The following is a 56120-nucleotide window of genomic DNA, read 5'->3' as shown; positions in this document are numbered from 1 at the left end:
CGATTACCGGCTCGCCGGCTACATCCCGGTCTGGGATCCGCCGGTCTGGACGCGCCACCTCGCCCTGGCGCTGGTCTGGCCCGCCTTCGTGTGCCTCGCGGCCGCCTACCTGCCCGGCCATATCCGCGCCAAGGCCAAGCACCCGATGCTGCTCGCCGTGAAGATCTGGGCGACGGCGCACCTCCTCGCCAACGGCGATCTCGGCTCGATGCTGCTGTTCGGCGGCTTCCTCGCCTGGGCGGTGACCGCCCGGATCAGCGCCAAGCGCCGGGGCCTCGCCCCGGGGGCGGTCGCGGCCCAGCACGGCGGTCCGGCGGCGGCCCCGCTGGGCTGGCGCAACGACGTCCTGGCCCTGGTGATCGGCACGGCCGCGTGGTTCGTCTTCGCCCGCTACCTGCACTACCCGGTGATCGGCGTGCCGGTCTGGCCGGGTACCCCGGCCTGAGCCGGCCCCCGAGACGACACCCGAGACGGCCCCGAGACATGGCCTGTCGCCAACCCGGCGCCCGTGTGTTAGGCGCGGGGCCCGAACGCGACGAGGTGGCCCGCTGAGATCATGCGGGCCGGGATAGAATGGCCGAGAACAACGAGTTCCTCCGCGAAGTCGACGAGGATTACCGCCGCGACCGGATCCTCCAGATCTGGAAGCGCTACAGCGGCGTGATCATCGCGCTCGCCGTGCTGCTGGTGGCGGGCGTCGCGGGCTGGCGCTACTGGCAGGCCCAGCAGCGCGCGGCGGCCGAGGTGGCCTCGGTGCAGTTCGACGACGCCAACCGCCTCGCCAAGGACGGCAAGGTCGCGGAGGCCGACAAGGCCTTCGACGCCCTCGAGGCGCAGGGTCCGGCCGGCTACCGCCTGCTCGCCCGGTTCCGCGCCGCGGCGGAGACCGGCAAGCGCGACCCGGCGGCCGGGGCCGCGGAGTTCGACAAGCTCGCCGACGATACCGGCCTCGGCGACGGCCTGCGCGACCTCGCGCGCCTGCGCGCCGCGCTGCTGCGCCTCGACGGGCAGAACCCGGATCCGGCGCTCGCCAACCTCCAGGGCCTCGCGGCCGGGACCCCGTTCCGCCACACCGCCCGCGAGATGCTGGGCCTCGCCGCCCTGAAGAAGGGCGATTACGAGGACGCCAGCCGCTGGTTCGACCAGATCGTGGCCGATCCCGACACGCCACGGAACCTGCGCGAGCGGATCGAGGTCTACGCGGCGATCGTGGCGGGCGGTCCCGTGACGGTGACCGCGGCCAAGCCCGAGCCCGCCGCGCCGCCCCCGCCGATCACGCGCTGATTTCATCGTCCGGACTGTCTCGAGAACCACCATGGATATGCCGACCGTCGCGATCGTCGGGAGGCCGAACGTCGGCAAGTCGACCCTGTTCAACCGCCTCGTGGGCAAGAAGCTCGCGCTGGTCGACGACCGCCCGGGCGTGACCCGCGACCGGCGCGAGGGCGACGTCGCGTTCGGCGGCCTCCAGTTCCGGGTGATCGACACCGCCGGCCTGGAAGAGGCCGACGCCGCCACCCTCACCGGCCGGATGCGCATGCAGACCGAGGCGGCGATCCTCGCCGCCGACGTCGTGCTGTTCGTGATCGACGCCCGCGCCGGCGTGCTGCCGGCCGACCAGCCCTTCGCCGAACTGGTGCGCCGCGCCGGCTGCCCGGTGATCCTGATCGCCAACAAGGCCGAGGGCGGCGCCGGGCTCGCCGGCGCCTACGAGGCCTTCACCCTCGGGCTCGGCGACCCGATCCCGTTCTCCGCCGAGCACGGCGAGGGCCTGGGCGAGCTGCACGAGGCGCTCAAGGGCGCCCTGCCCCAGCGCGACGAGGACGAGGAGGCCGACGACGCCCCCGGTGGGCGCGCCCTGAAGGTCGCGATCGTCGGCCGCCCGAATGCCGGCAAGTCGACCCTGATCAACCGCATGCTCGGCGAGGAAAGGCTGCTCGTCGGTCCCGAGGCCGGCATCACCCGCGACTCGATCTCGCTGGACTGGGAGTGGCGCGGGCGGCGGATCAAGCTGCACGACACCGCCGGGATGCGCCGCCGCGCCCGGATCGACGACAAGCTGGAGAAGCTCGCGGTCTCGGACGGTCTGCGCGCGGTGCGCTTCGCCGAGGTGGTGGTGGTGCTCCTCGACGCGACGATCCCGTTCGAGAAGCAGGACCTCACCATCGTCGACCTCGTCGAGAGCGAGGGCCGCGCCCTGGTGATCGGCCTCAACAAGTGGGACCTGGTCGCCGACCAGCCGGGCCTGCTCAAGCAGCTCCGCGAGGATTGCACCCGGCTGCTGCCGCAGGTGCGCGGCGTCGGGGTCGTGCCGCTCTCGGGTCTCGCGGGCGACGGCGTCGACAAGCTGATGCAGGCGGTGGTGCAGGCCGCCGAGGTCTGGGACCGGCGCGTCTCGACCTCGCGCATCAACGACTGGCTGAACGAGGCCACCTCCCGCAACCCGCCGCCGGCGGTGTCGGGCCGGCGGATCAAGATCCGCTACGCCACTCAGGTGAAGAGCCGGCCACCGCACTTCGCGCTGTTCGGCAACCAGCTCAACGCCCTGCCGAAATCCTACACGCGCTACCTCGTGAACGGCCTGCGCGAGGCGTTCGACCTGCCGGGCACGCCGATCCGCCTGTCCTTGCGCACCTCGCAGAACCCGTTCGACAAGGGCTGATCCGAGCTCCGGTCGTCCTTGCGAGCGGAGCGAAGCAACCCAGTCTCGCGCTGCGCTGGTCGAGGTCGCGGCACCCCGGGTCACGTCGCTCCGCTCGTGATGACGGCGCGGATGCGGCAGTGCTCAGCGCGCCGCGTCGGCGATCCAGTCCACCGCGGCCGCCAGCGCGGCGCGCTCGTCCTGATCCGCGGCGAGCGCGGCCTCGTAGGCCGCGATCTGCCCGTCCGCGCTGGTCCCCTCGGCCACGATCGCCCGCGCGCGGGCCACGTCCGCCGCGCAGCCGAGGGCGTCCGCGTCCTCGGCCACCAGCGTGAGCACCCCTTCCAGCGCCTCGGCGAACGGCACGGCCTCGCCGCGCGCCTCGTCGATCAGGGACGCGGCGACGCCGCTGTGCTGGGCGCGCCAGAGGTTCTCCGAGGCCAGCGCCCGCGAGACGCCGTCGAGCCCGGCATGGAGGTCCGGCCGGCGCGCGCACAGGCGCACGAGGCAGCGGAACAGCGCGGCGACGCAGAGCGAATCGTCGAGGCGCGTGCAGGCGTCGGCGATGCGCAGCTCCAGGGTCGGGAACTTGATGGAGGGCCGCAGCGACCACCACAGGAAGCTCGCGTCCGCGATGGCGCCCGACCGGGTCATGATGGCGACGAACCGCGCGTGGGCGGCGGCGTCGGCGAACAGTTCCGGCAGGCCGGTGCGCGGCAATTCCCCGAAGACGCTGAGCCGGTAGGCCCGCAGGCCCGTCGCCTCGCCCTGCCAGAACGGCGAGGAGGCCGACAGCGCGAGCAGCAGCGGCTGGAACGGCAGCAGCCGGTTCATCAGGTCGACCCGGGCGTCGGGGTCCGGAACCTCGACGTGGACGTGCATGCCGCAGATCAGGGCCCGCCGGGCCGCGATGCCGACATCCGACAGGATACCCTTGTAGCGCGCGCCGTCGGTGGCGGTCTGGCGCGACCAGCGCGCGAGGGGGTGCGTGCCGCAGGCCAGCAGCCGGAGGCCGTTCTCGGCCGCGATCCCGGCGAGTTGCGCCCGCTGGCCGCCGAGGTTGTCGCGGGCGGCCGCCGCGTCGGTGAGCGGCGGCGTGCAGACCTCGACCTGCGCGGCGACCAGCTCGCGGCCCGTCTCGGGCAGCTCCGCCTTGACCCGCGCGTGGAAGGCGGCGAGGTCGCCCCGCGGCGTCCCCCGGGTCTCGGCATCGGCCAGGAAGTACTCCTCCTCGATGCCGAAGCGGTAGCTCGGGGCGCTCATCGTGGTCTCCGGAAAACGCGACGCGTGCGCGCCAACGCGCCGGCGGGGACGAAGGTGCCGCTCAGGGCGTCCGCAGCGGCCCGCCGACCAGCCAGGCGGGGTCGAACCAGCGGTCGGCCTCGCCGTCGTAGGGCAGGCGCGTGATGTCCCAGTTCTGGATGTACCGCGCGTAGACGTTCCACACCGCGATCCCGCCGCCGACGAAGATTCGCCGCCCGGGATAGCGCTTGAGCACCGCCTCCGGATCCTCGTGGCTGCGGATCACGTCGATCGTGCGGTCCTTGAAGGCGAATTCGGGCACCGAGGCCACGGTCTTCGGCCCGGCGATCAGCACGTGGCCCATGGTCAGCGCGAAGAAGCGCGTGACGTCCTCCACGAAGAGCGGGTCGGTGTTGCCCTCCCAGGGCAGGTGGCCGTTGAGGCCGAGCTGGCCCCGCAGGCCGATCGCGCAGATGCAGCGGACGTCGATCATCGTGATGAACTCAGAGAGGAAGATCAGGCCCGTCCCATACAACCCCTCATCCCGAGGTGCCCGCGCGAGCGGACCGCGAAGGAGGGCTCCAGGGATCGCGCGATCTCCGGGCCGTTCTCTCGAGGCCTCCGCTTCGCTCCGGCACCTCAGGGTGAGGCAGGCGGTGGGATGTGCGTTCGAATAACAGCGCAGGAGCTCACTCGGGTGCGCGGAAACTCAGCACCCGGTCGGTGGGGAAATCGTAGAGCTTGCCGGTCTCGGTCCAGTCCGGGGACGCGAGCCGCACGAAATGGGGCGCGAGCTCCTCGGGCGTCCGGAGGGTCTCGGGGTCCTCGCCGGGCATGGCCGAGCGGCGCATGCCGGTCCGCAGGGGGCCGGGATTGAGCAGCATGGCCCGGATCGCCGCGCTCTCGTTCTCGGCCGCGTAGGTCCGCACCAGGGCCTCCAGCGCCGCCTTCGACACCGAGTAGGGCCCCCAGTAGGGCCGGCACTTCGAGGCGGCCCCCGACGAGACGAAGATCGCCCGGCCGGCGTCCGACATGCGCAGCAGCGGGTCGAGGGAGCGGATCAGGCGCCAGTTGGCGGTGACGTTCACGTCCATCACCTGCCCCCAGATCTTCGGGGTGATGTGGCCGATCGGCATGAGCGCGCCGAGGATGCCGGCATTGGCGACGAGGATGTCGAGGCGCTTCCAGCGCTCGTTGATCGCCGCGCCCAGGCGGTCGATCGCGTCGTAGTCGGCGAGGTCGAACGGCACCAGGGTGGCGCTGGAGCCGGCCGCCCGGACGGCGTCGTCGAGCTCCTCGAGGGCGCCCACGGTCCGGGCCACCGCGATGACGTGCGCGCCGGCCCCGGCCAGCGCCAGGGCGGCGGCGCGCCCGATGCCGCGGGACGCGCCGGTGACGACCGCGACGCGGCCTTCCAGGGGTCTTTGGGAGTCAGCCATGGGGAGCACGTAGCGCATTCCCGCGCCAAGGGTCGAGGAGTCCGGTTTCAAATGGCCAGTAACCGGGCTCTTTCGACCACTTTCGGTCGATGGCCCCGACCCGCGTCTTTGCGAGCGCAGCGAAGCAATCCAGACGGCGCCATGCTCACCGATGTTGCGCTATCCTGGATTGCTTCGCTCCGCTCGCAAAGACGGCTGTGCCGAAGCCGTGTCTCTGCTTTGCCGGTCGCGCCCTTCCGGAGAGGCTCAGTCGGCCTCGGCCAGCATGGCGAAGCGCTTCGGGCCGGCGATGGACAGGTCGGTCAGGCCGGTCGGGTAGTCGCCCGTGAAGCAGTGGTCGGTGTATTGCGGGCAGGCCGCGTTGCGCGCCTCCTCGCCCATCGCCCGGTAGAGGCCGGGGATCGACAGGAAGGCCAGCGAATCGGCGCCGATATACTTGCGCATCGCCTCGAGATCGTGGGTCGCGGCGAGCAGCTTCTCCCGCTCGGGCGTGTCGATTCCGTAGAAGTCCGGATAGGTGATCGGCGGCGAGGCGATCCGGAAATGCACCTCCGCGGCGCCGGCCTCGCGCATCATCCGGACGATCTTCACCGAAGTCGTGCCGCGCACGAGGCTGTCGTCCACGAGGACGATGCTCTTGCCCTCGATCGCCGCGCGGTTGGCCGAGTGCTTCATCCGCACGCCGAGCTCGCGCACCGACTGGGTCGGCTGGATGAAGGTCCGGCCGACGTAGTGGTTGCGGATGATCCCCATCTCGAACGGGATCCCGGTCTCCTGCGAGAAGCCGAGCGCCGCCGGGACGCCGGAATCCGGCACCGGCACGACGATGTCGGCGGGCGCCGCGGCCTCGCGGGCCAGCTCCCGGCCGATCGCCTTGCGCACCGCGTAGACGCTCTTGCCGTTCACCACCGAGTCCGGCCGGGCGAAGTAGATGTACTCGAAGATGCAGGGCCGCATCGGCACGGCGTCGGCGAAGCGGATCGACTCGATCCCCTCCTCGGAGATAACCACGATCTCGCCGTTCTCGATGTCGCGCACGAAGCGGGCGCCGATGATGTCGAGCGCGCAGGTCTCGGAGGCCAGCATGTAGCGGCCGTCGAGCTCGCCCAGCACCAGCGGGCGGATGCCCAGCGGATCGCGCGCGCCGATCAGCTTCTTGTTGGTGAGCGCCACGATCGCGTAGGCGCCCTGGATCGCCTGCAGGGCGTCGATGAAGCGCTCGATGATCCGCGGCTTCCGCGAGCGGGCCGCGAGGTGCAGGATCACCTCGGTGTCGGAGGTCGACTGCGTGATCGCGCCGTCGCGCACGAGGTCGCGGCGGATCGACAGGGCGTTGGTGAGGTTACCGTTGTGGGCGACCGCGAGGCCGCCGCTGGCGAGCTCGGCGAAGAGCGGCTGGACGTTGCGCAGGATCGTGCCGCCGGTGGTCGAGTAGCGCACGTGCCCGATGGCGGCGCGGCCCTTGAGGCGGGCGATCGTGTCCCCGTCCGAGAAGGAATCGCCGACGAGGCCGGGGCGGCGCTCGGAGTGGAACACCGAGCCGTCGAAGGAGACGATGCCGGCCGCCTCCTGACCCCGGTGCTGCAGGGCGTGCAGGCCCAGCGCGACGATCGCCGAGGCGTCCGGATGGCCGAAGATGCCGAAGACGCCGCACTCCTCGCGGAGCGTGTCGCCGTCGAGATCGAGATCGAAGGTGTCGGTGGTGGCGGCGGCGTGTGACATGGGGCTGTCGATCACTCACAGATCCCGGCGGCGACGGGCCGGCGCGCCGGTCGTCGCGGAAGCAATCCGTACACCACCGGAACCGCTATCTAGGCGTTCCGCGCGACGAGACCTACGGCGAATACCGCAGATCAGCGTCGCGTCGGGGTCGGCGCGGTCTCGGTCCGGCGCTGCGGCGCCGCGTCGGTCTCGGCCGGGGCGTCGGCGGAATCGCTCGGCGGCGCGCCGGTCTTCGGCTTCTTGAACTGCTTGAGGAAGCCTTCCGGATTCTCGGGCAGCTGCGCCACCAGGGCGTCGCCGGACTTCTCCAGCATCGGGCGCGTGCGGGCCTGGGCGGCCCAGTCCGGCACCTTGCCCTGCACCAGCCACGACAGGAACACCCAGCCGATCACGCAGATCAGGAAGCCGCGGGCCGCGCCGAACAGGAAGCCGAGGGAGCGGTCGACCGCGCCGATCCGTGAGTCGAGCACGACGTCGGAGATCTTCACCGTGATGATCGACACGACGATCAGGGTGCCGAGGAAGATCGCCGCGATCGAGGCGACGAGCGCCACGGTGTCGCTGTTCACGTGCTGCTTCACGGTGGGCAGCAACATGGGGTGGAGCGTCCACGCGACCGCGGCGGCCGCCACCCAGGCGACGATCGCCAGGACCTCGCGGGTCACACCACGCACGGCCGCGAGCAGCGCGGAGACCGCGACGATGCCGAGCACGGCGAGATCCAGGACGGTAAACGGCATCGTTGAGCTTTTTGGTACCCGCGGGGATAGCGCGTCGGCCGTGCGGCTCCCCCGGACCGCGGCGGATTTATACCAAGCCCGACCTCGGCCGTCACCCTGGCGCGCCCGCCTGATCGCGCTCCTGTGCCGTCCATGCATCAGACCGTGCATCGGACGCGCCGATCACCGTGGCGCGCGCCGCCGCGCGGAATGCCCGGCTCCACCCGGGCACCGTCCCGGTGCTATGGGTCGCGCCCAGGGTCCGGTCCGCGCGTCCGGACTCCCGGTGGCGAATGGATGGAGGCGTTCCGCGTGTCCGAGGCCGGACCTGTGACGGAGATCGGCGCCCACGGCGCCCGGCTGACGATCGACCTCGGGGCGATCGCGGCCAACTGGCGGATCCTGGCGGCCCGCGGCGCGGGCGCCGACTGCGCCGCCGTGGTGAAGGCCGACGCCTACGGCTGCGGCGTCGGCCGCGTCGGGCCGGCCCTGTGGGCCGCCGGATGCCGGACCTTCTTCGTCGCGCACCTGTCCGAGGGCGTCGCCGCCCGGGCCGCCCTGCCGGACGCCGCGATCTACGTCCTGAACGGCCTGCCCCCGGGCGCCGCGGCGGCCTTCGTGGCCCACGGTCTGCGCCCGGTGCTCGGCAGCGTCGAGGAGCTGTCGGACTGGGCAGCGTTCCCGGGGAACCGGCCGCCCGCGGCGCTCCACGTCGATACCGGCATGAACCGGCTCGGCCTGTCGGTGCCCGAGGCGCTGGACCTCGCCGGGGACGCGCGGATCGCGGCCGCCGGGATCGACCTGCTCCTCAGCCACTTCGTCAGCGCCGAGAAGCCGGAGGACCCAGTCAACGCCCGGCAGATCGCCGATTTCGCGCGGGTCCGGGCGGCCTATCCCGGGCTCCGGGCCTCGCTGGCGAACTCGTCCGGGGTCTTCCTCGACGGGGCCCGGCACGACCTGCTACGGCCGGGCTACGCCCTGTTCGGCGGCAACCCGACGCCGGGCGCCGCGAACCCGATGCGCCCGGTGGTGCGGCTGGAGGCGGCGATCGCGCAGGTGCGCGGCGTCGCGGCCGGTGCCACCGCGGGCTATAACGGCAGCTGGACCGCCGCCGCGCCGAGCCGGCTGGCGACGCTCTCGCTCGGCTACGCCGACGGCTTCCCCCGGGCGATCAGTGGCCGCGGCCACGCGCTGGTCGGCGGCGTCCCGTGCCCGATCCTGGGCCTCGTCTCCATGGACCTGATCATCCTCGACGTCACGGCGGCGCCCGCGGCCCGGCGCGGCGCGGAAGCGGTGCTGATCGGCGACAGCCTCGACATCGACGCGGTCGGCCGCGCCGCCGGCACGATCGGGTACGAGATCCTGACCGGGCTGGGTTCTCGGTATGTTCGAACTTATGTAGGCTGACGCGACTCCACCCTGACACGCCGGATCGCCGGCGCCCGGACCCGTATGGCCAAGATCCACCAGACCTTCGTCTGCCAGTCCTGCGGGGCGGTCTACAATCGCTGGCGCGGCCGCTGCGAGGCCTGCAACGGCTGGAACACGATCGTCGAGGAGGCGCCCTCGGCGCCAGGTCAGTCGGGTCCTGCCGCGACCCGGCCGTCGCGCAACCGCGGCCGGGTCTTCCCCCTCGAGGGCCTGACCGGCGAGGCCAAGGAGGCGCCGCGCATTCCCTCGGGGATCGGCGAGCTCGACCGGGTGACCGGGGGCGGCTTCGTGCGCGGCTCGGTGATCCTGCTCGGCGGCGATCCCGGCATCGGCAAGTCGACCCTGCTGATGCAGGCCTCGGCCGCCATGGCGGGCACGGGCGAGCGGGTCGCCTACATCTCGGGCGAGGAGGCGGTCGGGCAGGTGCGCCTGCGGGCCGAGCGGCTGGGCCTGAGCGCGCGCCCGGTCCAGCTCGCCGCCGAGACCAACGTCGAGGACATCGTCGAGACCCTGAGCCAGGGGCGCCCGCCCGCGCTCGCGATCATCGACTCGATCCAGACCATGTGGACCGAGACGGTGGAATCGGCCCCCGGCACGGTCACGCAGGTGCGCTCCTCCGCGCAGGCGCTGATCCGCTTCGCCAAGACCACCGGCACGGCGGTGATCCTGGTCGGCCACGTCACCAAGGACGGGCAGATCGCGGGCCCCCGGGTCGTGGAGCACATGGTCGACGCGGTCGCCTCCTTCGAGGGCGACCAGGGCCACCATTTCCGCATCCTGCGCGCCGTGAAGAACCGGTTCGGGCCCACCGACGAGATCGGCGTGTTCGAGATGACCGACGCGGGCCTGAGCGAGGTGCCGAACCCCTCCGCCCTGTTCCTGGCGGGCCGCGACCATCAGGCGGCGGGCACCGCGGTCTTCGCCGGCATGGAAGGCACGCGGCCGCTGCTGGTGGAGATCCAGGCGCTGGTGGCGCCCTCCTCGCTCGGCATGCCGCGGCGCGCCGTGGTCGGCTGGGACCCGAACCGGCTGTCGATGGTGCTCGCCGTGCTGGAGGCCCACGGCGGCATCCGGCTCGGCAGCCACGACGTTTATTTGAACGTTGCCGGAGGCTTGCGCATCACCGAGCCGGCAGCGGATCTGGCGGTGGCGGCAGCGCTGGTCTCGTCGCTGTCGGGGGCCGTGCTGCCGCCCGAGACGGTCTATTTCGGCGAGATCGGCCTGTCGGGGGCGATCCGGCCCGTGGCGCAGGCCGGCTCCCGGCTGAAGGAGGCGCAGAAGCTCGGCTTCGCCAAGGCGCTGATCCCGCAGGGCCGCGGCGAGGGCGAGAAGGCGCTCTCCGTGGAGACACTGCGCCACATCGCCGACCTGGTGGCGGGGATCAGCGCGGGCGCGCCGCGGCGGGGATCCGGCCAGCGCGGGCGGCAGCAGGCCCGCTACGCCGACGAGGAGATGTGAGCGCGTCCGTCCCTGCGAGCGCAGCGAAGCAATCCAGGGATGCGCTACGTCCGGGAAGGGCCCGCTGCCCTGGGTTGCTTCGCTGCGCTCGCAAGGACGGAGGCGGTCAGCCCCCCGTCACGCTCATGTGCCGCGGCACGGCGGCCGGGCGCTGGCGCTCGATGACGAAGTCGTGGCCCTTGGGCTTGCGGGTGATCGCCTCGACCACCGCCGCGGCCAGCACCGCGTCGTCCTGGGAGGCGCGCAGGACCACGCGCAGGTCGGCCGAATCCTCCTGGCCGAGGCACATGTAGAGCTGGCCCGTGCAGGTCAGGCGGACCCGGTTGCAGCTCTCGCAGAAATTATGGGTCAGCGGCGTGATGAAGCCGAGCTTCCCGCCGGTCTCCTCGACCCGCACGTAGCGCGCCGGGCCGCCGGTGCGGTCGGGCAGCGGCGTCAGGGTGTAGCGGGTCTCCAGGCGCTGCCGGGCCACCGACAGGGGCAGGAACTGGTCGGTCCGGTCCGCCTCGATCTCGCCGAGCGGCATCACCTCGATCAGCGTCATGTCCATGCCGAGGCCGTGCGCCCAGGCGATCATGCCGGGGATCTCGTCGGCGTTGACGTCGCGGAGCGCCACCGCGTTGATCTTCACCTTCATCCCGGCGGCGCGGGCCGCCGCGATGCCGTCGAGCACCACCTTGAGGTCGCCGCGGCGGGTGATCTCCCGGAACTTGTCCGGGTCGAGGGTGTCGAGCGAGACATTGATCCGGCGCACGCCCAGGCTCGCCAGCTCGTCGGCGTAGCGGGTGAGCTGCGTGCCGTTGGTGGTGAGCGTCAGCTCCTCCAGCGCCCCCGAATCGAGGTGGCGCGAGAGCCGGCGGAACAGGTGCATGATGTCGCGGCGCACGAGCGGCTCGCCGCCGGTGATCCGGAGCTTGCGCACGCCCCGGGCGATGAACACGCCGCAGAGCCGGTCCAGCTCCTCCAGGGTCAGCAGGTCGCGCTTGGGCAGGAACTCCATGTGCTCGGACATGCAGTAGGCGCAGCGCAGATCGCAGCGATCCGTCACCGAGATGCGCAGGTACGAGATCGCCCGCTGGAACGGGTCGATCAGCGGCGCGGGCCCGGCGGGCGCGCCGACCGCGGACGTCTGCGGCGTCAGGGAGCTGTCATCGAGCATCGTCCGGCATATGATGCCACCGGCGGTCGCGGGCAAGCCGATCCCGCGCCGCAGTCCCAGATTGCGTGAGGAGTGTGACCCGTGAGCGAGGATCTGTGGCCGACCGAGATCCGCCTGTCGGCCGACCGACGGGTGCTCAACGTCGCCTTCGAGGACGGCGCGCGCTACGCCCTGCCGGCCGAGTACCTGCGGGTGTCGAGCCCCTCGGCCGAAGTGCAGGGGCACTCGCCGCTGGAGCGGAAGGTGATCGGCGGCAAGCGCGCCGTGGCGATCCTGGCGGTGGAGCCGGTCGGCAACTACGCGGTGAAGCTCGGCTTCGACGACATGCACGACACCGGCATCTACGGCTGGGGCTACCTCCACACCCTGGGCCGCGAGTACGAGACGCGCTGGAACACCTATCTCGGCGAGCTCGCCGAGCGCGGCCTGGACCGCGAGACCGCGCGCAGCGCCCCGGTGAAGCAGGGCGGGGGCTGCGGGTCGGGCTCGTGCGGCTGCCACTGAGGGCAGCCGCTCCCGCTCACTCCGGCTCCGAGCCTCGTCTTTGCGAGCGGAGCGAAGCAATCCAGAGTGGCGCCACGATTTTCGGCGTCGCGCATCCTTGGGTCGCTTCGCTCCGCTCGCGATGACGGCGGCGTCGAGCCGCGCACCCGTCAGCCCGCACCTTCGGAGCCGCCATGGCCTTCGCCTGCACCATCCCCGCGACGCCCACGATCCAGCAGGACGACGCCGCCGTGCGCATCACGCGCTGGGATTTCCCACCCGGCGGCGTGACCGGCTGGCACGAGCACGGCTGGCCCTACTTCGTGGTGATGCTGGTGGACGGGATCCTGCGCGTCCACGACGGCGCGGCGGTCAGCGAGACGGCCCTCGCGGCCGGGCAATCCTACATGCGCCCGGCGGGCATCCGGCACGACGTGATGAACGGGTCCGACCACCCGATCGCGTTCGTCGAGATCGAGGTGAAGCGCCCCGACGCGCTGGTCACGCTGCCCTGATCCGGTTTCCGTTTGAACGCTTGGGTTGATGTGCCTATCCCGTCATCACGAGCGAAGCGAAGTGACCCAGGGCAGCGCGACCTCTGCAGGCGTGGCGCCGCTGGATTGCTTCGCTCCGCTCGCAAAGACGGCCGTGCCGAAGCCATCAACCGGAAACCCTACGAAACGCAAAAAGGGCCGACCTCGCGGCCGGCCCCCTCGTCGAAGCTCCGAAAAGGAATCAGCGCTGGACGATGACCTTCGTGCCGACCTTGGCGCGGGTGTAGAGGTCCGTCACGTCGTCGTTGGTCATGCGGATGCAGCCCGACGAGACGGCCGTGCCGATCGTCTCCGGCTCGTTGGAGCCGTGGATGCGGTAGATCGAGCCGCCGAGATACATGGCGCGGGCGCCGAGCGGGTTCTCGAGGCCGCCCTTCATGTAGCGCGGCAGGTCGGGCCGGCGCTTCAGCATGGTCGCCGGCGGGCGCCAATCCGGCCACTCGCGCTTCATCGTGATGGTCTGCACGCCGCCCCAGGTGAAGCCCGGCCGGCCGACGCCGACGCCGTAGCGCAGGGCCTGGCCGCCGCCGAGCACGTAGTAGAGCCGCCGCTCGGCGGTGGAGACGACGATCGTGCCGGCGCCGTAGGGGCCGTTATAGGCCACCGTCTCGCGCGGGATCGCCGACATCTGCGGGACCGCCGCGTCGGCGTTCAGCGGGTCGGCGGGGTTCAGGGCGGCGTTGGCCACCGGCACCGCGACGGTCTCGACGGCCTGCGGGCGGACGCGCACGGTGAGCGCGTCGTTCAGCGGCTGGCGGGTCAGCGGATCGATCTCGTAGGCCAGTGCCGGCGCGGCGCAGGCGGCCGCGCCGAGAAGCCCGATCAGGGCGGGGAGAAAACGACGCATCAAAGCCTCTCGGGGCAGGCGCGGACTATGGCGGGAACGCGGCGAAGACCGCGGCACGATGCCGTGCCGATCCTCGCCAAGGGGTAAACGCTCGCGCCTCAAATCCAAGCCTGAAACCGCCCCGCCGGGGCGGTTCCGCCCGCCCGTGACTCGATGGCAACACTGTGGCAGCTTGGCCGTAAGAGCCGGGATGACGGGCGCGTGTCCCGGCGTTCGCGCGCCCGTCCGAGGCCCGTGTCTCAGGCCGTATCCGAGGTCCGTCAGGCCTCGTCGGCGGCGAGCCAGATCGCCGGCTCGCGCGCGGCCGGGCGGAGCGGGGCCGGCGCGGCGGGCAGGCCGCGCAGCTGGGCGAGTTCGGCGAGTTCCGGCGCCTGAGCGGTGTCGTCGGCGTTCAGGAACAGGCCCCGCGCCCGGGCGGCGCGGCCGAGATCGGCCCGGCTGGTCCAGACGCTCTGGGCCGGGCTCGTGAGCAGCGCCAGGGCGACCGGCGCCAGCCAGAGGGCGAGCCACGGGTTCCCGACGAGGACCAGGGCGAGCACCATCAGCGCGCCGACCACCACGGCGTCGGCCTGGAGCCGGAACGCCTCCGCCCAGGAGACCTGCCGGTCGTCCCGGTCCTGCGTCTCCCAGCGGACCACCCGGCCGAAGAAGGTCGAGACCACGGCGCCGGCGGTGAACAGGGTCAGGACCGGCCACAGGATCACCCACACCGCCTGCTCCAGGGCGGCGCTCGCGAGCAGCGCCCGCGCGCCGCCGAAGGCCGCCCGGCGCTCCGGCGAAGCGAGGACGTGGCCGAGGCTCAGGAGCTTGGGCAGGGCCAGGACGGCGACGCTGAGGGCGGCGAGCGCGTGGGCGGCGGCGCCCTGCCCGGTCAGGCCGTAGGCCAGGAGGCCGAGATCGCCGGTCCGGGCGGCCTGCCACGCGGCGAGGCCCAGGAAGGCGATCCAGAGCGGCAGCACCCCGTAGGAGAGGATGCCGACGAGGAGGTGCCAGCGGCTCGCGCCGTGAAGGCCCGCCCAGGGCAGCACCCGCAGGTGCTGGAGGTTGCCCTGGCACCAGCGGCGCTCGCGGCCGAGCAGGTCGACGAGGTTGGTGGGCATCTCCTCCCAGGTGCCGCCCATCTCGGGCAGCAGCCGCACCTCCCAGCCGGCGCGCACCATCAGCGCGCCCTCGACGATGTCGTGGCACAGGATCTCGCCGCCGAGCGGTTCCCGGCCCGGGAGCTTCGGGAGCTGCGCGTTCTCCGCGAAGGCCTCGACCCGCAGGATCGCGTTGTGGCCCCAGTAGCTGCCCTCCGGGCCCTGCCAGGTCTCCAGGCAGCGCAGGGCCAGCGGCGCGTAGAGGCGGACGGCGAATTGCTGGATGCGGGCGAAGAGCGTGTCCCGGCCGGCCGCGTACGAGACGGTCTGGATCAGGCCGGTGCGCGGGCTCGCCTGCATCAGCCCGACGAGGCGGCCCATGGCCGCGCCGGTCATCAGGCTGTCGGCGTCCAGCACGATCATGAAGGCGTACTCGCCGCCGTAGGTGCGGCAGAACTCGCCGATATTGCCGGCCTTGCGGCCGACATTCTCCGTCCGGCGCCGGTAGCGGATCCGCGGCAGCGCCGGGTCGGACGCCGCCCAGGCCTGGATGCGGGCGTACTCGTGCTCCTCCACGGCGGCGATCGCGCCGTCCCGTGTGTCGGAGAGGACGAAGATGTCGATGCCTTGCGCCTCGGCGCGGGCGAGCGACCGGGCCATCACCCGCAGGCGGGCGAAGACTGCGACCGCGTCCTCGGCGTGGATCGCCACCACGGCGGCGGTGCGACCGGCCCCGTCCGGGCCGGCGCCCGCCTGCTCGGAGCGGCGCTCCAGCGCGGACTTCGCCCGGTCGCCCAGGAGGGCCGCGACGAACCCGTAGACGTACTGGCAGGCGACGAAGGCCTGCCAGCCCATCACGAGGCCGAACAGCACCAGGACTGCCCAGGCCAGCGGGCTGACGCCCGCCGGGTAGGCGAGCGCGGCGAGCCAGATGAGGCCGCCGGCGGTGGCGAGGCTCGGGACGGCCAGGGCGAGGCGGCGGGCGCGCAGGGCGCCGCGCGGCGCGTCGGTCCAGACCTCGCGGCAGGCTGCGTTCTCCGACGGATCGGGTATGGCGGGAGCCGCGTTCCGGTGCGACCGCTCGGCGGAGGAGGTGACGCGTGACGACATGGCGCGAGGAACTCGACCGTGGAAGGCTGCCGGCCGCCCGGCGGTGCGGGGCCGGGAACCGATGACCGTGGATACCGATGTGCGGGGTGAGGATACGGAGCCGAGCCGGCAGCCCAGGCCGCCGGAAGCCGAACGGATCAATCCCCCCTCCCGGCGCCGCGTTCTTCGAACAGTCCTGGCCGCGGCTGCCGGCACGGTTCTACCTAGCGCGACGGATCTGAATGGGTCCAGAACGTGGGCCGGGCCGGCGCTTCCGCCGCAGGGCGACGCGATGACCTTCGAGACCCTCTCGGCCGAGGCGGCGCGGCGCGCCGCAGCGCCCTACGCCCCGCCGCCCGAGGACCTGCCGCCGGCGCTCGCCGCCCTCGACTACGACGGCTACCGGGCGATCACCTTCCGGCCGGACGCGGGCCTGCGGCTCGGCGCGCATTTCAGCGCCCAGCTGTTCCACCGCGGCTTCCTGCAGCGCCGGCGCGTGGCGCTCCACCTCCAGCCGCTCCGGGGGCCCGCGCGGCCGATCCCCTACGACACGGGGCTGTTCGACCTGGGCACGCGGCTCGCCGGCCAGGGCTTCCCGGCGGATCTCGGCTTCGCGGGCTTCCGCCTGCACTACGCCTTCCCGGACACGCCGGCCTGGCGGCCGAAGGGCTTCCAGGAGGAGTTCCTCGTCTTCCTAGGCGCCTCCTACTTCCGCCTGCGGGCGGCCAACCAGGAATACGGGCTCTCGGCCCGGGGCCTCGCCATCGGCACCGGCGCGCCGGAGGGTGAGGAATTTCCCGACTTCGTGGCCCACTGGATCTGCGAGCCGGAGGCGCGCACCCTCACGGTGCTCTCCCTCCTCGACAGCCCGAGCGTGGCCGGCGCCTACCGGTTCGAGATCGCGCCCGGCGACCCGGCCCGGATCGCCGTCACGGCGGCGCTCCACCCGCGCCGGGTGCTCCCGAAGCTCGGGCTGGCGCCGCTCACCAGCATGTTCCTGTACGGCCAGAACGGGCCCGGGGCCCGGGACGCCAAGCCGTTCGACGATTTCCGGCCGCAGGTGCACGATTCCGACGGGCTCTGCGTCGCGGCCGGGGCCGACCCGGCGCGGATCGACCGGATCTGGCGGCCCCTGGTCAACGGGCGGGCGCAGCCGCAGATCTCCGCCTTCGCGGCCCGGCCGCTCGCCGGCTTCGGGCTGCTGCAGCGGGAGCGGAGCTTCGCGGCCTACCTCGACGTGGAGGCGCGCCACGAGGCGCGGCCGGGCCTGTGGGTGGCGCCGGATTCCGCCGGGGGCGCCTTCGCGGACGGCGCCGTGCAGCTCTTCGAGATCCCGTCGGGCGAGGAGTACATGGACAACATCGTGGCGGCCTTCGTGCCGGCGGCCCCGGCGCAGCCCGGCGCGCCGCTGCACGTCCGCTACGGGCTGACCACGGTGGGGGCCGAGCCCGTGCCGGCGATCCCGGAGACCGCCCTCGCCCGGGTGACGTCGACGCGACTCGGCTCGGCGGAGCGCCTGCGCCCGTCGAACCCGCCCGACCCGCGGCGGCGGCTCTGCGTCATCGACTTCGAGGGTCCGGGCCTGCCGAAGGGTCCCGACGACGCGGTCGCCGCGGAGGTCTCGGCCAGCGCCGGCACGCTGCACGATCCGGTGGCCAACTTCGTGCCGCAGACCGGAGGCTGGCGGATCTACGTCGAGTGGCGCCCGCCGGAGCCGGTGCCGCCGGGCGACGTCGTCCTGCGCGCCCGGCTGGTCCGCGGCACGACGCCCCTCAGCGAGACCTGGGACGCCGCCGTGTAGGCTCCGTCATCGCGCGCGTGGCGAAGCGACCCGGGGCGGCGCGACCTCCCCGAAGGTGGCGCGACACTGGGCCGCTTCGCCGCGCGCGCGAAGACGGCGTGTCTCAGGCAGTCCGGCGCTCCTGCTCCAGGCGCCGGGCCAGGCGGGTGGCGCCGTAGACCTCGCTCAGGCGGCAGCGGGCCGCGCTGACCGGCGGGGCCTGCCGCTCGTCGTGGGCGGCCGCGATGACGCGCAGGGCGGCGGCGACCGAACGCTCCAGGCGACGCTCGGCCTGGACGGCCGCGTCCCGATGATGGTCCAGCATGTGATGATCCCTCGTGCTGCGCCGTCTCCACCCTCTGGCGGGGCGGTCGCCGGCTGCACCGACAGATTTCACATCCGGCTTGACGGTATCAAGGCAGCTTGGCCGTGGGCCGCCGAACGTCCTTACCGCAGCTCCTCGTGCCAGGTCCGGCCGTCGCGCTCGATCAGCGCGATGGCGGCGGTCGGGCCCCAGCTCCCGGCCGGGTAGGGCCGCGGCGCCTCGGGCCGGTCGGCCCAGGCCTTGAGCACGCCGTCCGCCCAGGCCCAGGCGGCCTCGACCTCGTCGCGGCGCATGAACAGCGTCGCGTTGCCGCGGACCACGTCCATCAGCAGGCGCTCGTAGGCGTCGGGGTAGCGCTGCTTGAAGGTCTCCTCGAAGGAGATGTCGAGGTCGGTCGGGCGCAGCCGCAGGCCGCCGGGCCCCGGATCCTTGGTCATCACCTCGAGCTTCATGCCCTCCTGCGGCTGCAGGCGGATCACGAGGCGGTTGGGCTCGCGGCCGAAGGCCTCCTCGGGGAAGATCGAGAACGGCGAGGCGCGGAACTGCACCACGATCTCGGACAGCTTCTGGGGCAGGCGCTTGCCGGTGCGCAGGTAGAACGGCACCCCAGCCCAGCGCCCGGACTGGATCTCGACCTTCATGGCCACGAAGGTCTCGGTCCGGCTCTCGTGGCCGAGCTCGGCGAGGTAGCCCTCGACCGGTTTGCCGTCGACGGCGCCCGCCACGTACTGGCCGCGCACCGTCACCAGCGGGATGTCCTGGCTGGTGATCGGCTTCAGGGCGCGCAGCACCTTGAGCTTCTCGTCGCGGACGGAGTTTGCCTCGAGATTGAGCGGGCTCTCCATGGCGGTGAGGCAGAGGAGCTGCAGGATGTGGTTCTGCAGCATGTCGCGCATCGCGCCCGACGTGTCGTAGTAGCCGGCCCGGCCCTCGACCCCCACCGTCTCGGCGACCGTGATCTGGACGTGGTCGATCACGTCCGAGGTCCAGAGCCGCTCGAAGATCGTGTTGGCGAAGCGGAGCGAGAGCAGGTTCTGGACCGTCTCCTTGCCGAGATAGTGGTCGATCCGGAAGATCTGCGATTCGGGGAAGACCTCGCCGACCGCGTCGTTGATCGCCCGGGCCGATTTCAGGTCCTTGCCGATCGGCTTCTCCAGCACGACGCGGGACTTCTCCCCCACGAGCCCGTGGGCGGCGAGGTTGCGGCAGATCGAGCCGTAGAGGTCGGGCGAGGTGGCGAGGTAGTAGGGCCGGACCTGGTCGGGCCGCTCGTCGAGCTTGGCGACGAGGTCGGTCCAGCCGCTGTCGCCGGCCCCGTCCACCGCGACGTAGTCGACGTGGTCGAGGAAGCGGTGGAGCATGTCGTCGGACAGGTCGGCCGCCGGCACGAAGCGCTTGAGCGCGTCGCGGGCGTGCTCGCGGAAGGCGTCGAGGGACAGTTCCGAGCGCGAGGCGCCGATGATCCGGCTGGTCTCGGGGATCTGGCCGTCGCGGAATCGGTAGAACAGGGCCGGCAGGAGCTTGCGCGCGGTCAGATCGCCGGTGGCGCCGAACACGACGCAGTCGAAGGAAGCGACGGGGATGATCGTGGCCAAGTGCGGCTCCCGGGTGTCGTGCGCTGGTCTCGTGCGGCGGCTGCGTCGCACTGACCTAGCCCGTGTGCAAGGGCTTCGCCAGACGAGGGGCGCAGGCCAGCGCTGTCCGGTTCAGGGGGCGGCCGGGACAGATCCGGGCAAGTCCACGCTGCCACGCTCCGTCCTTGCGAGCGCAGCGAAGCAACCCAGGGCAGCGCGGCGCCGCCGAAGGACAGCACGATGCGCGAGCCGGCCGTCTACATCATGGCGAGCCGGCGCAACGGCACGCTCTACACCGGCGTGACCTCGGACCTCGCACGGCGGGTCCACGAGCACCGGGAGGCGCTGCTTGCCGGTTTCACGAGCCGCTACGCTTGCCAACGCCTCGTCTGGTACGAGCGCTATCCGACGATGAATGAGGCCATCACCCGCGAGAAGCAGATCAAGGCAGGCTCACGGAAGAAGAAGCTCGCGCTGATCGAGGCGATGAATCCGGACTGGAACGACCTGTATCCCGATCTCGCGTGAACGGGTCCGGCGTCGCGGATCCCTGGATTGCTTCGCTGCGCTCGCAAAGACGGCGATCGCGGCATCCCGCGCAGTCACGCAGCGGGTCTCGCTCCTCCGTCATCACGAGCGGAGCGAAGTGACCCAGGGCAGCGCGAGGCCGCGCGGGTCACCCCGCCATGTACCGCTTGAACGCCTCGGCGTGGTCCGGATGCCAGCGCGAGAGGGCGGGCCGGTTCTCGACGATGTCGCCGGACGCCCAGGCGATCCGCTTCGCGTCCTGGGCGCGGGTGGTCTCGTTGTCCGGGCAGAGGATGTAGAAATCGCCGGCGGCGAGCCGGTCCAGCAGGAAGGCCACGGTCTCGTCGGGCGTCCAGGCCCCGGCGGGCTTCTCGGCGACGCCGCGGGCCTTCGTGAGGCCCGTGTAGACGAAGCCCGGGATCAGCAGGTGGGCCGTGGTGTGGCAGCCCTCCCGGTTGCGCAGCTCGTGGGCGAGCGCCTCGGTGACCGCCTTCACGCCCGCCTTCGAGACGTTGTAGGGCGCGTTGCCCGGCGGGGTGGTGATGCCCTGCTTCGAACCCGTGACGATGATCGCCCCGGGCTTGCCGCCCTCGATCATGCCGGGCGCGAAGGCGTGGATGCCGTTGACCACGCCGCCGAGATTGGTGCCCAGGATCCGCGTCCAGGTGTCGGCGTCGGAGAACAGTTTTCCGCCGGCCTCGATCCCGGCATTCAGCATCACCAGGGCGGGCGGCCCGCCCTTGGAGACGGCGGTCGCCAGGGCCTCGACGGCGCCCCGGTCCGACACGTCGGTGGGCACGGCGCGCACCTCGACGGCGGCGAGTTCGGCGACGGCGGCCCGGGCCGCGTCCAGGGCCGGCCCCGGCAGGTCGGCGAGCCAGACGTTCATGCCGGCCCGGGCGAAGGCCTGCGCGGCGGCGAGCCCGATGCCGCTCGCAGCCCCGGTGACGACCGCGCTGCGGCCCGGACTGATCGCGGGGTGCTGGCTCATGACGGATCCTCGGCTGACGGGCGCCCATCAGATGGGGCGCCCCGGGCGGAAGGCGAGTTCACGCCGCGGTCCCGCGCCGCCCCGGCAGAACCTGCGGATCGCCGCCGCGGCGGCTTCTGCTAGGGTGGCGGGCACGTCACGGAACGAAGCACCCGGATGCCCCCTCTCCCGCACCGCCGGTCGATCCTCGCCGGCGCGGCCGCCCTCGGCCTCGCCGGCGCAGCGCGCGCGGCCGGCCCGGCGGGGTTCGGTCCCCTCGGCCGGCCGTCCTGGTCGGCCGACAGCCTCCAGGCCGCCGCGGCCGCCAAGGGCCTGACATACGGCTGCGAGGTGCCGTTCCACCGCTTCGACGCGACGCCCGCCTACCGGCAGGCGGTGGCGCGGGAATGCGGTATCCTCGTCTGCGGCACCGAGATGAAGATGGAGGAGGTCCTGCCGGCGCCGGGCAAGACCGACTTCGCCCGCGGCGACGCCATCCTGCGCTTCGCGAGGGGAAACGGCCAGCGCATGCGCGGCCACACGCTCGTCTGGCACGCGGCGCTGCCGCCCTGGGTCGGACCGCTGCTCGGCCGGGCGAGCGCCGTCCAGGCCGAGGACTTCATGCGGCGCTGGATCGAGACGGTGGCGGGCCATTACCGCGGCCAGATCGTCGCCTGGGACGTGGTCAACGAGATCCTCGGCAACGAGTCCGACCCAGACCGCGGCGGCGGCCTGCGCGACTCGCCCTGGCTCGCCTCCATCGGCCCCGGCTACGTCGACCTCGCCTTCCGGATCCTGCACGAGACCGATCCGGCCGCCGCCGGCACGTGGAACGAGGACGCGGTGGAGCAGGGCGTGCCCTGGATGGAGGCCAAGCGCACCAAGGTCCTGCGCCGCCTGGAGGCGATGCGGTCCCGGGGCGTGCCGATCCGGCGCTTCGGGCTCCAGTCGCACCTCACCAGCACGATCCCGATCGATCAGGGCCAGCTGCGGCGCTTCCTGCGGGAGATCGGCCAGATGGGCCTCGGCATCGAGATCACCGAGCTCGACATCGACGACCGCGCCTTCCCGTCCGACGTGGCGACCCGCGACCGGATGGTGGCCGATTACGCCCGCCGCTACCTCGACGTGGTGCTGGACGAGCCCGCCTGCCTCGACGTCCTGACCTGGGACATCTACGACCCGGACACGTGGCTGAACGACCACCCCTACCGCAAGCGGCCCGACGGCCTGCCGCAGCGGGCGCTGCCGCTCGACGCGCAGTTCCGGCGCAAGCCCCTGTGGCACGCCATCAAGGCGGCCTTCGAGGCCGCGCCCGATCACAGGGCCGCCCGCGAGAAGCTCAGGCGGGCGTGACGCCGGCCCGGCGGCCGTCCTCGGCCAGGCTCGGCTCCGGCGGCCGGTCCGCCAGGAGCCGGCGGCGGAGGCGCGCGCAGGGGCGCTCGACGAGGCCGTACATGCCCCAGCACCACAGCAGGGTCACCGGGAAGGCCGCCAGCATCAGGCCGACGCCGTGCAGCCCGGGCCGCAGGTGCAGCACCAGGGCCACCACGGTCATGTGCGCGAGGTAGAAGCTGTAGGACCAGAGCCCGAGCCGGCGCATCGGCCGGCTGGCCAGCAGCCGCACCAGAGGTCCCTCGCCGTGCAGCAGGTACGCGAAGGGCACGAACAGGGCGGCGCTCTGGAGCGTGTAGCGCAGGCTCTCCCGGAAGGCGGGATCGCGGACCGCCAGGGTCCCGAGGATCACCGCGAGGCTCGCCGCGACGTGCCAGGGCGCGGGGCGCCACGCGCGGTCGGCCGGGACCACCGGGTTGTTCCACAGCCCGAGGCAGCACCCGAACAGGATCGCGTCGATCCGGGTGTGGGTCCAGCTGTAGTTCAGGCTGTAATCCGGCAGCCGCCAGACGTTGACGCACCGGATCGCCAGGACGGCCGCGCAGAGCCCCAGGCAGGCCAGGGCCGCGCGGCGCGGCCGCAGGCGCCCGAGCCAGAGCAGGAAGACCAGCGGGAAGACGAGGTAGAAGTGCTCCTCGATGGCGAGGCTCCAGAGCGGCACCGGCAGCACCGCCTCGGTGCCGAACAGGCCGGGATAGTTCGTCAGGAAGGTCGCCTGCCCGAGGACCGCCGCCGGCGCGACCGGCATCCAGTCGAGCCACCCCGCCGCGTAGAGCGCGCCGGAGGCGAGCAGGGTCAGGTACATGGGCGGCAGGATGCGCAGGCTCCGCCGGAGGTAGAAGGCGGGAAGCGACACCGTTCCGGTCCGCGCCCGCTCGATCCGCAGGAGCGTGGTGATCAGGTAGCCGCTGAGGAAGAAGAAGACGGTCACGCCGAAGCCGCCCGGCACCACGTGGCCGTAGCCGCAATGGGCCGCGAACACGATCAGGATGGCGAGCGCCCGCACCCCGTCGAGCTGCGGCAGGTAGGGCATCGTCCTCGGGATCGGATCACCGGAATCCGGCATGCTGGGGACCGATCTCCTGTCCGGGCCTGGGCAGCCGTGGTGGCTTGGCCCTGCGGTGTCCGACGGAACGCTTCGATGAAGGTGTCCTACTCCGTCATCGCGGGCGGAGCGAAGTGACCCGGGGCAGCGCGACGACGGGCGGCGTCGCGCCGTCTGGATCGCTCGCTCCGCGCGCAAAGACGCGGGCGCCGGAACCAGCAACGCACGAATGTATGAGCGGGACGTTCACGCCGACCGACATCCGCGACGTTACACGCGGATGAATCAATGGCGGCATCGTGAATCCCGATCCTGCCCGCTTTCAGGGTCGGAGGAGATTGGTAACCACGCCGGCCCATCATCCGGCCCGGTCGCGCCGCCTGAGCGCGTCGGGAGTGTTGCGTATGGTCCCGGTCCAGCCCCGCCGTCACGCCCGCCCGCACGCCGCGCTGGGTGCGGGCCTGTCCCTGCTGGCCCTGCTCGGAGCGCCCGGCGTCGCCCTGGCGCAGGGGACCGGCGCGGCGCAGGGCGGCCCCGCGCCGGTGCCGCCGCTCGCCGCGCCGGTCGCGGTGCCGCCCGCCGCGGGCGAGACCGCGAAGGGCCAGGAGCCCCGCGCACCGGAGGCGAAGGGTGAGGCGAAGGGCGCGGCCGGCAAGCCGGCGGAGGCCAAGCGGGCCGACACCAGGCCGGCCGAGACCAGGCCAGCCGAGACCCGGGCGACCGAGGCCGCGCCGGAGCCCGTCCCGGCGCAGGGCAAGGCGCAGGATGCCAGAGCGCAGGACGCGAAGGCACAGGACGCGAAGGCCCAGGACGGCAAGGCGTCGGATAGCAAGGCGTCGGACGCCCGATCGGCCGAGACCAAGTCCCAGCCGGCCAAGCCTCAGGAAGCGGCGAAGAGGTCCCGCGAGCCGGCGCCGCTGGTCTACGCCAAGGTCTCCGCCGATCCGAACCCGACGCTGACACCGCGGACGTTCCTCGACACGCTCCGGGCGGCCGAGCGCTACGCGGCCTTCGCGGAGGCCGGGGGCTGGGAGCGGCTGCCAGACGATCTCGCGCGCCTCAAGCCCGGCGAGCGCCACCCGGCGATCCCCGCCCTGCGCCACCACCTGACGCTGACCGGCGACCTGCCGGCGGATGCCCCCGCGAACGACCGCCTCGACCCGCCCCTGGTGGCGGCGATCGCCGCCTTCCAGGGCCGCCACGGCCTGCCCGACAGCGGTATCCTTGGCCGGCTCACGATCAACGCGCTCAACGTGCCGGCCGCGGTGCGCCAGCGCCAGCTCGCCGCCTCCGCGGCCCGGCTGATGGGCTCGAAATTCCCGTTCGGCGAGCGCTACGTGGTGGTCAACATCCCGTCCGCCGCCGTGGAGGCGGTGGAGAACGGCGCCGTGACGCGCCGCTACGTCGCGGTGGTCGGCTCCCCCGACAAGGCGACGCCGTCCGTCGAGACGCGGATCACCGACATCAACTTCAACCCGACCTGGACCGTCCCCGCCTCGGTGGTGAAGAACGAGATCATCCCGGCGATGCGCAAGAACCCGGGCTACCTCGCCAAGAACCGCATCCGGATCCTGGGCCCGGCGGGCGAGGTCGACCCGACCCGGATCGACTGGGCGGGCCAGAAGGCCGTCAACTACACGCTGCGCCAGGATTCCGGCCTCGACAATTCGCTGGGCCAGGTGCGGATCGACATGCCGAACCGCTTTGCCGTCTACATGCACGATACGCCGGCGAAGTCGCTCTTCGCCGCGAGCGTCCGCTTCCACAGCCACGGCTGCGTCCGGGTCGGACAGGTGAAGGAGCTGGTCGGCTGGCTGCTGCAGGGCACGGACGGCCCCAACGGGCCCGGCACGAGCTGGGGCCCGATCGAGATCGAGACCGGCATCGCCGACGGCGAGCGCCGCGACATCAAGCTCACCAAGCCGATCCCGGTCACCTTCGTGTACCTCACCGGCTTCGCCACGCCGGACGGGAAGGCGCATTTCCGCGACGACATCTACAACCTCGACACGCCGGCGCCCGAGCCCGCCGCCACCGGCGCGATCCCGCCCGCGGCGGGCGCGGACGCCGCGAAGCCGGCCCCCGCGACCGCGCCGGCCCCGCCCCGGCCCGGTGCCGCCCACGACGCGAAGCCGGCTCCCGCGCGGGCTGCCGCGGCCAAGCCCGCGACGGTCGGACCCGCGCCGGTCAGGCCCGCACCCGCGAAGCCGTCGCCGGAGCGGCCTGCCACCGAGCACCGCAGCTTGGAATCCGTCGAACCTACCCGCTAAAGCCAACCCAGCTATGTGATTCTCGGCACGCCGGAACATCCCGGCGGGCCGGTCATTGGCCTGCAGAAAGCGCGTCCGCCCCTCCGCGGCGTGACGGAGCGGCGCGCCGAGCCAGCGAATCGCATTGGAGACGACCATGGCCAAGGCCAAGCCGAGCAGCCGCATCGAGAGCGCGCGCCTCAACACCCCGACCGACCTCGATCCGAGCGACGTCCGGACGATCGCCGAGGGCCTGACAGTCCTGAGCTCGGACCTGTTCGCCCTCTACATCAAGACCAAGAACTTCCACTGGCACATGAGCGGACCCCATTTCCGCGACTACCACCTCCTGCTGGACGAGCAGTCGGCCCAGATCTTCGAGATCATCGACGCGGTGAACGAGCGCGCCCGCAAGATCGGCGGCACGGTCCTGCGCTCGCTCGGCCAGGCCAAGAGCCTGACCCGCGTGGCCGACAACGATGCCGAGTACGTCTCGCCCCTCGACATGCTCAAGGAGCTGCGCGACGACAACAAGGCCCTCACCGCCAACATGCGGACGCTCCACGGGGTCACCGACGAGGCCGGCGACGTGGCGACCACCTCGCAGCTCGAGGAGTGGATCGACCAGTCCGAGGAGCGGACGTGGTTCCTCTACGAGACCACCCGCAACGCGACCGACAGCGGCCACTGAGCCGCGCCCCCCGGCACCGGCGCGGCCGGCGCCGGGTCGGGCCTCGCCGCGCCGCTAGCCGGCGGCGAGATCGAGGTGCACCTTCACGAGGCCCGGATCGTCGGGGTCGCGCCCCTGCGTGAACCCGAGGCGGCGGCACACCGCCAGCATCGGCCGGTTCTCGGCGAGCACCGTGCCCTCGACCCGGCCGATCCCCTCGGAGCGCGCCCAGTCGATCATCAGGCGCATCAGCGCGAAGGCGAGGCCCGTCCCGCGGGCGCCGCGGCCCACCGCGATCGCGTACTCGCCGCTCTCGTGGTTGGCGTCCGCGTGGAGCCGGACCGCACCGAGCATGCGCTCGCCGCCGCCCGGCCCGATCTCCGTGGCCACGAACGCGATGGCGCGCGCGTAGTCGAGCTGCGTCAGGCGGGCCAGGAAGGCGTGGCTGAACTCGCGCACCGGCCCGAAGAACCGCAGCCGCAGGTCCTCCGGGTCAAGACCCTTGAAGAAGGCCAGGAACAGGCCCTCGTCCTCCGGGCGCACGGGCCGCACCCGCACGGTCCGGTCCTTGAGGTTGAGCGCGCGGATCCACTCGGCCGGATAGGGCCGGATCGCGAAGCGCGGGTGGCCGCGGCCGTGGGCGCTGCCGTGGTCGCCGCGCTCGGCGCGCCCGATCCGGACCCTGGCGTCGAGGGCCAGCACGCCGGTCTCGTCGGCCAGGAGCGGGTTGATGTCGAGCTCGCGCACCTGCGGCAGGTCGGCGGCGAGCTGGGACAGCTTCACCAGCGTCAGCGCGATCGCGCCGAGATCGGCCGCCGGCACGTCGCGGTAGGCCTCCAGGCGGCGCGCGACCCGGGTTCGGGCGATGAGGTCGCGCGCCAGGGTCAGGTCGAGCGGCGGCAGGCCGAGGGCGCGGTCGTCGATCACCTCCACGGCGGTCCCGCCCCGGCCGAACACCACCACCGGACCGAACACCGCGTCCTCCGCGAGCCCGGCGATCAGCTCCCGGCGCTGGCCGCGGCGGACCATCGGCTGCACGGCGAAGCCGGTGACCCGGGCGTCGGGCCGCTCCCGGCGGGCGCGGGCCAGGATGCTGCGGGCGGCCTCCGCGACGTCGGCCTCGCTGGTCAGGTCGAGGTGGACGCCGCCGATGTCGGATTTGTGCACGATGTCCGGCGAGACGACCTTCAGCGCCACCGTCCCGCCCGCCGCGATGATCGGCCACGCGGCCGCAGCGGCCGCGTCCGTGTCGGGGGCGAGCGTGATCGGGACGGTCGGGATCCCGTAGGCCTGCAGGAGGCCGTTCACCGCCACCGGGTCGAGCCACGCGGCGCCCTGGCGCAGGGCGCCGGCGACGATCGAGCGGGCTCGCGCCGTGTCGGGGGAGAAGTCCCGCGGCAGCGAGTCCGGCGTGCGCATCAGGTCGTCCTGGGCCTCGCGGTAGCGCACGAGGTGCAGGAAGCCCTCGATCGCCTCGGAATCGGTGGTGAAATGCGGGATCCCGGCCTGCGCGAAGGTCTCGCGCGCCGCCTCCGCGTCGCCCAGCGTGACCGCGAAGACCGGCTTCTTGCGGGTCTGGCCGGCGCGGGCGGCCTTGACCGTCGCGGCGACGGCCTCGGCCACCGCGCCGGCCTCCGAGCGGGTCGTCGGCACGTGGATCGCCAGCACGGCGTCGCTCGTCCGGTCCGTCAGCAGCGGCGTCAGCGCGGACGCGAAGGCCGGACCGGCGGCGTCGATGCCGAGGTCGAGGGGGTTTCCCGGCGCGCGGCCCTCCGCCTCGGCGGGCGCCGCCAGGGTCCCGGCCCGCTCGATCAGTCGGTCCGCCGCGAGGAGGCCGATGCCGCGGCCGTTGGACACGATCGCCAGCCGGTGGCCGGGGAACGGCCGCTGTCGCCCCAGGGTCTCCACGGCGGAGAACATCGCGTCGAGGTCCGGCACGGCCAGCAGGCCGGCCCGCCGGAAGGCCGCGGCGTAGACCGCGTCCGGGCGGGCCAGGGCGCCGGTATGGGTGACGGCGGCGCGGGTGTCGGGCCGGTGCCGGCCGGCCCGCAGGACCACGACGGGCTTGGCCCGGGCCGCGGCGCGGGCGGCCGACATGAACCGGCGGGCATCCGCGACCCGGTCGAGGCAGAGCAGGATCGCGCGGGTGCGGAAATCGGCGGCGAAGTGGTCGAGGCAGTCGGCCACGCCGATGTCGAGGACGCTGCCCAGCGACAGCACCGCCGAGAAGCCCGTGCCGTGGCGGGCGCCCCAGGCGACGATGGCGGCCGCGACCGTGCCGGATTGCGAGACGAGGGCGAGGTCGCCGGCCTCGGGCGCCTGGGCGAACAGGCTGGCGTTGAGCCTCGCGCCCGGGACCGCCAAGCCGGCGCTGTCGGGCCCGAGCAGGCGCAGGCCGTGGGCGCGGGCGATCCCGTGGGCGACCGGACCGGGATCCTCCGGCCCGGATCCGAGCCGCGCCGTGAGGATCACGGCCGCCCCGGCGCCGATCGCGGCGGCCTGCGCGACGACTTCGGGCACGCTCGGCGGCGGCACCGCGATCAGGACGAGGTCGGGGGCGGCGGGCAGATCTGCGACCCGCGGCACGCAGGCCAGCCCCTCGACGCTCGTTTGGTCGGGCTGGACCGGCATGATCGCGCCGGGAAAGCCCGCGGCGCGCAGGCTGTCGAGCACGCTGCGCCCCAGCGAGCCCTCGCGGCCCACCGCCCCGACCAGGGCGATCGAGCGGGGTGCCAGCAGTTTGTCGAACCGGTAGGTGCTCACGACCGGCGGCTCACGACATCGTCACGGGACGCGGTCCCGCAGGCCGTTCCTGGCGGCACGCATCTGGCCTCTCGCTCACGTCCGAACGGACGAGGCGCCGGGGCGCCCGCCGCCCTCCCAGATGGCGCGATCGGGCGCGCCTGCAACGCCCGGTCGGCACGCGCCGGCCGGAAATCGCGTGGTCGACGCGAGTGCGGTCTCCAGACCTCCTTTTGTTCAATATCGGGCGCCATTTATCCACTCTAAGACGGCACTTGTGGGCATGTGTGGATTGGACTTGCTATTGAATTCACACCACCATAGTAACTGCCCATTAACTACCCTGTATCGGGTCGAGCAGAGACAGATCCCGGCCGGCGTCGGTGGCCGGCTGGGATCGAGTGGAGGTTACGGGATGGACGCCACGGGTGAAGGGCAACCGGACTATCTCACGCTGTCCGTCGACATCGTGTCGGCTTTCGTGAGCAACAATCCGGTCCCCGCGCCGGAACTGCCGGGGCTGATCGCGGCCATCCACGCGACGCTGCACGGGCTCGGCGAGCCGTCCGCCCCGCCGGCGGAGCAGCTGCGGCCGGCCGTGCCGGTCCGGCGCTCGGTCCAGCCCGACTTCATCGTCTGCCTGGAGGACGGCAAGAAGTTCAAGTCGCTGAAGCGCCACCTGCGGACGCACTACAACCTGACGCCCGAGGAGTATCGGGGAAAGTGGGGCCTGCCGCCCGACTACCCGATGGTGGCGCCGAACTACGCCGCGGCGCGGTCCAGCCTCGCCAAGAGCATGGGCCTCGGCCACCAGCGCCGGAAGGGCTGACGGCGCGGCGCTCTCATCCGCGCCCGCGTCCACAGCTTTCGGAGGCGGGTTAGGCATCGGGCAAGCCGCGCTTGCGAGGGTCGGGGGCCCGTCAGCGCCCCCGAGACCCGATGCCCGGCAAGCCCAGCCTCGTCGCCCGCCTGTTCTGGACGGCCGTGATCGGCCTCCCCTTCGGGCTCTGGTACGGCCGGCCGGCGCTCGCCGCGACGGGACTCGCCCTCGCGCTCGTCCTGCTGCGGCATCTCGGGCGCCCGCGCCGGTTCCGGGCCCGGGTGCGCCGGATCGCCCGCGCCCATGCCGAGACGCTGGCGCTGCGGCGGCGGCAGGAGAGCTACACCGACCCCTACGGCAACCGGATCGAGGACGGCTGGCTGCGCGAGCGCGATTATTTCCTCGAGCGGACCGTCCTGCCGCAGCTCGGCCCGCGCTTCGCCGACCTCGCCGAGGCGGAGCACGCGCGGATGCTGGCGATCGTCGAGGCCGAGGCCGCCGCCGTCGCGCTCCCGGAGGAGGACGAGGCGCCCGGGGACGGGCTGGACTACGAGCGCTACTGCGCCGAGCGCCTGGTCCGGGCGGGCTGGCGGGCGCACCGGACGCCGGCGAGCGGCGACCAGGGCGCCGATATCGTGGCGGTGCGGGACGGGCTGCGCCTCGTCGTGCAGTGCAAGCGGCTGAGCAAGCCCGTGGGCAACGCCGCCGTGCAGGAAGCCGCCGCGGCCCTGCGCTACTGGGACGGGGACCGGGCCGCCGTGGTGTCGAACGCCGGCTTCACGCCGGCGGCGCGCCGGCTCGCCACGGCCACCGGCGTCCTCCTCCTGCACCACGACGCCCTCGAGGCGATCGAGGCGTTCGACCTCGCGGAGACGTGATGCCCGTCAGGCGAGCGGGCCGGGGATGGCGATCTCCGCCTCGTTGAGCAGGCGCGCCTCGTGGCGGCGCACGAACAGCCACAGGGCCAGGCCGCCGAACACCACCAGGGCGAGCAGGGTCAGGCCCACCGGGCCGACAATATGCTCGATCTGGCGCCCGCAATAGTACGAGCCGATGCCCATGCTGCCGGCCCAGACGACGCCGCCGAGGGCGTTGAAGGCCATGAAGCGGCGCGCGTCGAGCTTGTTCACGCCGGCCAGGACCGCCGCGTAGGCGCGCAGCATCGCGGTGAAGCGGCCGAAGAACACGATCTTCCCGCCGTGCTGGCGGAACAGGTACTGGCCGAGCTTGAGCCGCCCGTGGTCGAGGGCGATGAGATGGCCGTAGCGGAGCAGCAGCGGCATGCCCCAGCGCCGCCCCGCCCAGTAGCCGACATTGTCGCCCAGGATCGCGGCCGTCGCCGCCGCGGCGATGACCAGGCCGATGTTCAGGTTCCCGGTGCTGCCGGCGTAGACGGCGGCCGAGATCAGCACCGTCTCGCCGGGGCACGGCACGCCAGCGCTCTCGAGGGTGATGATCACGAAGATCGCGATGTATCCGTAATTCGCGATCAGGTCGGCGATGGGCAGGTCGTTCAGGAAGGCCATGCGGTCCTCGGGCCGGTCTCCGGGCAGAGCCCGGCGACACAAGCGGACGGAACGTGGCCTTAAGAGGGCCGATCTGCGGCCGGCGGCGTCCTCAGAGGACCTTCAGCAGTGCCTCGGCGCCGGACGCCTCGGCCTTCGAGGGGGTCTCCTCGACGTTGAGGATCCGGACGACGCCGTCCTCGACCAGCATGGAGTAGCGCTTCGAGCGCATCCCGAGGCCGAAGCCGGTGCCGTCCATCTCCAGGCCGAGGGCCTTGGCGAAATCGGCGTTGCCGTCGGCGAGGAATTCCAGCCCCTCGGCGCCGCTCGCCTTCGACCACGCGTCGAGCACGAACACGTCGTTGACGCTCGTCACCGCGATGGCGTCGATACCGCGCCCGAGGATCTCGTCCCGGTGGGTCACGAAGCCCGGCAGGTGGTTGCGGTGGCAGCTGGGGGTGAACGCGCCCGGCACGCCGATCAGGACCACGCGCCGGCCCTTGAACACGTCGTCGGTGGTGCGCGCGATCGGGCCCTCGGGGCCGATCACCCGGAAGGTGGCCTGGGGCAGGTGGTCGCCGACCTGGATCATCGCGGGTCCCTCGTTGTCGCGCGCTGGGATGGCGCGCGTGAGCAGCGCGCCTGACCTAGCGTGGCAGGGGGTGCCTGTCGAGGATGCGGCCAGCTCCGGCTTGCACCGCCCTCACGGGCCGATCAGCTTGATGAAGGCCGCCCCGGCCCCGAAGAAGGCTGCTCCCGCCGCCATGCCCGAGAGGGCCACCTGCCAGGGCGCCAGGGCCCGGTCACGGCCGAGCTTGGCCTGCTCGGCCAGCAGCTTCGCCTGCTCGGCGATCAGCTTGTGCTGCTCAGCGACGAACTTGCGGGTCTCCTCCTGGGACCGCTCGATCCGCGCCCGCTGCTCCTCGATGTCGAAGGTGGGAGAGGGTGCGACATCCGCCATGACCAGCGAGCCTCAACGGTGACTGCGCCGGCCGCGACGCGGACCGACCCGGGTATTGTGGGACAGGGATTGAGACCCGCACAAGCTTGGGGGAGGCTTGCTGCGTCCCTTTTGCCCGCTGGACAACGGAGGGGCGCGGCGTAGCATGGACGCATGGCGCACCCTCCGCACCGCAGGCCCGATCCCATGTCGGCAGCGTCGTCCCAGGCCGGGAAGGCGGCGCCGCTCCGCACGGAGCTGGCGGGCCCGCACTTCCTCGACGGGCAGTTCCTCGTGGCCATGCCCGGCATGGCCGACGAGCGCTTCGCGCGCTCGGTGATCTACATCTGCGCCCATTCCGCCGACGGGGCCATGGGCATCATCGTCAACAAGGCGGCGACCGACATCAGCATGCCGGACCTGCTGGTCCAGCTCGACGTGGCGCCCGAGGCGGACGCGATCCGCCTGCGCGAGCGGGTCGGCCACATGCCGGTCCTGATGGGCGGCCCGGTGGAGGGACGGCGCGGCTTCGTGCTCCACAGCGACGATTTCCACATCCAGCAATCGACGCTGATCATCGACGACGGCATCTGCCTGACCGCGACCGTGGAGATCCTCCGCGCCATCGCCAGCGGCGAGGGGCCGGCCAGCGCCGTGCTGGCGCTCGGCTACGCCGGCTGGCAGGCCGGGCAGCTGGAGAGCGAGATCATGGCCAACGGCTGGCTCAACTGCCCGGCCGACCCGGCCCTGATCTTCAACGCCGACCTCGACGCCAAGTACGACCTCGCCCTGCGGGCCAACGGCATCGACCCGGCGATGCTGTCGATGACCGCCGGCCGGGCCTGACCCGACCGCGCTCGCCGGGGCGGCACGCCGTCTTTGCGAGCGGAGCGAAGCGATCCAGGAACGCTACGCTGGCCAGCCTCGCGCTACCCTGGGCTGCTTCGCTCCGTTCGCAAAGACGGTTGCGCCGGGCCGTTACGGGGCGGTCTTACTCCGGAACGGCGTCGCCGCCGCCGACCGCATCCGGGTTCATGCCCTCGACCGCCGGCTTGGGCCGGGGCCGCCGGGGGGCCACGGCGGCGGTGGGCGTCGCCGTGTTGGCGCCGAGCCGGGTCGCCAGGGCCAGGGCGCGGTTCTCCGTCACCCGCAGATGGCAGAACCCGTGCGTCCCCTCGCGCGCGTAGGTGCGGCAGAGCTGCTCCCGGTCCGAGGAGAACGCCGCCTGCTCGCTGACGATCGGCCGCACGTCCTCGCGCCGGGCCCGCTGAGTCATCAGCTTGTAATTGTCCCGTACGGCCTTGTCGGCGACGCCCCGGGCCGTGTCGAACTCGCCGGCCCGCGGGATCAGGGTGGCGGCGCCCGGCCCCCAGAGGCCGACCGGCGTGGTCGCGCAATCCGCCGCCGAGAAGGTGCAGACCGGGCCCGAACCCAGGCTCGAGACCAGGACGCCGCCGTCGGTCACGTCGAAGCGCAGCGGGCACTCGGCCCCGGCGGCCTCGAAGCGCGGCACGCCCTCAGGCTTGCCCTCGGCGGTGAGCGCCACCGGATTGCCGCCCGCGAGCGGGACGGTGCACGAATCCGCCGGCTGCGAGATCTTGGTCCCGGGCAGCTTGATCCGGGCCGTGACGGCCGTGCCGGAGCGCTCCAGCTTCAGGGACCCGGACAGGCCGTTGAGCTGCAGCTCCTGGCCGATCACGCCGTCCTCGGAGGGCGTCTTCAGCACGACCGGGCGGGCCGGGGCGGGGGCGGGCCGGGGCGCGTCGGGAGCCGCCGCGGGCGGGCCCGGCTCGCCCGGCGCTCCCGGGACGGGCGCCGGCTCGGGCAGGCCGCGCGGCGGCACCGGCGGCCGCTCCGGCTTGATGCCGAACAGGCGCTCGAAGAAGTTCTGGGCCCGCGCGGGGGGCGCGACGAGCATCCCGGGCGCCGCGACGGCGACCGCCAGGATCGGGAGCAGGAGGCTGCGGGTCGGGCGCATCGGACTCTACGACGGGGACACGAAGTGGCGGGGCCACGCGCAACCCCTTGTCGAAACGTTAACACGCCGTCGATGGCGCCGACGTGGCAGCGGAGCAACAAAATGCAGCCACGCCACCGGGCCGGCGCCGGCCGTGCGGCGAGATCCTGCCGGAATGCCAAGGGGATGGCCCGGATCCGCGGGGCCGATCCCGCCGCGCAGGCTTCGCCTTGCGGGCCCGGAACGGGCTTCTTATATCGCCCTCGACGCGGGATTGCGCGCTGGGTTTCAGCCGTTCACGGCCCTTGATCCGGCCCGGGTCCCATACTCACATCACCCCCGACACCGCCATGGGCCGAGCTGCTTCGGGGCTCGGCGGTCTGCTTGAACGCGACACAAAGAGGGATCCCACCATGGGTAAAGTTATCGGCATCGACCTCGGCACCACCAATTCCTGCGTGGCCGTGATGGAAGGCACGCAGCCCAAGGTCATCGAGAATTCGGAAGGCGCGCGCACCACGCCGTCCATCGTCGCCTTTACGGACGACGGCGAGCGGCTCGTCGGCCAGCCGGCCAAGCGCCAGGCGGTCACGAACCCCGAGCGCACGTTCTTCGCCATCAAGCGGCTCATCGGCCGGACCTACGACGACCCGATGACCCAGAAGGACAAGGGCCTCGTGCCCTACAAGATCGCCCGCGGCGACAACGGCGACGCCTGGGTCGAGGCGGACGGCAAGAAGTACTCGCCCTCGCAGATCTCCGCCTTCACCCTTCAGAAGATGAAGGAGACTGCTGAGTCGCATCTCGGCCAGCCGGTCACGCAGGCGGTCATCACGGTCCCGGCCTACTTCAACGACGCCCAGCGTCAGGCCACCAAGGACGCCGGCAAGATCGCGGGCCTCGAGGTGCTGCGCATCATCAACGAGCCGACCGCGGCGGCGCTCGCCTACGGTCTCGACAAGAAGAAGTCCGGCACGATCGCGGTCTACGACCTCGGCGGCGGCACCTTCGACGTCTCCATCCTGGAGATCGGCGACGGCGTCTTCGAGGTGAAGTCGACGAACGGCGACACCTTCCTGGGCGGCGAGGACTTCGACAACCGGATCGTCGAGTACCTGACGGCCGAGTTCAAGAAGGAGCAGGGCATCGACCTGACCAAGGACAAGCTCGCCCTCCAGCGCCTCAAGGAGGCCGCCGAGAAGGCCAAGATCGAGCTGTCCTCGGCCACCCAGACCGAGATCAACCTGCCCTACATCACCGCCGACAACACCGGCCCGAAGCACCTCGCGCTGAAGCTCAGCCGCGCGAAGTTCGAGTCGCTCGTCGACGATCTGGTGCAGCGCACGATCGAGCCCTGCCGCAAGGCGCTCAAGGATGCCGGCGTGTCGGCCTCCGAGATCGACGAGGTGGTGCTGGTCGGCGGCATGATCCGCATGCCGAAGATCCAGGAGGTGGTGAAGTCCTTCTTCGGCAAGGAGCCCCACAAGGGCGTCAACCCGGACGAGGTCGTGGCCATCGGCGCCGCCGTGCAGGCCGGCGTGCTCCAGGGCGACGTCAAGGACGTGCTGCTGCTGGACGTGACCCCGCTGTCGCTGGGCATCGAGACGCTGGGCGGCGTGTTCACCCGGCTCATCGACCGCAACACCACGATCCCGACCAAGAAGTCCCAGACCTTCTCGACCGCGGAGGACAACCAGAACGCGGTCACGATCCGGGTCTTCCAGGGCGAGCGCGAGATGGCGGCCGACAACAAGCTGCTCGGCCAGTTCGACCTCGTCGGCATTCCGCCGGCGCCCCGCGGCATGCCGCAGATCGAGGTGACCTTCGACATCGACGCCAACGGCATCGTCAACGTGACGGCCAAGGACAAGGCGACCAACAAGGAGCACCAGATCCGCATCCAGGCCTCGGGTGGCCTGTCGGACGCCGACATCGACCGGATGGTGAAGGACGCCGAGGCGAACGCTGAGGCCGACAAGAAGCGGCGCGCGCTCGTCGAGGTGAAGAACCAGGGCGAGAGCCTGATCCACGCCACCGAGAAGTCGGTGACCGAGTACGGCGACAAGGTCCCGGCCGCCGACAAGGGCGCGATCGAGACCGCGATGACCGCGCTCAAGACCGCGCTGGAGGGCGACGACGTCGAGACCATCAAGGCCCGGACCACGGACCTTATGCAGGCCTCGATGAAGCTCGGCGAGGCCATGTACGCCGCCAACCAGGCGGCCGGCCCGGATGCCGGTGCCGAGGCGGCGGCCTCCGAGAAGAAGGACGACGTCATCGACGCCGACTTCCAGGAGGTCGACGAGAAGGACCAGAAGAAGCGCGCCTGAGGCGCGGATCTGATACGACCGCGCGGGGCCGGAGCGATCCGGCCCCGCCTTTGCGTGAGAAGCGTATTCAGAAGCTCCGTCATTCCGGGCCTGCGGGGCCCGGAACCGGGAGCCGCCGGCCGATCGCGGATCCGCGTCGTCGGCGCCTCCGGTTTCCGGGCTCGTCGCGGCCTTCCGGAACGGCGGCGCGGTGGTAGAGAAGCGTCGCGGCCCGGGGTACGGGACGGGACGGGAAGGCACCTGAGGGCGGGATGTCGAAGCGGGACTACTACGAGATCCTGGGGGTCACCAAGACCGCCACGGAAGGCGAGATGAAGGTCGCCTTCCGCAAGCTCGCGATGACCTATCATCCCGACCGGAATCCCGGCGACAAGGACGCCGAGATCAAGTTCAAGGAGATCAACGAGGCCTATCAGTGCCTCTCCGACGGCCAGAAGCGCGCCGCCTACGACCGGTTCGGCCACGCGGCCTTCAGCCAGGGCGGGGCCGGCGGTCCCGGATTCGGCAACGAGTTCGGCGACTTCATGTCGGACATCTTCGACAATTTCTTCGGCGACGGCCGCGGGGCCGCCGGCGGTGGCCGCGGACGCGGCGGCACGCCGGGCCGCGAGCGCGGGGCCGACCTGCGCTACAACCTCGAGATCACCCTGGAGGAGGCCTTCACCGGCAAGGCCGAGACCATCAAGATCCCGACCTCGATCACCTGCGAGGTCTGCGACGGGTCCGGCGCGAAGCCCGGCTCGAAGCCGCGGACCTGCCCGACCTGCGCGGGCTACGGACGGGTCCGGGCGGCGCAGGGCTTCTTCGCCATCGAGCGGACGTGCCCCAACTGCCACGGCCGCGGCGAGATCGTCGACGACCCCTGCACCGCCTGCCAGGGCGCCGGGCGCGTCAACCGCGAGCGCACCCTCTCGATCAACGTGCCGGCGGGCGTCGATGACGGGCTGCGGATCCGGCTCGCCGGCGAGGGCGAGAGCGGGCTGCGCGGCGGGCCGGCGGGCGACCTCTACGTCTTCCTGTCGATCAAGCAGCACGAGTTCTTCCAGCGCGACGGCGCCGACCTTTTCTGCCGGGTGCCGATCTCGATGGTCACGGCCGCGCTCTCGGGCGAGATCACCGTGCCGGTGATCGACGGCTCGCAGACGCAGGTGCGCATCCCGGCGGGGACGCAGACCGCCAAGCAGTTCCGCATCAAGGGCAAGGGCATGCCGGTGCTGCGCTCGCGGGAGGTCGGCGACCTCTACATCCAGGTCTTCGTCGAGACCCCGCAGAACCTGACCAAGCGCCAGCGCGAGCTGCTCCAGGAGTTCGACCAGTCGGCCTCCCCGGAGAACCATCCCGAGTCCGCGGGCTTCTTCTCGAAGGTGCGGGACTTCTTCGGGGGCGCGGTCCGGCCGTGAGGCCGGATCCGAATCCCGGGAAGACCCGTTATGCAAGCGGCCGGCGTGGCTTGCATCCCCTAGGCGCGGCGCCGGCTTGACTGTAAGACAGCGCCGTCCCTAGCCATTCATTCTCATCCGGCATCAAGGAATCCAGGACTTGCCGCCGCTCCGCCGTCCCAACGCGAAGGCTCCTGCGGGCAGGAGCGCGATTTTCGGGCCGCGGCGCGACCCCCTCGAGGACGAGGCCCGGTTCCTGCGGTCCTGGCTGGAGCGCCCCCTGGTCACGGGGGCCGTGACGCCCTCGGGCAAGATGCTCGCCCGGACCATGGCGGCCTACGTCGACCCGCGCCTCGAAGGGCCCGTGGTCGAGCTGGGCCCCGGCACCGGTCCGGTGACCGAGGCGCTGATCCGGCGCGGCGTCGCGCCGGAGCGGCTGATCCTCGTGGAGTTCAACCCCGATTTCTGCCGCCTCCTGACCCATCGCTTCCCGGGCGTGCGGGTCATCCAGGGCGACGCCTACAACATGCGCGCGAGCCTCCAGGACGTGCTGACGGAGCCCGCCGCCGCGACGATCTCGAGCCTGCCGCTGTTCACCAAGCCGCTGGAGCAGCGGCTCGACCTGCTGAACACCGCCCACGACCTGATGCGGCCGGGCGCGCCCTTCGTGCAGTTCACCTACGCGGTCGTTCCGCCGATCCCGGCCCGCTGCGAGGCCGGCAGCTACACCGCCGATCGCTCCAACCGGGTCTGGCTGAACCTGCCGCCGGCGCGGGTCTGGGTCTACCGCCGACCCTGACCTGAACACGGCCTGAGCGAACAGGTCACGTTTGCGTCAACTGGAAAGGCGCACACCTGGGACACGGCCGGACGCCACAGGGCGACCGGCGTGGATCAGGAGAACGCCGATGTTCACCAAGACCGCTCGGACCCGTTTGGCCGCCGCCCTGGCCTTCGGCGGACTCGCCTTCGCGGCGCCGGCCATGGCCGCGCCCCTCGGCCGCGATGCCGGCCTGCAGGCGGAAGCCGGCGACGTCCAGACCGTCCAGTACGGCTACGGCTACGGGCACCGCCACGGCGGCTGGGGCCACCGCGGCTACGGCCCGCGCCATCACCACTACGGTTGGGGCCGGGGCCACCATCACGGCTGGGGGCACCGCGGCTTCGGCCCGCGTCACCATCACCACGGCGGCTGGGGCCATCGCCACGGCTACGGCCGCTGGTAAGGGCTCCGAGCCCGCCGCGCCCGGCCACGGATCCGTGATGGCCGGGCGCGCCCGCTAGCCGGCGCCCACCCGCTCGAGGACGGGCGGGCGCGCCGGCGGCGCGTCGCCCATCCGGTAGGCCGCCCGCAGCGCGGCCTCCGCCCGATCCGCGGCGGCCTCGTCGGCCGCGTGGACGATCCCGAGCAGCCCGCCGGACGATCCGGGACCGGCGAGATCCGTGAAGCCGACCCGCGGGTCGACCGGATCCTCAGGCCGCGTGCGGCCGCCGCCCAGCCCGATCACCGCCAGGCCCAGCGCCCGCGTCGCGATCCCCGCGACGGTCCCGTCCTGACGGACCGCCCGTCGCACCGGCGCGGCCGGCAGGTGCGCGGCCGGCCGCTCCAGGAGATCGCCCGGCCCGCCGAGCGCCGCGACCATGCGGCCGAAGCCCTCGGCCGCCCGGCCCGAGGCGAGGGCCTGCTCCAGCCGCTCCGCGGCGCTGTCGCGGTCCGGCGCCAGGCCGCCCACGACCAGCATCTCGGCGCCCAGCGCCACCGTGACCGCGTGGAAGCGCGGCTCGCGGCGCGCGCCCGTCAGGTAGTCGAGCGCGTAGGCGACCTCGACGGCGTTGCCGGCCGCGCTGGCGAGCGGCGCGTCCATGTCGGTGATCAGCGCGGCGGTGTGCAGGCCGGCCCCCTCCGCAACCGTGACGATGCTCTGGGCCAGCGCCCGCGCCTCGGGCACGCCCGCCATGAAGGCGCCGGAGCCCTGCTTCACGTCCATCACGAGCCCGTCGAGCCCGGCGGCGAGCTTCTTCGACAGGATCGAGGCGGTGATCAGGTCGCGGGACTCGACCGTGCCGGTGACGTCGCGGATCGCGTAGAGGCGCCGGTCCGCGGGCGCGAGTTCGGCGGTCTGGCCGATGATGGCGCAGCCGACCTCCGCGACGACCCGGCGGAACGCGTCGAGCCCGGGCGTGGCGTCGTAGCCCGGGATGCTGCCGAGCTTGTCCAGCGTCCCGCCGGTATGGCCGAGGCCGCGCCCCGAGATCATCGGAACGTAGCCGCCGCAGGCCGCGACCATCGGGGCGAGCGGCAGGCTCACCGCGTCGCCGATGCCGCCGGTGGAGTGCTTGTCGAGGACGGGCCCGGGCAGGTCCCAGGCGAGGATCCGGCCCGATTCCGCCATCGCGCGGGTGAGCGCCACCCGCTCCGGCAGCGACAGGCCGCGGAAGAACACCGCCATGGCGAAGGCCGCCGCCTGCCCCTCCCCGACCGTGCCGTCGGTGAGGCCGCGGATGAAGGCCCCGATCTCGTCCGGATCGAGGGGCTGGCCGTCGCGCTTGGCCCGGATCGTCTCCTGAGGCAGCCGCACGCTCACAGCGTCCGTGCCCGCATCAGGGTCTCGAACAGGCTGCTCGCCCCGAGCCGGAAGGTTCTCGGGCTCACCCAGCCGGGACCCATCAGCCGGTCGGCGAGGTCGAGGTAGGTGGCGGCGTCGGCGACGCTGCGCAGGCCGCCGGAGACCTTCAGGCCCGCGGCGCGGCCGCCGGCTCGGATCTCGGCCAGCATCGCCTCGGCGGCTTCCGGGGTCGCCGAGACCGGGCTCTTGCCCGTGGAGGTCTTCAGGAAGTCGGCGCCCGCCTCCAGGGCGATCCGGCTGGCCTCCCGGATCCGCTCCGGCTCGGCGAGCGCGCCCGTCTCCAGGATCACCTTCAGGGTCGCGGATCCGCAGGTGTCGCGCACGGCCTCGACCATGTCGCGGGCCACCGCCGCCTCGCCCCGCAGCAGCGCGCCGTAGGGCAGGACGAGGTCGATCTCGTCGGCGCCGTCGCGCAGCGCCTCGGCGGTGTCGTCGGTGGCGCGGGCGCAGTCCTCGCCGCCCGCGGGGAAGTTGATGACCGTGGCGATCCGGATCTCGGTGCCCGCGAGCGCCCGCGCGCCCTGCGCGACGAAGCGCGGCCAGACGCAGATCGCCGCGACGCCGCCGCGCTTCGCGTCCCGGCAGAGGACGTCGATCCGGGTCTCGGTGCAGGTCTCGCCGAGATCGGTGAGGTCGAGGAGCGGCAGGGCCCGGCGGGCGACCGCGCCGGCTTCGGGGTCAGTCATCGGCTGTCTCTCCGTCGGGCAGGCCGGCCACGAACGCCCGGACCAGGCGGCCGAGATCCTCCGCGGCCCGGGCCGCCACCGCCTTCGTCTCCGCGTGGTGCGGCGCGCCGCCGGCGATGCCGGCCGCGAGGTTCGTCACCACCGAGACCGCCGCCACCGGCAGGTCGAGGAACCGGGCGAGGATCACCTCCGGCACGGTGGACATGCCCACGAGGTCGGCGCCCAGGATGCCGGCCATCCGCACCTCCGCGGGCGTCTCGAAGCTCGGGCCCGAGAACCACGCGTAGACCCCCTCCCCCAGGGGCACGCCGCAGGCCCCGGCCGCCGCGCGGAGCCGCGCCCGCAGATCCGGGTCATAGGCCTCGGTCATCGGCACGAACCGGGCGTCGCTGGCCTCGCCGATCAGCGGGTTCAGGCCGGAGAGGTTGATGTGGTCGGCGAGCAGCACGAGGCAGCCGGGCTCGGTCGCGGGCCGCAGCGATCCGGAGGCGTTGGTGAGGAGCAGGCGGCGGGCGCCGAGGTGCCGGGCGCAGGCGAGCGGCACCCGCATCGCCGCCGGGTCACCGCGCTCGTAGGCGTGGGCCCGCCCCTCGAAGATCAGGACCGGCCGCCCGGCGAGGCGGCCGCGATGCAGCCGGCCGCCGTGGCCGCTGACGCCGGGCCCCGGAAATCCGGGGATCGCCGCGTAGTCGACGGCGCTCGCGTCCGTGAGGGCCGCCGCGATCCCGCCGAGGCCGGTGCCGGTCACCACCGCGCAGGCGTAGGGACCCGCGAAGCCGGCGGCGCGCAGGGCGTCGCGGGCGGCCGCCTCACTCACCGAGCGTCTCCGGGCCGAAGGATTCCGGCAGCAGCTCCGCCAGCGTGAAGGTGCGGGCGACCCCGCCCGGACCGGCGGCGTGGATCGGGGTGTCCGGCCGGGCGAACTCGCGGATGCGCTGGCGGCAGGCGCCGCAGGGCGTCACCGGGCCGTTGCCGTCGCCGCAGACCAGGATCGCCGCGATGCGCCGACCGCCGGCCGCCACCATGGCGGCGATCGCCCCGGCCTCCGCGCAGGTTCCGACCGGGTAGGCGGCGTTCTCGACGTTGCAGCCGGCGTGGATCGCGCCGCGCTCGTCGCGCAGCGCGGCCCCGACGGGGAAGCGGGAATAGGGTGCGTGCGCGTGCGCGCGCACCGCGCGCGCCGCCTCGAACAGGGCTGCGAGCCCGTCATCGTCCCGTGCTGGGTCCCGTGCTGGATCCGCGGCCTGCATGGCCGATCTTTGGCACCCGCCGGGGCGCCCTGTCGAGGCCCCGGGCGGGAGTCCGGCGCGGCGCTCAGCGGGTCGCCGGACCGGCGCCGAGGAGACTCGCCGCCTGACGCAGGTCCGCGTCGCTGCGCGGGCCGCTCAGGGCGTAGGCGGTGTCGCCCGCGTTCCACGAGACGACGTCGCCGTCGTCCGAGCCGGTGATGAGCGTCGTCGGTCCGCCGCGGATGCCGCGGGTGGCGAACAGCGACGCCTCGCCGAAGCGCTCGGTCTCGAGGGCGACCTCGATCCCGGTGCCGTGCCGGGCAGGGAAGACCTGGATGTCGCGCACCCGCCAGCCGTCGGGCAGGGCCGGCAGGTCGATGCCGGTCGCCGAGCGGAGGCGCGCCCGGTCGTAGACCGGATCGTCGGCCTGGCCACCGATGCTCTTGCGCAGCTGCGCCACGACCCGGGCCTGCCGCGCGTCTGCGATCAGGGCCGGATCCGGGGTCGCCGCCAGGGTGTCGGGAACGCCGAAGCGGCCGATCTCGTCGTGGGCCAGCCAGCCCGCGCCCACGAGCACCGCGATCGCGGCGGCCCGCTTCAGACGCGAGGCGACGCGGCGCCAGCGCAGGTTCCGGTCGAAGCGGCGCGCCAGGACCATGTTCCGGTCCGGCCCGGGCCCCGGAACGCGCTCGAAGCAGGCCCTGAGGGCGTCGCGATCGTGCATCTCGGCCATCACCCGGGCCGCGGCCTCGGGATTGGCCGCGAGGTGCGCCTCGACGTCGAGACGGCGCATCGGGTCGATCTGGCCGTCGACGAAGGCGATGAGATCGTCGTCTGTGATCGGATCGATCATCGTGAGGTCCTCGAATCCAGCGTGCCCGGAGGCGATCCGCCGGTCGCAATCGTCAGTCGGCACCGGCGCCCGCGGGTGCCGGTCCTTCATCAGCTCCGTGCTCAGCTCTCTCCGACAGCGCGTCGCAGAGGCCAGGCGGACCGTTCCCGCGGCTCGTCGGACACGACGAGCCGGAGGGTGGAGGGCGGCCCGCGCCGCGTCTCGGGTGTCTTGGCGGGCTCCGACTCGTCGGAGCCGCGGTCCGTCCGCGTCCCCTCCTCGAAGGCGCGCAGGGCCGCCCGGCCGCGGCCGAGACGGGACATCAGCGTGCCGATCGGGATGCCGAGCACGGCCGCCGCGTCGGCGTAGGCCATGCCTTCCAGGGTGACGAGGTGGAGCGCGGCGCGCTGCTCCTCCGGAAGCTTGAGGAAGGCCTGCCGGATCTGGGCGAGGCGCACCTGACCCTCCTGGGCCGGCGGCGCCATGTCCTCGGTCATCCGGACCAGCGTGTCGGCGTGCCGCGCCTCCACCTGCCGGCGGCGCTGCTCGTCGATGAAGGCGTTGTGCAGCACCGTCATCATCCAGGTGCGCAGATTGGTGTTCGGCCGGAGCGAGCCCTGCATCTCCAGGGCCCGCACCAGCGTGTCGTGCACGAGGTCATCGGCCCGCAGCGTGTCGCGGGTGAGCGACCGCGCGTAGCGCCGCAGGGGCACCAGCAGATCGAGGAGGTCCGGGCGCTTGTTCTTGTCCGATGCCATGATGTGTGAACGTGGGGCTCGCGCGTTTAATCCCGCCTGCCGGCCCGGCGTCGCGGTCAGGCCTGGTCGAGGGTGGCGGCGATCCCCGAGATCACCCGCGGATCGGTCGGCTCGACCTGCGTGGCGAAGGCCGCCGCGAGGGTGCCGTCGCGGGCGATCAGGTACTTGTGGAAGTTCCAGCGCGGCGTCTCGGCGGGGCGCTCGGCCGCCGCCCAGCGGTAGAACGGGTGGGCGCCCGGCATCTTCACCCGGGTCTTGGCCGTGAGCGGGAAGGTGACGCCGTGATTCCTCCGCGCCGCCTCCGCGATGGCCGGGCCGTCCAGGGGTTCCTGGTTGCCGAAATCCGGTGACGGGACGCCCAGCACGATGAGCCCGCGATCGCCGAACCGCGTCCAGAGCGTCTGCAGCCCGGTGAGCTGCCCGGCATAGCCGCAGGCTGTCGCGGTGTTGACCACGAGAATCGGCTTCCCCGCGTAGGCGGAGAGCGGCATCGGCGCGGCCTCCGGGGTCTCGAAGGCGAAATCCGTGGCCCGCGCGGTCCCGGAGGGCTGCTCCGCGGCGCGGGCGCCGCCGGCGAGACCGGCACCGATCAGGATCAGGGCCTCGCGGCGCAGCAGCGTCATGGCGGTGACCTCTTCGCGACCTCGTCGCGCCACTGGGCGCGCGATTTTCCGCGCGGCAACGCGCCCGACCCGCCACGGTTTCATGCGCCGCGACGGTCGTTTCGACGCAGGCTCGACCGCCGGCGGATCGGAAGGCCGACGGGCGGCCTCAACCGGTCCGGACCGTGTCGAGGAAGCGGCCCACTTCCGCGTCGAGCTGTTGAGCCTGCCCCAGCAGCCCGGACGCCGCCTCGAGCACCTGTGCGGCGGCGCTCCCGGCCCCCTCCGCCGAGCGGGCCACGGCCGTGATGTTGTTGGTGACGGCTCCGGTCCCGAGTGCCGCCTGCCCGACGTTCCGGACGATCTCCTGGGTCGCTGAGCCCTGCTCCTCGACCGCCGCGGCAATCCCGCTCGACACTGCACTGATCTCGTTGATGCGGCTGACGACCCGCGTGATCGCGTCGGAGGCGTCCCCGGTCCAGGACTGGATCTCGCCGACCTGTCGGGCGACCTCCTCGGTGGCTCTCGCCGTCTGCTCGGCCAGTTCCTTGACCTCGCTCGCGACCACCGCGAAGCCGCGACCCGCCGCGCCGGCGCGGGCCGCCTCGATCGTGGCGTTGAGGGCCAGCAGGTTGGTCTGGCCGGCGATGCCCGAGATGAGGCCGACCACGTCGCCGATCCGCGTCGCGCTCTCCCGCAGGCTGCGCATCAGGTCCGCGGATCGTCCGGCCTCCGCGACGGCCGTGTCGGCGAAGCCGGCCGCCGTCTGCACCTGACGGCCGATCTCGTGAATGGTCGTGCCGAGTTCCTCGGCGGCGGCGGCCACCGTGCTGACATTCGTGGCCGCCTGCTCGGCCGCCGCCGCGACCGTCGTCGACTGGTCGGCCGTCTCGGACGCGGCGAAGCTCATGCGCGCGGCCGTGGATTCGAGTTCGCTCGCCGCCGACGAGACGGCCCGCACCACGCCGCCGACCGCCGCCTGGAAGCCGTCGGCCATCTCGACCATCGCGGCCTTGCGTTGCGCATCGAGGGCGGTACGGGCCTGCGCAGCCTCGGCTTCGAGGGTCGCGGCTCGGACGAGGCCGTCGCGGAAGACCCGGACCGCATCGGCCATGGCGCCGATCTCGTCATCGCGGCCGACTCCGGGCACTTCGGTCCGGAGATCGTTCGCCGCCATCCGGGTCATCGCCGCCGTGATGGCGCGGACCGGCTTGGCGATGCCGATCTGCAGGAGCGCCAGACCGATCAGCCCGATGCCGGCCATCAGGCCGAGGCCGATCAGGCTCGCCGAACGCGTCGCCGCGATGGCCGCCGCCGCGGCCTGAGCCCGGCCGTTCATCAGCGCGCGCTCCGTGTCGGCGATCTCGGCCGTCTTGGCGCGGATCTCGTCCATGATCGCCTTGCCGACGCCCGAGATCATGATCCGGCGCGCCTCTTCCCGCGTCGCGGCATCGCGCATCAGGGCGATCTCGCGATCCGCGAACGCGCTGCCCCAGCGCTCAGCCAGGGACTTCAGGTCCGCCAAGCGTGCCTGCTGCGCGGGGTTGTCCGCCACCAGCCGCCGCATCTCCGACCAGGCCGCCGCGAAGGCCTCACGTCCGGCCGTCTCGGGTTCGAGGAAGCGCGGCTCCGCGGCGATCAGGTAGCCGCGCAGGCCGGTCTCCCGATTCACCATCGCGAGGCTCATCCGCTCGACCTGTTCCAGCACCGCCTGCGTGTGCTCGATCCGGTCCTGGGCCTCCCGGATGTCACCGATGTTCCGCAAGGTTATGCCGGCCACGACCAATGTAACGATGAGCATCGCGCCCATGACAAGGGCGATCTTGATGCTGATCCTGTAGTCGGACATACGAAATGACATGTCTCGGGCTCTCCCCGCGGTGAGTGAGTCGCCGCCTCATCAACCGCGCTCTGCCCGTAGACGCTTCATCGTCGCTTATGAAGAGAATTTTTATTAACTCGAAGCCCGACCAAGATACATCTACGCAAGCTCCTGTCCTTCCACCGAACGGCAGGCCGACAATCTACCAGATCTGACAATATTTGACAGATCTCGACAGAAAAATATATTGAGATCAATTATCCGTACGCGGCCCGAAGGGCCCATCACTGATACGCCTGCTGAAGGTCGACCGTGCAATCCCGGCCGATCCGCTCGTAGTTCTCGGCGAGCCAAGCCTGCGCGGCGGCGCGGCCCTTGTCGCGCAGGCGCTTGAACACGGTCCAGCGCGCGTCGAGCTTGGAGGCGGCGTTGTAATCCTCGAGGGCGTCGGTGCCGTCGATCCGGTGCACGAGGACCCGGCGGTACTGGCCCTGGCCGAGGGTGCCCTCCTCGATCAGCCCGTCCAGGAAGTCGATCGCCCGCAATTCGCGCATCAGATTCGCGTTGAACGTGATCTCGTTGAGCCGGTCGCGGATCTCGGCCTCCGTGCGCGGAGTCTCGCGCCGCTCCACGGGGTTGATCTGCACGAGCAGGATGTCGCGGGTCTGGGCGCCGCGGTGCAGGGGGTAGAGCGGCGGGTTGCCGAGGTAGCCGCCGTCCCAGTAGGGCACGCCGTCGATCTCCACCGCCTGGAAGACCGTGGGCAGGCAGGCCGAGGCCATCAGATGGTCGACGGTCAGGCGCTCGCGCTCGAACACCGCCAGCTTGCCGGTCCAGACGTTGGTCGCCGAGACGAACAGGCCCGCCGTGTCGGCCTCGCGGAGGCGGTCGAAATCGACCTGCTCGGCGAGCGCCTTGCGCAGCGGATTGATGTTGAGCGGGTTCGACACGTAGGGGCTCGGCGCCAGCATCTTGGCCCAGAACTCGGCCACCGGGTTGCCCTTCCACAGGCTGAACAGGCCGCTCACGAGGTTGCGCTGGGCCGGCCCCAGGTCGCCGTCGAGGCTGACCTCGCGCCAGAATCGCTCCAGACCCTCGCGGGCCCCGTCCGGGCCGCCCTTCAGCCAGCCATCCACCAGGACGACGGCGTTCATCGCCCCGGCGCTCGCCCCCGTCACCGCCTCGAAGCCGAGGCGGCCGTCCTCGATGAGCGCGTCGAGCACGCCCCAGGTGAAGGCGCCGTGCGCGCCGCCGCCCTGGAGGGCGAGCGCCACCGGCTTCTCGAACTTGGGCCCGGCGAGCGCGGGGCCCGGCACCTGCGCCGGCTGCGCCTCGATCGCGTCGGTGACGGGCGATTCGGGAACGGCGGTGGCGGGGTTGTGCGGCTCGGCGCCACCGAATTGCTCGCTCATGTCGGCCTCCTGATCCACCACACAGATGGGATGCTGCGATGCAGCATCAACCGTGCGACGGGATCGCGGCGGGGTGTCCGCCCCGCGCCGGCACCTGTCCCGGCCTGAGCGAATCGGCAACAGAGTCCGACGAAAACCGGCTGGCGACGGCGGCGGGTGCCTCCGGGACGTGCAGGAAACTCGACATCCGCGCCCGGATACGACATGACAGCCGCGATGCTGTCCTGCGCGATGCTGCCCCGCGCGGCGCCGGGTTGACGCGGCGCCGGGTCGTCCGCAGCTAACCCGCGGCAGCCCCGAAGTTCCGGCGAGGCGTGTCCCCGGGACCGGCCCGGCAGCCGTCACGGCTCCGGCACCCGCGAGGCGCGCCCGCGAAAGTCCACGATGGAAGTCATGGAAGCCACCCGTTCCGAGAACCCCGCCGACAACCCGCTGGCCGGCGGCGGACCGGAGATCGCCGGCCCCGCCCCGCGCCACCGCACCGTCGGCGTCACGGTCGGCGAGGGCGAGGGCGCGGTCACCGTCGGCGGCGGCGCCCCGATCGTCGTCCAGTCGATGACCAACACCGACACGGCCGACATCGACGCCACCGTGGCGCAGGTCGCCCAGCTCGCCCGGGTCGGCTCTGAGCTCGTGCGCATCACGGTCGACCGCGACGAGGCGGCGGCCGCGGTGCCGAAGATCCGCGAGCGCCTCGACCGGATCGGCGTCCACGTGCCGCTGGTGGGCGACTTCCACTACATCGGCCACAAGCTGCTCGCCGACCATCCGGCCTGCGCGGAGGCGCTGGCCAAGTACCGGATCAACCCCGGCAACGTCGGCTTCAAGGACAAGAAGGACACGCAGTTCTCGGCGATCATCGAGCAGGCGATCAAGCACAACAAGACCGTGCGGATCGGCGCCAACTGGGGCTCGCTGGACGGCGAGCTGCTCACTCACCTGATGGACGAGAACGCCAAGGCGGCGCGGCCGATCGACGCCCGGGCGGTGATGCGCGAGGCGATGGTCCGCTCGGCGATCAGCTCGGCCGACCGCGCCGTGGAGCTCGGCCTGCCGCAGAACAAGATCATCCTCTCGGCCAAGGTCTCGGCGGTGCAGGACCTGATCGCCGTCTACCGCGAGGTGGCGCGCCGCTCGGACTACGCCATCCATCTCGGCCTCACCGAGGCCGGCATGGGATCGAAGGGTCTCGTGGCCGCCTCGGCCGCCATCGGCGTGCTGCTCCAAGAGGGGATCGGCGACACGATCCGGTACTCGCTGACCCCCGAGCCCGGCGGCGACCGGACCGTCGAGGTCAAGGCGAGCCAGGAACTCCTGCAGACCATGGGGTTCCGCACCTTCGTGCCGATGGTGGCGGCCTGCCCGGGTTGCGGCCGCACGACCTCGACCACGTTCCAGGAACTCGCCCGCGATATCCAGAACTGGATCGTCACCTCCATGCCGGAGTGGAAGAAGACCTATCCGGGCGTCGAGGGGCTGAACGTGGCCGTGATGGGCTGCATCGTGAACGGCCCGGGCGAATCGAAGCACGCCGATATCGGCATCTCGCTGCCCGGCACCGGCGAGACCCCGACCGCGCCGGTCTTCATCGACGGCAAGAAGGCGATGACGCTCCGCGGCCCGACGCTGGCCAAGGACTTCGAGACGATCGTGATCGACTACATCGAGCGCCGATTCGGCCAGGGCGGGAACCGCACCGCCGCCGAGTGACGGGCGGGCCGACGCGCAGGTCCCGCGAGACGGAGACCGCGTCGCCTCCCGCCGTCGCTCCGGGGCGCCGCGCGTCCCGTTAACGTCGGCGGGGCGGCCCGCCGTGCCGAGACCCAGCTCCGCGTTCTTCGCGGGTGCACACGGTTTCCGGGCGCACGAGGGCATGATAGCAAGGCCGCACGATCCCGCGAGCGGTCGGCCCGGTGGCCGGCCCGCACGGTTCGGCGGAGTCTTCGCGTTTTCTGCCCGGCCCCGACTGGCCCCTGAGCCGAACCGCGAAGCGCCGGCCACGCCCGAGCTTCCGACATCCGCATGAGCCAAACCTTCGCACCCGGCGTAGCCCCCCAGCCCGCGCCCGCAGCCCCCGACGCCGCGCGCGCGGCCGCCCAGGCCGCCGACGAGACCGGCGCCCTGGCGCCGACGCACGGGCCGGCCACCGCCGGCAGCCTCGACGCCCCCGAGAAGGCCGAGACCCAGCACGGCCATGCTGGGTTCTGGACGCTGCTGGTCGGCTCCGTCGGCGTCGTCTACGGCGATATCGGCACCAGCCCGCTCTACGCGTTCCGCGAGGCGCTGGTCCCGGCCCGGACCGACGGCATCCTGCTGCCAGAAGAGGTGATCGGCACCGTGTCGCTGATCCTCTGGGCCCTCTTCATGATCGTGACGGTCAAGTACGTCGCGATCCTGCTGCGCATGGACAACAACGGCGAGGGCGGCATCCTCTCGCTGATGGCGCTGGCCCGGAAGGCGCTCGGCGGCTCGCGCATCGTGTTCATGCTGGGGCTCCTCGGCGCCTCGCTGTTCTACGGCGACGCGGTGATCACGCCGGCGATCTCGGTCCTCTCGGCGGTGGAGGGCCTGAAGCTCGTCACGCCCGCCCTCGACGAGTACGTCCTGCCGATCACCGTGGTGATCATCGTCGCGCTGTTCCTCGTGCAGAACCGCGGGACCGGGAAGGTGGCGGCCTTCTTCGGGCCGGTGACCGTCGTGTGGTTCCTCGCCATGGCGCTCGCGGCGCTGCCGCACATCACCCTGCACCCGGAGGTGTTCCGCGCGCTCAATCCCTGGCACGCCGTGCACTACCTGCTCGGCCACGGCAGCGGCGCGCTGATCGCCCTGGGGGCGGTGTTCCTGGCGGTGACCGGGGCCGAGGCCCTGTTCGCCGATCTCGGCCATTTCGGCCGCAAGCCGATCCAGGTGGCCTGGATCTGCCTCGTCTTCCCGGCGCTCGCCCTCAACTATCTCGGGCAGGCGGCCCTGGTGCTGGAGAAGCCAGACACGGCCGATCCGTTCTTCCAGCTCGTGCCCGCCTGGGGCCTGCTGCCGATGGTGGTGCTCGCCACGATCGCCACCGTGGTGGCGAGCCAGGCGGTGATCACCGGCGCCTTCTCGCTGTCCCGGCAGGCGATCCAGCTCGGCCTGCTGCCGCGGCTGGAGATCCGCCACACCTCCGAGTCGCATGCCGGCCAGATCTACCTGCCGCAGATCAACGCCCTCCTGATGTTCGGCGTGGTGCTGCTCGCCGTGCTGTTCAAGACCTCGTCGTCGCTGGCCTCGGCCTACGGCATCGCGGTGACCGGCACGATGCTGCTCACCGCCTCGCTGACCTTCCTGGTGATGTGGCGCATGTGGAAGTGGTCGCCGGTCGCGGCGGCCGCCGTGATGCTGCCCTTCATCGTCCTCGAGTTCCTGTTCCTGCTCTCCAACCTGATCAAGGTCGTGGAGGGCGGCTACGTACCCCTGCTGCTCGCGGGCGGCCTCATCATCCTGATGTGGACCTGGGTGCGCGGAGTGACGATCCTGTTCAACAAGACCCGCAAGACCGACGTGCCGCTGGTCGAGCTGGTCGGCATGCTGGAGAAGAGCCCGCCCCACCACGTGCGCGGCACCGCGGTGTTCCTGACGAGCGATCCCGAGATCGCCCCGGCGGCGCTCCTGCACAACCTCAAGCACAACAAGGTGCTGCACGAGAAGAACGTGATCCTCACCGTCGAGACGGTGGACACGCCGCGCTCGAACGAGGCCGACAAGGTGCGGATCGAGCCGGTGGGCCCGCATTTCTACAAGGTCGTGATGAAATTCGGCTACATGGAGACGCCGAACATCCCGAAGACGCTGGTGCTGCTGCGCCGCCAGGGCTTCAAGTTCGACATCATGGCGACGTCGTTCTTCCTGTCGCGCCGCTCGATCCGGCCGGCGGCGCATTCCGGCATGCCGCTCTGGCAGGACCGGATCTTCATCACCCTCGCCAAGAACGCCAACGACGCGACGGACTTCTTCCAGATCCCGACCGGGCGCGTGGTGGAGGTCGGGACGCAGGTGACGGTCTGAGGGCCGCACGCTGGTGTAGATCGGCGGAAGAGCTTATCTACATCGTGCCCGAGGGCCGACCGCATGCCGATCAACGTCAACAATCCCGAGGCCGACGCGCTGACACGCCGGTTCGCCGCCCTGGTGGGAGTCGGCATCACCGAGGCGATCGTCATCGCCATGCGCGAGGCGATCGAGCGCCGCCACCGGGAGGAGTCCCCGCGGGAGACCGCCGCACGGGTGCGCCAGAAGCACGGGGTTGCGCTCAGCGAGACCGCCCGCGTGCCTCTCGCGCGGGACGCGTATGACGCGATGTGGGAAAGCGCCTGATGTTCGTGGATGCGTCCGCGATCGTGGCCCTGCTCGCCGACGAGCCCGAGGCCGAGCGGATCTCCACGGCGCTCGCCTCGGCACGCCAGTGCAGAACGTCGCCCGTTGCCGTCCTCGAAACGGTGCTGGCCCTCGCGCGGCCCGACAAGTTCGACATGACGGTCGAGGCGGTCGGGCCGATCGTCCTCGAATTTCTGGAAGCCAGGGGCATCGAGATCTGCGACCTGCCGCCGGCCGTCGAGACGACGGCGCTCGCCCTGTCCGCCGCGCATCGATACCGGGCCGGCCGCCACGGCCTCAACCTCGGCGATTGTCTCCACTACGCGGCGGCACGGTTCTACCGCACGCCGATCCTGGCCACGGCCGACGAGTTCCGCAGGACGGATCTGGAGACCGTGCCGTGACGGTCTGCGACCGACGTGCCTCGGTTGCATCCGGAATGGGTCAGTGCCAGGGGCTCTGAGTTGGACGCGAAACGCCGTCCTCGCGAGCGAAACGCCTGAGGATCGACACGCTATGTCGGGGCGTAACGATGCGTTCGCGCTTCGAACCAACCGCGGCCACGGCGCGCGGCTGACCGGGCTGCCGGCCTGAATCGACCCGCCCGCGCCTCCGCATCGATGGTCGCCCATGTGCGCCGCCGCACGCGGCATGCCCGGGGCGCAGAGGCTCGGGGATGACCGGCCGCGTCCCCGCGTTGCGCCGACCCCGCCGCGTGCCTTAGAATATTTATTATTCTGAGCTTGAGCGTTCGCCCCGCGGCCTGTCCGCACCGGGGAACGTGAGCCGGCTAAGCCGGCCGAGGCCCCCGGCCCGGCTCGGACCCGACTGATCGCCGCTCCGGCGCCGCCAGACAGGACGCAACGATGATCAAACTCACCGTGAACGGGGCTGCGCGCAGCTTCGACGGCGACCCCGACATGCCGCTGCTGTGGTACCTGCGGGACGAGCTCGGGCTCACCGGCACCAAGTTCGGCTGCGGCGTGTCGCTCTGCGGGGCCTGCACCATCCATCTCGGCGGCGCGGCGACCCGCGCCTGCATCACGCCGGTCTCGGCGGCCGCCGGCCAGGAGGTCGTGACCATTGAGGGTCTGTCGCCGGACGGCAACCATCCCGTGCAGGTGGCGTGGCGCGACCAGAACGTCGCCCAGTGCGGCTTCTGCCAGTGCGGCCAGATCATGCAGGCGGCCGCCCTCCTCAAGGACACGCCGAAGCCCACCGACGACGACATCGACACCACGATGAGCGGCAACATCTGCCGCTGCGGCACCTACCCGCGCATCCGCGCCGCGATCCATCAGGCCGCCGGCCAGACTGCGCCCGCCAGTATGGGAGAGCGCCTGTGATCCACGACGCCAAGCTCACCGCTGAGCGCGCCGCCGGCACCACGCCGGCCCTCGACAATGTCAGCCGCCGCGGCATCCTCGGCGGCGCCGGCGCCCTGGTTCTGGCCCTCTCGCTGCGCCCGGCCCGGGCCGACGAGACCCAGACCAAGGAGCAGAAGGAGCAGAAGTTCGGCGCCGACGGCATGCCGCACGGCTGGCGCGACGACCCGAAGGTCTTCGTCGCCATCGCGCCGGACGGCACCGTCACGGTGACCAACCACCGCTCCGACATGGGCCAGGGCATCCGCACCTCTGTGGCCTTCACGGTCGCCGACGAGCTGGAGGCCGACTGGGCGAAGGTGAAGGTCGTCCAGGCCTGGGGCGACGAGAGCCGCTTCGGCAACCAGGACACGGACGGTTCGCGCTCGACCCGCCACTTCTTCCAGCACTTCCGCCACGCCGGCGCCGCCGCGCGGCTGATGCTGATCCAGGCGGCGGCCAAGCAGTGGGGCGTGCCGGCCTCCGAGGTGACGGCCGTCAACCACACGCTGACCCACGCCAAGTCGGGCCGCACCCTCGGCTACGGCGCGGTCGCCAAGGCCGCCGCCGAGCTGCCGGTGCCCACCGACGTCAAGCTGAAGGATCCCAAGGACTTCCGCTACATCGGCACCGGCAAGGTCGGTCTGATCGACAACTTCGACATCACCACCGGCAAGGCGGTCTACGGCCTCGACACCAAGCTCGACGGGATGCTGTACGCGGTCGTCGCGCGCCCGGCCGTCTACGGCGGCACGGTGAAGTCCTTCGACGACAGCGAGGCCAAGAAGGTCCCGGGCGTCGTGAAGATCCTCAAGATCGACGCCACCCCGATCCCCTCGGAGTTCATGCCGCTCGGCGGCGTCGCCGTGGTGGCCAAGAACACCTGGGCGGCCCTGAAGGCCCGGGACGCGCTCAAGATCACCTGGGACGACGGCCCGAACGCCGGCTACGATACCGACGCGTTCCGCAAGGAGCTGGAGGCCGCCGCGCGCAAGCCCGGCAAGGTCGTGCGCACGCAGGGCGACGTCGACGGCGCCATGGCCAAGGCCAAGACCAAGGTCCAGGCCGAGTACTTCGTGCCGCACCTCGCCCAGGCCCCCATGGAGCCCCCGGCTGCGGTAGCCCGGGTGAAGGACGGGTTCTGCGAGGCCTGGGCCTGCGTCCAGGGTCCGCAGGCCGCCAACGACCGCCTGATGAAGGCGCTCAAGCTGCCCGACGACAAGGTCAAGGTGAACGTCACGCTGCTCGGCGGTGGGTTCGGGCGCAAGTCGAAGCCCGATTACGTGGTCGAGGCGGCGCTCTGCTCGCAGGCCGTCGACGGCGCGCCGGTGAAGCTGGCCTGGACCCGCGAGGACGACCTCCACCACGGCTTCTACCACACGATCTCGGTGGAGCGGCTGGAGGCCGGCCTCGACGACAAGGGTATGCCGGTGGCGTGGCTGCACCGCTCGGTGGCGCCGACGATCGGCTCGATCTTCGCGCCCGACCCGAAGCACGAGCTGCCGTTCGAGCTCGGGATGGGGCTGGTCAACACGCCGCTCGACATCCCGAACATGCGGCTGGAGAACCCCGAGGCCGTCGCGCATGCCCGCATCGGCTGGTTCCGCTCGGTGTCGAACATCCCGCACGCCTTCGCGATCCAGTCCTTCGTGTCGGAGCTGGCGTACGCCGCCGGCCGCGAGCCGAAGGAGTACCTGCTCGCGCTCATCGGACCCGATCGCAAGATCAGCCCGACCGAGATCGGCGACGTCTGGAACTACGGCGAGGACCCGAAGCGCTACCCGATCGAGACCGGCCGCCTGCGCGGCGTGATCGAGGCGGCCGCCAAGGGCGCGGGCTGGGGTCGCCAGATGCCCAAGGGCACCGGCCTCGGCATCGCCGGCCACTACAGCTTCGTCACCTACACGGCGGTGGCGGCCGAGGTGGAGGTCGACGACAAGGGCCAGGTCCAGGTGAAGGCGATCGACATCGCGGTCGATTGCGGCCCGCAGGTCAACCCGGAGCGCATCCGCTCGCAGATGGAGGGCGCCGTGGTCATGGGGATGGGGCTCGCCCTCACCTCCGAGATCACCTTCAAGCAGGGCCGGGCGGTCCAGAACAACTTCGACGGCTACGAGGTCCTCCGGATCGACGCCGCCCCGAAGGCGGTCCGCGTGCACTTGGTGCCCAGCGGCCGCTGGGACGGTCCCCTCGGCGGCGTCGGCGAGCCCGGCGTGCCGCCGGTGGCGCCGGCCATCGCCAACGCGATCTTCGCGGCCACCGGCCGGCGGGTCCGGCAATTGCCGATTCGCGATCAGCTGAGCGCCTGAACCGTCACCCGTCGCGAGGCGTTGGGGCCGTGGGGAAACCCGCGGCCCCATTCTCTT

51 protein-coding genes (1 of these 51 cut by a window edge) are annotated in these 56120 nt (G+C 72.2%); 25 read left to right on the top strand and 26 right to left on the bottom strand.

Going from position 1 to position 56120, the window contains the following annotated elements; genetic code table 11:
* The 3 genes from ACLBX8_RS19555 to der all read left to right on the top strand — a co-directional run.
* Positions 1-445, top strand: partial view of an NnrU family protein gene (locus ACLBX8_RS19555; RefSeq protein WP_447682578.1) — the 3' portion only. 167 nt of this gene lie to the left of the window's left edge; only the last 445 of its 612 coding nucleotides appear in the window; its start codon lies beyond the left edge, outside the window; the stop codon is at positions 443-445.
* A 128-nt stretch (positions 446-573) separates the two neighbouring features.
* On the top strand, positions 574-1284 hold the full coding sequence (locus ACLBX8_RS19550; protein WP_091927367.1) for a tetratricopeptide repeat protein: 711 nt from the start codon (positions 574-576) through the stop codon (positions 1282-1284).
* Positions 1285-1315: 31 nt separating this feature from the next.
* Positions 1316-2662, top strand: coding sequence for a ribosome biogenesis GTPase Der (gene der, locus ACLBX8_RS19545; protein ID WP_447700007.1), 1347 nt, complete (start codon positions 1316-1318; stop codon positions 2660-2662).
* Positions 2663-2785: 123 nt separating this feature from the next.
* Here der and ACLBX8_RS19540 read toward each other — a convergent pair whose 3' ends face one another.
* The 5 genes from ACLBX8_RS19540 to ACLBX8_RS19520 form a co-directional block, all read right to left on the bottom strand.
* Positions 2786-3904, bottom strand: a complete 1119-nt coding sequence (locus ACLBX8_RS19540) for a carboxylate-amine ligase (RefSeq protein ID WP_447700008.1) — start codon at positions 3902-3904, stop codon at positions 2786-2788.
* A gap of 61 nt (positions 3905-3965) precedes the next feature.
* Complete coding sequence (locus ACLBX8_RS19535; protein ID WP_012320823.1) at positions 3966-4376, bottom strand: dihydrofolate reductase; 411 nt, start codon at positions 4374-4376, stop codon at positions 3966-3968.
* A 196-nt stretch (positions 4377-4572) separates the two neighbouring features.
* Complete coding sequence (locus ACLBX8_RS19530) at positions 4573-5322, bottom strand: SDR family NAD(P)-dependent oxidoreductase (protein ID WP_026605024.1); 750 nt, start codon at positions 5320-5322, stop codon at positions 4573-4575.
* Between the two features lie 246 nt (positions 5323-5568).
* Positions 5569-7044, bottom strand: coding sequence for an amidophosphoribosyltransferase (gene purF / locus ACLBX8_RS19525; RefSeq protein ID WP_026605025.1), 1476 nt, complete (start codon positions 7042-7044; stop codon positions 5569-5571).
* Positions 7045-7175: 131 nt separating this feature from the next.
* On the bottom strand, positions 7176-7784 hold the full coding sequence (locus ACLBX8_RS19520; RefSeq protein ID WP_056523728.1) for a CvpA family protein: 609 nt from the start codon (positions 7782-7784) through the stop codon (positions 7176-7178).
* Between the two features lie 276 nt (positions 7785-8060).
* Here ACLBX8_RS19520 and alr point away from each other — a divergent pair, with 276 nt between their 5' ends.
* Positions 8061-9170 (top strand): alanine racemase, encoded by a 1110-nt coding sequence (gene alr / locus ACLBX8_RS19515; RefSeq protein WP_447700009.1) that lies wholly within the window; start codon positions 8061-8063, stop codon positions 9168-9170.
* Positions 9171-9215: 45 nt separating this feature from the next.
* Positions 9216-10652: a DNA repair protein RadA gene (gene radA, locus ACLBX8_RS19510; RefSeq protein WP_091681792.1), complete on the top strand. Its 1437-nt coding sequence runs from the start codon at positions 9216-9218 to the stop codon at positions 10650-10652.
* Positions 10653-10758: 106 nt separating this feature from the next.
* On the opposite strand, the gene moaA is transcribed toward radA, so the two are convergent.
* Positions 10759-11811 (bottom strand): GTP 3',8-cyclase MoaA, encoded by a 1053-nt coding sequence (gene moaA / locus ACLBX8_RS19505; protein ID WP_447700010.1) that lies wholly within the window; start codon positions 11809-11811, stop codon positions 10759-10761.
* An 81-nt stretch (positions 11812-11892) separates the two neighbouring features.
* Between moaA and ACLBX8_RS19500 the strand changes: the two genes are divergently transcribed.
* Together ACLBX8_RS19500 and ACLBX8_RS19495 are read left to right on the top strand one after the other, a co-directional pair.
* The gene (locus ACLBX8_RS19500; protein WP_447700011.1) at positions 11893-12315 is read left to right on the top strand and encodes a gamma-butyrobetaine hydroxylase-like domain-containing protein; all 423 of its coding nucleotides are present in this window, start codon (positions 11893-11895) and stop codon (positions 12313-12315) included.
* 173 nt (positions 12316-12488) lie between these two features.
* Positions 12489-12809, top strand: a complete 321-nt coding sequence (locus ACLBX8_RS19495) for a cupin domain-containing protein (RefSeq protein ID WP_020093808.1) — start codon at positions 12489-12491, stop codon at positions 12807-12809.
* A gap of 220 nt (positions 12810-13029) precedes the next feature.
* On the opposite strand, the gene ACLBX8_RS19490 is transcribed toward ACLBX8_RS19495, so the two are convergent.
* Both ACLBX8_RS19490 and mdoH read right to left on the bottom strand, forming a co-directional pair.
* Positions 13030-13695, bottom strand: a complete 666-nt coding sequence (locus tag ACLBX8_RS19490; protein ID WP_012320832.1) for a L,D-transpeptidase — start codon at positions 13693-13695, stop codon at positions 13030-13032.
* Between the two features lie 260 nt (positions 13696-13955).
* Positions 13956-15884 carry a glucans biosynthesis glucosyltransferase MdoH gene (gene mdoH / locus ACLBX8_RS19485; protein WP_447715629.1) on the bottom strand — a complete coding sequence of 643 codons (1929 nt, stop codon included), beginning with the start codon at positions 15882-15884 and terminating at the stop codon, positions 13956-13958.
* A 271-nt stretch (positions 15885-16155) separates the two neighbouring features.
* Here mdoH and ACLBX8_RS19480 point away from each other — a divergent pair, with 271 nt between their 5' ends.
* Positions 16156-17664 carry a glucan biosynthesis protein gene (locus tag ACLBX8_RS19480; RefSeq protein WP_447700013.1) on the top strand — a complete coding sequence of 503 codons (1509 nt, stop codon included), beginning with the start codon at positions 16156-16158 and terminating at the stop codon, positions 17662-17664.
* 103 nt (positions 17665-17767) lie between these two features.
* Here ACLBX8_RS19480 and ACLBX8_RS19475 read toward each other — a convergent pair whose 3' ends face one another.
* Together ACLBX8_RS19475 and zwf are read right to left on the bottom strand one after the other, a co-directional pair.
* Positions 17768-17968, bottom strand: a complete 201-nt coding sequence (locus ACLBX8_RS19475; RefSeq protein WP_447715628.1) for a hypothetical protein — start codon at positions 17966-17968, stop codon at positions 17768-17770.
* Between the two features lie 122 nt (positions 17969-18090).
* Positions 18091-19563 carry a glucose-6-phosphate dehydrogenase gene (zwf, locus tag ACLBX8_RS19470; protein ID WP_020093813.1) on the bottom strand — a complete coding sequence of 491 codons (1473 nt, stop codon included), beginning with the start codon at positions 19561-19563 and terminating at the stop codon, positions 18091-18093.
* A gap of 219 nt (positions 19564-19782) precedes the next feature.
* On the opposite strand from zwf, the gene ACLBX8_RS19465 reads away from it, so the two are divergent.
* Positions 19783-20070, top strand: coding sequence for a GIY-YIG nuclease family protein (locus ACLBX8_RS19465; RefSeq protein ID WP_447700014.1), 288 nt, complete (start codon positions 19783-19785; stop codon positions 20068-20070).
* Positions 20071-20218: 148 nt separating this feature from the next.
* Here the strand turns inward: ACLBX8_RS19465 and ACLBX8_RS19460 are convergent, their stop codons facing one another.
* On the bottom strand, positions 20219-21061 hold the full coding sequence (locus ACLBX8_RS19460) for an SDR family NAD(P)-dependent oxidoreductase (protein WP_447700015.1): 843 nt from the start codon (positions 21059-21061) through the stop codon (positions 20219-20221).
* Between the two features lie 156 nt (positions 21062-21217).
* Between ACLBX8_RS19460 and ACLBX8_RS19455 the strand changes: the two genes are divergently transcribed.
* A complete protein-coding gene (locus tag ACLBX8_RS19455; RefSeq protein ID WP_447700016.1) occupies positions 21218-22396 on the top strand; it encodes an endo-1,4-beta-xylanase in 1179 nt (392 codons plus the stop codon).
* Here ACLBX8_RS19455 and ACLBX8_RS19450 read toward each other — a convergent pair.
* Positions 22383-23501 (bottom strand): acyltransferase family protein, encoded by a 1119-nt coding sequence (locus ACLBX8_RS19450; protein ID WP_447700017.1) that lies wholly within the window; start codon positions 23499-23501, stop codon positions 22383-22385. The genes ACLBX8_RS19455 and ACLBX8_RS19450 overlap by 14 nt on opposite strands.
* A 383-nt stretch (positions 23502-23884) precedes the next feature.
* Between ACLBX8_RS19450 and ACLBX8_RS19445 the strand changes: the two genes are divergently transcribed.
* Both ACLBX8_RS19445 and ACLBX8_RS19440 read left to right on the top strand, forming a co-directional pair.
* A complete protein-coding gene (locus ACLBX8_RS19445; protein WP_447700018.1) occupies positions 23885-25750 on the top strand; it encodes a L,D-transpeptidase family protein in 1866 nt (621 codons plus the stop codon).
* A 136-nt stretch (positions 25751-25886) separates the two neighbouring features.
* Positions 25887-26420: a Dps family protein gene (locus ACLBX8_RS19440; RefSeq protein WP_020093819.1), complete on the top strand. Its 534-nt coding sequence runs from the start codon at positions 25887-25889 to the stop codon at positions 26418-26420.
* Between the two features lie 54 nt (positions 26421-26474).
* On the opposite strand, the gene ACLBX8_RS19435 is transcribed toward ACLBX8_RS19440, so the two are convergent.
* Positions 26475-29162, bottom strand: coding sequence for a bifunctional acetate--CoA ligase family protein/GNAT family N-acetyltransferase (locus ACLBX8_RS19435; protein WP_447700019.1), 2688 nt, complete (start codon positions 29160-29162; stop codon positions 26475-26477).
* Positions 29163-29556: 394 nt separating this feature from the next.
* Between ACLBX8_RS19435 and ACLBX8_RS19430 the strand changes: the two genes are divergently transcribed.
* Positions 29557-29970 carry a MucR family transcriptional regulator gene (locus ACLBX8_RS19430; RefSeq protein ID WP_020093821.1) on the top strand — a complete coding sequence of 138 codons (414 nt, stop codon included), beginning with the start codon at positions 29557-29559 and terminating at the stop codon, positions 29968-29970.
* Positions 29971-30080: 110 nt separating this feature from the next.
* Entirely contained in the window at positions 30081-30839 is a 759-nt protein-coding gene (locus tag ACLBX8_RS19425; protein WP_020093822.1) for a restriction endonuclease, read from the top strand.
* A gap of 6 nt (positions 30840-30845) precedes the next feature.
* On the opposite strand, the gene ACLBX8_RS19420 is transcribed toward ACLBX8_RS19425, so the two are convergent.
* From ACLBX8_RS19420 to ACLBX8_RS19410, 3 genes are all read right to left on the bottom strand, one after another.
* Positions 30846-31487, bottom strand: coding sequence for a DedA family protein (locus ACLBX8_RS19420; protein ID WP_447700020.1), 642 nt, complete (start codon positions 31485-31487; stop codon positions 30846-30848).
* A gap of 91 nt (positions 31488-31578) precedes the next feature.
* Entirely contained in the window at positions 31579-32058 is a 480-nt protein-coding gene (locus ACLBX8_RS19415; protein WP_020093824.1) for a peroxiredoxin, read from the bottom strand.
* Positions 32059-32169: 111 nt separating this feature from the next.
* Positions 32170-32427: a hypothetical protein gene (locus ACLBX8_RS19410; RefSeq protein ID WP_447682562.1), complete on the bottom strand. Its 258-nt coding sequence runs from the start codon at positions 32425-32427 to the stop codon at positions 32170-32172.
* A gap of 186 nt (positions 32428-32613) precedes the next feature.
* On the opposite strand from ACLBX8_RS19410, the gene ACLBX8_RS19405 reads away from it, so the two are divergent.
* On the top strand, positions 32614-33252 hold the full coding sequence (locus ACLBX8_RS19405; protein ID WP_091979976.1) for a YqgE/AlgH family protein: 639 nt from the start codon (positions 32614-32616) through the stop codon (positions 33250-33252).
* 145 nt (positions 33253-33397) lie between these two features.
* Here the strand turns inward: ACLBX8_RS19405 and ACLBX8_RS19400 are convergent, their stop codons facing one another.
* Entirely contained in the window at positions 33398-34384 is a 987-nt protein-coding gene (locus ACLBX8_RS19400) for a hypothetical protein (RefSeq protein ID WP_447700021.1), read from the bottom strand.
* Between the two features lie 392 nt (positions 34385-34776).
* On the opposite strand from ACLBX8_RS19400, the gene dnaK reads away from it, so the two are divergent.
* The 4 genes from dnaK (at position 34777) to ACLBX8_RS19380 (ending at position 39298) form a co-directional block, all read left to right on the top strand.
* Entirely contained in the window at positions 34777-36693 is a 1917-nt protein-coding gene (gene dnaK / locus ACLBX8_RS19395) for a molecular chaperone DnaK (RefSeq protein ID WP_447715627.1), read from the top strand.
* Positions 36694-36944: 251 nt separating this feature from the next.
* Positions 36945-38093, top strand: coding sequence for a molecular chaperone DnaJ (gene dnaJ, locus ACLBX8_RS19390; protein WP_020093829.1), 1149 nt, complete (start codon positions 36945-36947; stop codon positions 38091-38093).
* Positions 38094-38232: 139 nt separating this feature from the next.
* The gene (locus ACLBX8_RS19385) at positions 38233-38871 is read left to right on the top strand and encodes a class I SAM-dependent methyltransferase (protein WP_020093830.1); all 639 of its coding nucleotides are present in this window, start codon (positions 38233-38235) and stop codon (positions 38869-38871) included.
* 109 nt (positions 38872-38980) lie between these two features.
* On the top strand, positions 38981-39298 hold the full coding sequence (locus ACLBX8_RS19380; protein WP_447700023.1) for a hypothetical protein: 318 nt from the start codon (positions 38981-38983) through the stop codon (positions 39296-39298).
* A gap of 54 nt (positions 39299-39352) precedes the next feature.
* On the opposite strand, the gene deoA is transcribed toward ACLBX8_RS19380, so the two are convergent.
* The 9 genes from deoA to ACLBX8_RS19335 all read right to left on the bottom strand — a co-directional run bounded on the left by deoA (position 39353) and on the right by ACLBX8_RS19335 (position 48040).
* The gene (deoA, locus tag ACLBX8_RS19375) at positions 39353-40651 is read right to left on the bottom strand and encodes a thymidine phosphorylase (protein WP_447700024.1); all 1299 of its coding nucleotides are present in this window, start codon (positions 40649-40651) and stop codon (positions 39353-39355) included.
* Positions 40652-40653: 2 nt separating this feature from the next.
* A complete protein-coding gene (gene deoC / locus ACLBX8_RS19370; protein ID WP_447715626.1) occupies positions 40654-41385 on the bottom strand; it encodes a deoxyribose-phosphate aldolase in 732 nt (243 codons plus the stop codon).
* Complete coding sequence (locus ACLBX8_RS19365) at positions 41378-42202, bottom strand: purine-nucleoside phosphorylase (RefSeq protein WP_447700025.1); 825 nt, start codon at positions 42200-42202, stop codon at positions 41378-41380. The genes deoC and ACLBX8_RS19365 overlap by 8 nt, the downstream gene beginning before the upstream one ends.
* Positions 42195-42635, bottom strand: coding sequence for a cytidine deaminase (locus tag ACLBX8_RS19360; RefSeq protein ID WP_447700026.1), 441 nt, complete (start codon positions 42633-42635; stop codon positions 42195-42197). Before ACLBX8_RS19360 ends, ACLBX8_RS19365 begins: the two co-directional genes overlap by 8 nt.
* A gap of 64 nt (positions 42636-42699) precedes the next feature.
* Positions 42700-43467 carry an anti-sigma factor gene (locus ACLBX8_RS19355; protein ID WP_026605029.1) on the bottom strand — a complete coding sequence of 256 codons (768 nt, stop codon included), beginning with the start codon at positions 43465-43467 and terminating at the stop codon, positions 42700-42702.
* A 101-nt stretch (positions 43468-43568) separates the two neighbouring features.
* Positions 43569-44204, bottom strand: coding sequence for a sigma-70 family RNA polymerase sigma factor (locus ACLBX8_RS19350; RefSeq protein WP_447700027.1), 636 nt, complete (start codon positions 44202-44204; stop codon positions 43569-43571).
* A gap of 56 nt (positions 44205-44260) precedes the next feature.
* Positions 44261-44827, bottom strand: a complete 567-nt coding sequence (locus tag ACLBX8_RS19345; protein WP_447700028.1) for a glutathione peroxidase — start codon at positions 44825-44827, stop codon at positions 44261-44263.
* A 148-nt stretch (positions 44828-44975) separates the two neighbouring features.
* Positions 44976-46667 carry a methyl-accepting chemotaxis protein gene (locus ACLBX8_RS19340; protein ID WP_447700029.1) on the bottom strand — a complete coding sequence of 564 codons (1692 nt, stop codon included), beginning with the start codon at positions 46665-46667 and terminating at the stop codon, positions 44976-44978.
* Between the two features lie 245 nt (positions 46668-46912).
* Positions 46913-48040, bottom strand: a complete 1128-nt coding sequence (locus ACLBX8_RS19335) for a patatin-like phospholipase family protein (RefSeq protein ID WP_091681822.1) — start codon at positions 48038-48040, stop codon at positions 46913-46915.
* A 384-nt stretch (positions 48041-48424) separates the two neighbouring features.
* Here ACLBX8_RS19335 and ispG point away from each other — a divergent pair, with 384 nt between their 5' ends.
* From ispG to ACLBX8_RS19305, 6 genes are all read left to right on the top strand, one after another.
* Complete coding sequence (gene ispG, locus ACLBX8_RS19330; protein ID WP_447700030.1) at positions 48425-49750, top strand: flavodoxin-dependent (E)-4-hydroxy-3-methylbut-2-enyl-diphosphate synthase; 1326 nt, start codon at positions 48425-48427, stop codon at positions 49748-49750.
* A 312-nt stretch (positions 49751-50062) separates the two neighbouring features.
* Entirely contained in the window at positions 50063-52081 is a 2019-nt protein-coding gene (locus tag ACLBX8_RS19325; RefSeq protein ID WP_447700031.1) for a potassium transporter Kup, read from the top strand.
* 63 nt (positions 52082-52144) lie between these two features.
* Positions 52145-52390: a type II toxin-antitoxin system VapB family antitoxin gene (locus ACLBX8_RS19320; protein ID WP_447700032.1), complete on the top strand. Its 246-nt coding sequence runs from the start codon at positions 52145-52147 to the stop codon at positions 52388-52390.
* Positions 52390-52794, top strand: a complete 405-nt coding sequence (locus tag ACLBX8_RS19315) for a type II toxin-antitoxin system VapC family toxin (protein WP_447700033.1) — start codon at positions 52390-52392, stop codon at positions 52792-52794. The genes ACLBX8_RS19320 and ACLBX8_RS19315 overlap by 1 nt, the downstream gene beginning before the upstream one ends.
* A gap of 462 nt (positions 52795-53256) precedes the next feature.
* Positions 53257-53736, top strand: coding sequence for a (2Fe-2S)-binding protein (locus ACLBX8_RS19310; RefSeq protein ID WP_447700034.1), 480 nt, complete (start codon positions 53257-53259; stop codon positions 53734-53736).
* A complete protein-coding gene (locus ACLBX8_RS19305) occupies positions 53733-56063 on the top strand; it encodes a molybdopterin cofactor-binding domain-containing protein (protein ID WP_447715625.1) in 2331 nt (776 codons plus the stop codon). Before ACLBX8_RS19310 ends, ACLBX8_RS19305 begins: the two co-directional genes overlap by 4 nt.
* The last annotated feature ends 57 nt before the right edge of the window (positions 56064-56120 follow it).

It is taken from the genome of Methylobacterium sp. D48H (assembly GCF_053345715.1).
The sequence above is the reverse complement of the archived record's forward strand: the minus strand, read 5'-3'. Positions and strand labels throughout refer to the sequence as shown.

Coding starts and splice junctions, on each gene's coding strand:
- ACLBX8_RS19550 (WP_091927367.1), top strand. CDS start 574: ATGGCCGAGAACAACGAGTTCCTCCGCGAAGTCGACGAGGATTACCGC.
- der (WP_447700007.1), top strand. CDS start 1,316: ATGGATATGCCGACCGTCGCGATCGTCGGGAGGCCGAACGTCGGCAAG.
- ACLBX8_RS19540 (WP_447700008.1), bottom strand. CDS start 3,904: ATGAGCGCCCCGAGCTACCGCTTCGGCATCGAGGAGGAGTACTTCCTG.
- ACLBX8_RS19535 (WP_012320823.1), bottom strand. CDS start 4,376: ATGATCGACGTCCGCTGCATCTGCGCGATCGGCCTGCGGGGCCAGCTC.
- ACLBX8_RS19530 (WP_026605024.1), bottom strand. CDS start 5,322: ATGGCTGACTCCCAAAGACCCCTGGAAGGCCGCGTCGCGGTCGTCACC.
- purF (WP_026605025.1), bottom strand. CDS start 7,044: ATGTCACACGCCGCCGCCACCACCGACACCTTCGATCTCGATCTCGAC.
- ACLBX8_RS19520 (WP_056523728.1), bottom strand. CDS start 7,784: ATGCCGTTTACCGTCCTGGATCTCGCCGTGCTCGGCATCGTCGCGGTC.
- alr (WP_447700009.1), top strand. CDS start 8,061: ATGGAGGCGTTCCGCGTGTCCGAGGCCGGACCTGTGACGGAGATCGGC.
- radA (WP_091681792.1), top strand. CDS start 9,216: ATGGCCAAGATCCACCAGACCTTCGTCTGCCAGTCCTGCGGGGCGGTC.
- moaA (WP_447700010.1), bottom strand. CDS start 11,811: ATGCTCGATGACAGCTCCCTGACGCCGCAGACGTCCGCGGTCGGCGCG.
- ACLBX8_RS19495 (WP_020093808.1), top strand. CDS start 12,489: ATGGCCTTCGCCTGCACCATCCCCGCGACGCCCACGATCCAGCAGGAC.
- ACLBX8_RS19490 (WP_012320832.1), bottom strand. CDS start 13,695: ATGCGTCGTTTTCTCCCCGCCCTGATCGGGCTTCTCGGCGCGGCCGCC.
- mdoH (WP_447715629.1), bottom strand. CDS start 15,884: ATGTCGTCACGCGTCACCTCCTCCGCCGAGCGGTCGCACCGGAACGCG.
- ACLBX8_RS19480 (WP_447700013.1), top strand. CDS start 16,156: ATGACCTTCGAGACCCTCTCGGCCGAGGCGGCGCGGCGCGCCGCAGCG.
- ACLBX8_RS19475 (WP_447715628.1), bottom strand. CDS start 17,968: ATGCTGGACCATCATCGGGACGCGGCCGTCCAGGCCGAGCGTCGCCTG.
- ACLBX8_RS19465 (WP_447700014.1), top strand. CDS start 19,783: ATGCGCGAGCCGGCCGTCTACATCATGGCGAGCCGGCGCAACGGCACG.
- ACLBX8_RS19460 (WP_447700015.1), bottom strand. CDS start 21,061: ATGAGCCAGCACCCCGCGATCAGTCCGGGCCGCAGCGCGGTCGTCACC.
- ACLBX8_RS19455 (WP_447700016.1), top strand. CDS start 21,218: ATGCCCCCTCTCCCGCACCGCCGGTCGATCCTCGCCGGCGCGGCCGCC.
- ACLBX8_RS19450 (WP_447700017.1), bottom strand. CDS start 23,501: ATGCCGGATTCCGGTGATCCGATCCCGAGGACGATGCCCTACCTGCCG.
- ACLBX8_RS19445 (WP_447700018.1), top strand. CDS start 23,885: ATGGTCCCGGTCCAGCCCCGCCGTCACGCCCGCCCGCACGCCGCGCTG.
- ACLBX8_RS19440 (WP_020093819.1), top strand. CDS start 25,887: ATGGCCAAGGCCAAGCCGAGCAGCCGCATCGAGAGCGCGCGCCTCAAC.
- ACLBX8_RS19430 (WP_020093821.1), top strand. CDS start 29,557: ATGGACGCCACGGGTGAAGGGCAACCGGACTATCTCACGCTGTCCGTC.
- ACLBX8_RS19425 (WP_020093822.1), top strand. CDS start 30,081: ATGCCCGGCAAGCCCAGCCTCGTCGCCCGCCTGTTCTGGACGGCCGTG.
- ACLBX8_RS19420 (WP_447700020.1), bottom strand. CDS start 31,487: ATGGCCTTCCTGAACGACCTGCCCATCGCCGACCTGATCGCGAATTAC.
- ACLBX8_RS19415 (WP_020093824.1), bottom strand. CDS start 32,058: ATGATCCAGGTCGGCGACCACCTGCCCCAGGCCACCTTCCGGGTGATC.
- ACLBX8_RS19410 (WP_447682562.1), bottom strand. CDS start 32,427: ATGGCGGATGTCGCACCCTCTCCCACCTTCGACATCGAGGAGCAGCGG.
- ACLBX8_RS19405 (WP_091979976.1), top strand. CDS start 32,614: ATGTCGGCAGCGTCGTCCCAGGCCGGGAAGGCGGCGCCGCTCCGCACG.
- ACLBX8_RS19400 (WP_447700021.1), bottom strand. CDS start 34,384: ATGCGCCCGACCCGCAGCCTCCTGCTCCCGATCCTGGCGGTCGCCGTC.
- dnaK (WP_447715627.1), top strand. CDS start 34,777: ATGGGTAAAGTTATCGGCATCGACCTCGGCACCACCAATTCCTGCGTG.
- dnaJ (WP_020093829.1), top strand. CDS start 36,945: ATGTCGAAGCGGGACTACTACGAGATCCTGGGGGTCACCAAGACCGCC.
- ACLBX8_RS19380 (WP_447700023.1), top strand. CDS start 38,981: ATGTTCACCAAGACCGCTCGGACCCGTTTGGCCGCCGCCCTGGCCTTC.
- deoC (WP_447715626.1), bottom strand. CDS start 41,385: ATGACTGACCCCGAAGCCGGCGCGGTCGCCCGCCGGGCCCTGCCGCTC.
- ACLBX8_RS19360 (WP_447700026.1), bottom strand. CDS start 42,635: ATGCAGGCCGCGGATCCAGCACGGGACCCAGCACGGGACGATGACGGG.
- ACLBX8_RS19355 (WP_026605029.1), bottom strand. CDS start 43,467: ATGATCGATCCGATCACAGACGACGATCTCATCGCCTTCGTCGACGGC.
- ACLBX8_RS19350 (WP_447700027.1), bottom strand. CDS start 44,204: ATGGCATCGGACAAGAACAAGCGCCCGGACCTCCTCGATCTGCTGGTG.
- ACLBX8_RS19345 (WP_447700028.1), bottom strand. CDS start 44,827: ATGACGCTGCTGCGCCGCGAGGCCCTGATCCTGATCGGTGCCGGTCTC.
- ACLBX8_RS19340 (WP_447700029.1), bottom strand. CDS start 46,667: ATGTCATTTCGTATGTCCGACTACAGGATCAGCATCAAGATCGCCCTT.
- ACLBX8_RS19335 (WP_091681822.1), bottom strand. CDS start 48,040: ATGAGCGAGCAATTCGGTGGCGCCGAGCCGCACAACCCCGCCACCGCC.
- ispG (WP_447700030.1), top strand. CDS start 48,425: ATGGAAGTCATGGAAGCCACCCGTTCCGAGAACCCCGCCGACAACCCG.
- ACLBX8_RS19325 (WP_447700031.1), top strand. CDS start 50,063: ATGAGCCAAACCTTCGCACCCGGCGTAGCCCCCCAGCCCGCGCCCGCA.
- ACLBX8_RS19320 (WP_447700032.1), top strand. CDS start 52,145: ATGCCGATCAACGTCAACAATCCCGAGGCCGACGCGCTGACACGCCGG.
- ACLBX8_RS19315 (WP_447700033.1), top strand. CDS start 52,390: ATGTTCGTGGATGCGTCCGCGATCGTGGCCCTGCTCGCCGACGAGCCC.
- ACLBX8_RS19310 (WP_447700034.1), top strand. CDS start 53,257: ATGATCAAACTCACCGTGAACGGGGCTGCGCGCAGCTTCGACGGCGAC.